Source organism: Micromonospora sp. CNB394 (genome assembly GCF_000374985.1).
In the GTDB taxonomy this organism is placed as follows: Bacteria; Actinomycetota; Actinomycetes; order Mycobacteriales; family Micromonosporaceae; genus Micromonospora; species Micromonospora marina.
Window position 1 is genome coordinate 1 of record NZ_KB895829.1, and the last position, 55,639, is coordinate 55,639.

General features: G+C 71.9%; 55 protein-coding genes, 4 tRNA genes and 1 pseudogene (1 of these 60 cut by a window edge). 38 read left to right on the top strand and 22 right to left on the bottom strand.

Features of this window, described 5'->3' with window-relative positions; genetic code table 11:
- Positions 1-128: 128 nt before the first annotated feature.
- Positions 129-203: transfer RNA gene (locus C569_RS0108675), tRNA-Lys, on the bottom strand.
- Positions 204-623: 420 nt separating this feature from the next.
- A pseudogene (gene trpS / locus C569_RS29940) lies at positions 624-1,526 on the bottom strand (tryptophan--tRNA ligase); the annotation flags it as partial.
- 518 nt (positions 1,527-2,044) lie between these two features.
- On the opposite strand from trpS, the gene C569_RS0108690 reads away from it, so the two are divergent.
- Positions 2,045-3,184 (top strand): hypothetical protein, encoded by a 1,140-nt coding sequence (locus C569_RS0108690; protein ID WP_018785405.1) that lies wholly within the window; start codon positions 2,045-2,047, stop codon positions 3,182-3,184.
- Positions 3,185-3,255: 71 nt separating this feature from the next.
- On the opposite strand, the gene C569_RS0108695 is transcribed toward C569_RS0108690, so the two are convergent.
- Positions 3,256-3,825 (bottom strand): NADAR family protein, encoded by a 570-nt coding sequence (locus tag C569_RS0108695; protein ID WP_026267875.1) that lies wholly within the window; start codon positions 3,823-3,825, stop codon positions 3,256-3,258.
- Positions 3,826-3,924: 99 nt separating this feature from the next.
- Here C569_RS0108695 and C569_RS0108700 point away from each other — a divergent pair, with 99 nt between their 5' ends.
- Together C569_RS0108700 and C569_RS0108705 are read left to right on the top strand one after the other, a co-directional pair.
- Entirely contained in the window at positions 3,925-4,278 is a 354-nt protein-coding gene (locus C569_RS0108700; RefSeq protein WP_036345417.1) for a hypothetical protein, read from the top strand.
- A gap of 6 nt (positions 4,279-4,284) precedes the next feature.
- Positions 4,285-4,776: a hypothetical protein gene (locus tag C569_RS0108705; protein ID WP_018785408.1), complete on the top strand. Its 492-nt coding sequence runs from the start codon at positions 4,285-4,287 to the stop codon at positions 4,774-4,776.
- On the opposite strand, the gene C569_RS0108710 is transcribed toward C569_RS0108705, so the two are convergent.
- From C569_RS0108710 to C569_RS0108730, 5 genes are all read right to left on the bottom strand, one after another.
- Complete coding sequence (locus C569_RS0108710) at positions 4,760-5,107, bottom strand: hypothetical protein (protein ID WP_018785409.1); 348 nt, start codon at positions 5,105-5,107, stop codon at positions 4,760-4,762. The genes C569_RS0108705 and C569_RS0108710 overlap by 17 nt on opposite strands.
- A gap of 275 nt (positions 5,108-5,382) precedes the next feature.
- Positions 5,383-5,781 carry a DIP1984 family protein gene (locus tag C569_RS29945; RefSeq protein ID WP_231394751.1) on the bottom strand — a complete coding sequence of 133 codons (399 nt, stop codon included), beginning with the start codon at positions 5,779-5,781 and terminating at the stop codon, positions 5,383-5,385.
- Positions 5,782-5,975: 194 nt separating this feature from the next.
- Positions 5,976-7,979 carry a hypothetical protein gene (locus tag C569_RS0108720; RefSeq protein ID WP_018785411.1) on the bottom strand — a complete coding sequence of 668 codons (2,004 nt, stop codon included), beginning with the start codon at positions 7,977-7,979 and terminating at the stop codon, positions 5,976-5,978.
- The gene (locus C569_RS0108725; protein WP_018785412.1) at positions 7,976-9,133 is read right to left on the bottom strand and encodes a 5'-methylthioadenosine/S-adenosylhomocysteine nucleosidase; all 1,158 of its coding nucleotides are present in this window, start codon (positions 9,131-9,133) and stop codon (positions 7,976-7,978) included. Before C569_RS0108725 ends, C569_RS0108720 begins: the two co-directional genes overlap by 4 nt.
- The gene (locus C569_RS0108730; RefSeq protein ID WP_018785413.1) at positions 9,130-9,855 is read right to left on the bottom strand and encodes an NUDIX domain-containing protein; all 726 of its coding nucleotides are present in this window, start codon (positions 9,853-9,855) and stop codon (positions 9,130-9,132) included. Before C569_RS0108730 ends, C569_RS0108725 begins: the two co-directional genes overlap by 4 nt.
- Before the next feature lie 446 nt (positions 9,856-10,301).
- Between C569_RS0108730 and C569_RS35005 the strand changes: the two genes are divergently transcribed.
- The 5 genes from C569_RS35005 to C569_RS0108745 all read left to right on the top strand — a co-directional run bounded on the left by C569_RS35005 (position 10,302) and on the right by C569_RS0108745 (position 13,794).
- The gene (locus C569_RS35005) at positions 10,302-10,493 is read left to right on the top strand and encodes a DUF5713 family protein (protein WP_369753258.1); all 192 of its coding nucleotides are present in this window, start codon (positions 10,302-10,304) and stop codon (positions 10,491-10,493) included.
- Positions 10,494-10,940: 447 nt separating this feature from the next.
- A complete protein-coding gene (locus C569_RS31700; protein ID WP_051090462.1) occupies positions 10,941-11,333 on the top strand; it encodes a hypothetical protein in 393 nt (130 codons plus the stop codon).
- Positions 11,330-11,860, top strand: coding sequence for a DUF6036 family nucleotidyltransferase (locus tag C569_RS29955; protein ID WP_036345383.1), 531 nt, complete (start codon positions 11,330-11,332; stop codon positions 11,858-11,860). Before C569_RS31700 ends, C569_RS29955 begins: the two co-directional genes overlap by 4 nt.
- 387 nt (positions 11,861-12,247) lie before the next feature.
- The gene (locus C569_RS0108740) at positions 12,248-12,748 is read left to right on the top strand and encodes a SigE family RNA polymerase sigma factor (RefSeq protein WP_018785414.1); all 501 of its coding nucleotides are present in this window, start codon (positions 12,248-12,250) and stop codon (positions 12,746-12,748) included.
- Positions 12,748-13,794, top strand: coding sequence for a hypothetical protein (locus tag C569_RS0108745; protein ID WP_018785415.1), 1,047 nt, complete (start codon positions 12,748-12,750; stop codon positions 13,792-13,794). The genes C569_RS0108740 and C569_RS0108745 overlap by 1 nt, the downstream gene beginning before the upstream one ends.
- Before the next feature lie 850 nt (positions 13,795-14,644).
- On the opposite strand, the gene C569_RS0108755 is transcribed toward C569_RS0108745, so the two are convergent.
- The 5 genes from C569_RS0108755 to C569_RS33095 all read right to left on the bottom strand — a co-directional run bounded on the left by C569_RS0108755 (position 14,645) and on the right by C569_RS33095 (position 21,093).
- On the bottom strand, positions 14,645-14,851 hold the full coding sequence (locus C569_RS0108755; protein ID WP_018785417.1) for a hypothetical protein: 207 nt from the start codon (positions 14,849-14,851) through the stop codon (positions 14,645-14,647).
- Positions 14,852-14,871: 20 nt separating this feature from the next.
- Positions 14,872-15,873 (bottom strand): sodium:calcium antiporter, encoded by a 1,002-nt coding sequence (locus tag C569_RS0108760; protein ID WP_196806700.1) that lies wholly within the window; start codon positions 15,871-15,873, stop codon positions 14,872-14,874.
- Between the two features lie 391 nt (positions 15,874-16,264).
- Positions 16,265-20,371: a trypsin-like peptidase domain-containing protein gene (locus C569_RS0108765; protein ID WP_026267877.1), complete on the bottom strand. Its 4,107-nt coding sequence runs from the start codon at positions 20,369-20,371 to the stop codon at positions 16,265-16,267.
- Positions 20,372-20,386: 15 nt separating this feature from the next.
- Positions 20,387-20,866 carry a CU044_2847 family protein gene (locus C569_RS0108770; RefSeq protein WP_231394747.1) on the bottom strand — a complete coding sequence of 160 codons (480 nt, stop codon included), beginning with the start codon at positions 20,864-20,866 and terminating at the stop codon, positions 20,387-20,389.
- Between the two features lie 65 nt (positions 20,867-20,931).
- Positions 20,932-21,093 carry a hypothetical protein gene (locus C569_RS33095; protein ID WP_018785421.1) on the bottom strand — a complete coding sequence of 54 codons (162 nt, stop codon included), beginning with the start codon at positions 21,091-21,093 and terminating at the stop codon, positions 20,932-20,934.
- Here C569_RS33095 and C569_RS0108780 point away from each other — a divergent pair.
- Both C569_RS0108780 and C569_RS0108785 read left to right on the top strand, forming a co-directional pair.
- Positions 21,092-21,751, top strand: coding sequence for a hypothetical protein (locus tag C569_RS0108780; protein WP_018785422.1), 660 nt, complete (start codon positions 21,092-21,094; stop codon positions 21,749-21,751). The two genes, C569_RS33095 and C569_RS0108780, sit on opposite strands and share 2 nt — an antisense overlap.
- Positions 21,748-24,993: a helicase HerA domain-containing protein gene (locus C569_RS0108785; RefSeq protein ID WP_018785423.1), complete on the top strand. Its 3,246-nt coding sequence runs from the start codon at positions 21,748-21,750 to the stop codon at positions 24,991-24,993. The genes C569_RS0108780 and C569_RS0108785 overlap by 4 nt, the downstream gene beginning before the upstream one ends.
- On the opposite strand, the gene C569_RS32165 is transcribed toward C569_RS0108785, so the two are convergent.
- A complete protein-coding gene (locus C569_RS32165) occupies positions 24,986-25,186 on the bottom strand; it encodes a hypothetical protein (protein ID WP_018785424.1) in 201 nt (66 codons plus the stop codon). The two genes, C569_RS0108785 and C569_RS32165, sit on opposite strands and share 8 nt — an antisense overlap.
- Here C569_RS32165 and C569_RS0108795 point away from each other — a divergent pair.
- Positions 25,173-25,466, top strand: a complete 294-nt coding sequence (locus tag C569_RS0108795; RefSeq protein WP_026267878.1) for a hypothetical protein — start codon at positions 25,173-25,175, stop codon at positions 25,464-25,466. The two genes, C569_RS32165 and C569_RS0108795, sit on opposite strands and share 14 nt — an antisense overlap.
- Before the next feature lie 38 nt (positions 25,467-25,504).
- Here C569_RS0108795 and C569_RS0108800 read toward each other — a convergent pair whose 3' ends face one another.
- Both C569_RS0108800 and C569_RS0108805 read right to left on the bottom strand, forming a co-directional pair.
- A complete protein-coding gene (locus C569_RS0108800; RefSeq protein WP_018785426.1) occupies positions 25,505-27,877 on the bottom strand; it encodes a glycoside hydrolase family 65 protein in 2,373 nt (790 codons plus the stop codon).
- A gap of 110 nt (positions 27,878-27,987) precedes the next feature.
- Positions 27,988-28,764 carry a prepilin peptidase gene (locus C569_RS0108805; RefSeq protein ID WP_018785427.1) on the bottom strand — a complete coding sequence of 259 codons (777 nt, stop codon included), beginning with the start codon at positions 28,762-28,764 and terminating at the stop codon, positions 27,988-27,990.
- A gap of 571 nt (positions 28,765-29,335) precedes the next feature.
- On the opposite strand from C569_RS0108805, the gene C569_RS0108810 reads away from it, so the two are divergent.
- The 12 genes from C569_RS0108810 to C569_RS0108865 all read left to right on the top strand — a co-directional run bounded on the left by C569_RS0108810 (position 29,336) and on the right by C569_RS0108865 (position 38,394).
- Positions 29,336-29,902: a hypothetical protein gene (locus C569_RS0108810; protein ID WP_026267880.1), complete on the top strand. Its 567-nt coding sequence runs from the start codon at positions 29,336-29,338 to the stop codon at positions 29,900-29,902.
- Complete coding sequence (locus C569_RS0108815; protein ID WP_018785429.1) at positions 29,896-30,849, top strand: hypothetical protein; 954 nt, start codon at positions 29,896-29,898, stop codon at positions 30,847-30,849. Before C569_RS0108810 ends, C569_RS0108815 begins: the two co-directional genes overlap by 7 nt.
- Positions 30,846-31,514 carry an SAF domain-containing protein gene (locus C569_RS0108820; protein WP_026267882.1) on the top strand — a complete coding sequence of 223 codons (669 nt, stop codon included), beginning with the start codon at positions 30,846-30,848 and terminating at the stop codon, positions 31,512-31,514. Before C569_RS0108815 ends, C569_RS0108820 begins: the two co-directional genes overlap by 4 nt.
- Positions 31,514-32,347 (top strand): hypothetical protein, encoded by an 834-nt coding sequence (locus tag C569_RS0108825; protein ID WP_018785431.1) that lies wholly within the window; start codon positions 31,514-31,516, stop codon positions 32,345-32,347. The genes C569_RS0108820 and C569_RS0108825 overlap by 1 nt, the downstream gene beginning before the upstream one ends.
- Positions 32,337-33,878, top strand: coding sequence for a CpaF family protein (locus tag C569_RS0108830; RefSeq protein WP_026267883.1), 1,542 nt, complete (start codon positions 32,337-32,339; stop codon positions 33,876-33,878). Before C569_RS0108825 ends, C569_RS0108830 begins: the two co-directional genes overlap by 11 nt.
- Entirely contained in the window at positions 33,821-34,774 is a 954-nt protein-coding gene (locus tag C569_RS0108835) for a type II secretion system F family protein (protein WP_369753261.1), read from the top strand. The genes C569_RS0108830 and C569_RS0108835 overlap by 58 nt, the downstream gene beginning before the upstream one ends.
- Before the next feature lie 129 nt (positions 34,775-34,903).
- Positions 34,904-35,749: a type II secretion system F family protein gene (locus C569_RS0108840; RefSeq protein WP_036345429.1), complete on the top strand. Its 846-nt coding sequence runs from the start codon at positions 34,904-34,906 to the stop codon at positions 35,747-35,749.
- A 23-nt stretch (positions 35,750-35,772) separates the two neighbouring features.
- The gene (locus tag C569_RS0108845; protein WP_026267884.1) at positions 35,773-35,982 is read left to right on the top strand and encodes a hypothetical protein; all 210 of its coding nucleotides are present in this window, start codon (positions 35,773-35,775) and stop codon (positions 35,980-35,982) included.
- Positions 35,982-36,464, top strand: coding sequence for a TadE family protein (locus tag C569_RS0108850; protein WP_036345432.1), 483 nt, complete (start codon positions 35,982-35,984; stop codon positions 36,462-36,464). Before C569_RS0108845 ends, C569_RS0108850 begins: the two co-directional genes overlap by 1 nt.
- The gene (locus C569_RS0108855; protein ID WP_018785437.1) at positions 36,461-36,934 is read left to right on the top strand and encodes a TadE/TadG family type IV pilus assembly protein; all 474 of its coding nucleotides are present in this window, start codon (positions 36,461-36,463) and stop codon (positions 36,932-36,934) included. The genes C569_RS0108850 and C569_RS0108855 overlap by 4 nt, the downstream gene beginning before the upstream one ends.
- Entirely contained in the window at positions 36,931-37,362 is a 432-nt protein-coding gene (locus C569_RS0108860; RefSeq protein ID WP_018785438.1) for a hypothetical protein, read from the top strand. The genes C569_RS0108855 and C569_RS0108860 overlap by 4 nt, the downstream gene beginning before the upstream one ends.
- A 15-nt stretch (positions 37,363-37,377) precedes the next feature.
- On the top strand, positions 37,378-38,394 hold the full coding sequence (locus tag C569_RS0108865) for a LysM peptidoglycan-binding domain-containing protein (protein WP_018785439.1): 1,017 nt from the start codon (positions 37,378-37,380) through the stop codon (positions 38,392-38,394).
- Position 38,395: 1 nt separating this feature from the next.
- Here the strand turns inward: C569_RS0108865 and C569_RS0108870 are convergent, their stop codons facing one another.
- Positions 38,396-39,247, bottom strand: a complete 852-nt coding sequence (locus tag C569_RS0108870; protein WP_018785440.1) for a Rieske (2Fe-2S) protein — start codon at positions 39,245-39,247, stop codon at positions 38,396-38,398.
- A gap of 120 nt (positions 39,248-39,367) precedes the next feature.
- Between C569_RS0108870 and C569_RS0108875 the strand changes: the two genes are divergently transcribed.
- Together C569_RS0108875 and C569_RS0108880 are read left to right on the top strand one after the other, a co-directional pair.
- A complete protein-coding gene (locus tag C569_RS0108875) occupies positions 39,368-39,730 on the top strand; it encodes a PIN domain nuclease (RefSeq protein ID WP_018785441.1) in 363 nt (120 codons plus the stop codon).
- 40 nt (positions 39,731-39,770) lie between these two features.
- The gene (locus tag C569_RS0108880) at positions 39,771-40,535 is read left to right on the top strand and encodes a crotonase/enoyl-CoA hydratase family protein (protein ID WP_018785442.1); all 765 of its coding nucleotides are present in this window, start codon (positions 39,771-39,773) and stop codon (positions 40,533-40,535) included.
- Positions 40,536-40,539: 4 nt separating this feature from the next.
- On the opposite strand, the gene C569_RS0108885 is transcribed toward C569_RS0108880, so the two are convergent.
- Positions 40,540-42,024, bottom strand: coding sequence for an NAD(P)/FAD-dependent oxidoreductase (locus C569_RS0108885; protein ID WP_018785443.1), 1,485 nt, complete (start codon positions 42,022-42,024; stop codon positions 40,540-40,542).
- Positions 42,025-42,116: 92 nt separating this feature from the next.
- On the opposite strand from C569_RS0108885, the gene C569_RS0108890 reads away from it, so the two are divergent.
- Positions 42,117-43,217, top strand: a complete 1,101-nt coding sequence (locus C569_RS0108890) for a serine hydrolase (protein WP_018785444.1) — start codon at positions 42,117-42,119, stop codon at positions 43,215-43,217.
- A gap of 42 nt (positions 43,218-43,259) precedes the next feature.
- Here C569_RS0108890 and C569_RS0108895 read toward each other — a convergent pair whose 3' ends face one another.
- Positions 43,260-44,582 carry a deoxyribodipyrimidine photo-lyase gene (locus C569_RS0108895; protein WP_018785445.1) on the bottom strand — a complete coding sequence of 441 codons (1,323 nt, stop codon included), beginning with the start codon at positions 44,580-44,582 and terminating at the stop codon, positions 43,260-43,262.
- Positions 44,579-45,505: a phytoene/squalene synthase family protein gene (locus tag C569_RS0108900; protein WP_018785446.1), complete on the bottom strand. Its 927-nt coding sequence runs from the start codon at positions 45,503-45,505 to the stop codon at positions 44,579-44,581. The genes C569_RS0108895 and C569_RS0108900 overlap by 4 nt, the downstream gene beginning before the upstream one ends.
- A 64-nt stretch (positions 45,506-45,569) precedes the next feature.
- On the opposite strand from C569_RS0108900, the gene C569_RS0108905 reads away from it, so the two are divergent.
- From C569_RS0108905 to C569_RS0108945, 9 genes are all read left to right on the top strand, one after another.
- Positions 45,570-46,724: a polyprenyl synthetase family protein gene (locus C569_RS0108905; protein ID WP_018785447.1), complete on the top strand. Its 1,155-nt coding sequence runs from the start codon at positions 45,570-45,572 to the stop codon at positions 46,722-46,724.
- A 29-nt stretch (positions 46,725-46,753) separates the two neighbouring features.
- Positions 46,754-48,235, top strand: a complete 1,482-nt coding sequence (gene crtI / locus C569_RS0108910) for a phytoene desaturase family protein (RefSeq protein WP_018785448.1) — start codon at positions 46,754-46,756, stop codon at positions 48,233-48,235.
- Positions 48,232-48,825: an isopentenyl-diphosphate Delta-isomerase gene (gene idi, locus C569_RS0108915; protein ID WP_018785449.1), complete on the top strand. Its 594-nt coding sequence runs from the start codon at positions 48,232-48,234 to the stop codon at positions 48,823-48,825. Before crtI ends, idi begins: the two co-directional genes overlap by 4 nt.
- Positions 48,815-49,762 carry a MerR family transcriptional regulator gene (locus tag C569_RS0108920; RefSeq protein ID WP_018785450.1) on the top strand — a complete coding sequence of 316 codons (948 nt, stop codon included), beginning with the start codon at positions 48,815-48,817 and terminating at the stop codon, positions 49,760-49,762. Before idi ends, C569_RS0108920 begins: the two co-directional genes overlap by 11 nt.
- A 75-nt stretch (positions 49,763-49,837) precedes the next feature.
- The gene (locus C569_RS0108925) at positions 49,838-50,623 is read left to right on the top strand and encodes a polysaccharide deacetylase family protein (RefSeq protein ID WP_018785451.1); all 786 of its coding nucleotides are present in this window, start codon (positions 49,838-49,840) and stop codon (positions 50,621-50,623) included.
- 143 nt (positions 50,624-50,766) lie between these two features.
- A tRNA-Glu gene (locus tag C569_RS0108930) sits at positions 50,767-50,839 on the top strand.
- Between the two features lie 33 nt (positions 50,840-50,872).
- Positions 50,873-50,946 (top strand) — tRNA-Asp (locus tag C569_RS0108935).
- 76 nt (positions 50,947-51,022) lie between these two features.
- Positions 51,023-51,096, top strand: a tRNA-Phe gene (locus C569_RS0108940).
- Between the two features lie 275 nt (positions 51,097-51,371).
- Entirely contained in the window at positions 51,372-52,337 is a 966-nt protein-coding gene (locus C569_RS0108945) for a PD40 domain-containing protein (RefSeq protein WP_018785452.1), read from the top strand.
- Between the two features lie 63 nt (positions 52,338-52,400).
- Here the strand turns inward: C569_RS0108945 and C569_RS0108950 are convergent, their stop codons facing one another.
- Entirely contained in the window at positions 52,401-52,838 is a 438-nt protein-coding gene (locus C569_RS0108950) for an ArsI/CadI family heavy metal resistance metalloenzyme (RefSeq protein WP_018785453.1), read from the bottom strand.
- 223 nt (positions 52,839-53,061) lie between these two features.
- Here C569_RS0108950 and C569_RS0108955 point away from each other — a divergent pair, with 223 nt between their 5' ends.
- Positions 53,062-53,763 carry a hypothetical protein gene (locus C569_RS0108955; RefSeq protein WP_018785454.1) on the top strand — a complete coding sequence of 234 codons (702 nt, stop codon included), beginning with the start codon at positions 53,062-53,064 and terminating at the stop codon, positions 53,761-53,763.
- On the top strand, positions 53,760-54,131 hold the full coding sequence (locus C569_RS0108960) for a transcriptional regulator (protein ID WP_018785455.1): 372 nt from the start codon (positions 53,760-53,762) through the stop codon (positions 54,129-54,131). The genes C569_RS0108955 and C569_RS0108960 overlap by 4 nt, the downstream gene beginning before the upstream one ends.
- 170 nt (positions 54,132-54,301) lie before the next feature.
- On the opposite strand, the gene C569_RS0108965 is transcribed toward C569_RS0108960, so the two are convergent.
- Positions 54,302-55,240 carry a hypothetical protein gene (locus C569_RS0108965; RefSeq protein ID WP_026267888.1) on the bottom strand — a complete coding sequence of 313 codons (939 nt, stop codon included), beginning with the start codon at positions 55,238-55,240 and terminating at the stop codon, positions 54,302-54,304.
- A gap of 239 nt (positions 55,241-55,479) precedes the next feature.
- Between C569_RS0108965 and C569_RS0108970 the strand changes: the two genes are divergently transcribed.
- Positions 55,480-55,639, top strand: the beginning of a protein-coding gene (locus tag C569_RS0108970) for an SRPBCC family protein (RefSeq protein WP_018785456.1). It continues 356 nt past the right edge of the window; 160 of the gene's 516 nt are visible here — the first part of the coding sequence; its start codon is at positions 55,480-55,482; its stop codon lies off the right edge, out of view.

A 55,639-nucleotide genomic window follows, 5' to 3' on the forward strand; every position in this document is an offset into this window, starting at 1 on the left:
CCCGCCGGCCTCGGCCGGGCACCCGACCGCGCTGCTGCGAACCCGGGGCGGACGGAGAGGCGTCGGTCCGGACGTCGACGCGGCACGTCCGGGTCTCCCCGACAGCACTATCGCCCAGGGGAATGGCCTGGTGGGCCGCCTGGGACTCGAACCCAGAACCTAAGGATTAAAAGTCCTCAGCTCTGCCATTGAGCTAACGGCCCGTCGTGCCATCAGGCTACCCGATCACCCCGACTCGGGTTGATGTCCGCCGGGGCGCCAGATCGCTGCCGATGGCGGTCCGCTCCCCGCCTGGCCGCCGGTGTCGGTCCGAGGCGGTCGATGGCCTCGTCAAGGCTCCACACGGCGGGCGCCGCCGTGACGATGACGTCAAGGCCGGCCTCGGCTGCGGTGCCGAGCACGGCCGGGGTGTGCGAGGCGAAGTGCTTCGTCATGAGGGCGTGCCGTTGGGCCTGCACGGAGGAGCTGACCCTTGGGTTGCGGGTGACCTTCGTGGCGACAGCCGCACCGCCGGGTTGCCGCAGGAGGAACACCTCAGCGCCCGAGGTTCCCGACCTGATCGTGCGCAGCAGGAAGCTGCCGGCCTGCCGGCCGGCTTCGTGGCGACTCATGAGCGTCCTCTTCTACGCGGTGGTGGCTGCGGGTTTACGGGACCGTTCGGCCTTGCGGCGGAGCTGTGTGTAGACGCCGGCGAGGCCCATCGCCTTGCGCGCCTCGAACATGGTCTGCTGGACCTCGCGGCGGGTGCGTTCCGTACCCTTGACGATCAGTTCGTCGACCAGGCCCTTGTCAGCCTCGTAGCGGGCGCGTCGCTCGCGCATGAGGTCGAGGAACGCGTTCAGCGCGGTGGCGAGCTTCTCCTTGACCTCGACGTCGCCGACCTTCCCCTCGCGGTAGCGGCCCTTGAGGTCGTCAACCTCGGCCCGGTTCGGGTTGAAGACGTCGTGGTACTGGAACACCGGGTTGCCTTCAACCGTGCCGGGCACGTCCGCGCGGATCCGGTTCGGGTCGGTGTACATACCCATGACCTTGCGGCGAGCCTCGGCCGGTTCGTCGGAGAGGGCGATGGCGTTGCCCAGGCTCTTGCTCATCTTGGCCCGGCCGTCAGTGCCGACCAGGGTGGGCGTCTCGTCGCTGACCAGCTCGGGGACGGGGAAGACCTCGCCGTAGAGGTGGTTGAAACGGCGGGCGATCTCCCTGGTGACCTCGACGTGCGCGGCGTTGTCCTTGCCGACGGGCACCACGTGGGCCTTGACGCAGAGGATGTCGGCGGCCTGCAGGACCGGGTAGCCGAGCAGGCCGTACGGCATCTCGTCCTTGCCGGCGTCGCGGGCCATGTCCTTGAGCGAGGGCACCCGCTCCAGGCGCGGCACGGTGACCAGGTTCTGGAAGAGGGTGTTGAGGTCTCCGACTTCCTGGATTGCCGACTGGAGGTAGAAGGTGGCGGCATCCGGGTCGATCCCGGCGGCGAGGGAGTCGACCACCATGTCCCGGGCGTTCTGGGTGGCCCTCGCGATGTCGTCGCGTCACGCCAGGTGCCGGCGAGGAAGGCGAACTCGTTTATGACGCCGACGATGCGGCGACTGGCAGTCGGCGCGATCCGCCACTGGCGCATCTGGTCGACCTCGGCGCGGGTAACCAGGTCGGGCACGCCGTGGGCGGCGAGCACGTCGCCCACCTGGTCGGCGACCCGGGCCGGCATGGTGGCAGCCGGCGCGAGAGGCATCAGCGCCGGCAACAACGTGCGCTCGTTGACGAGCAGCGCGACCTGCGGTCGCCACGGCAACATCGTCGCGTACCAGTCACCGAGCAACGTCGTGGACTCCTCGCCGTCGTGCGAGGCGGATAGACCGATGCGTTGGCGCAGCTTCGCGGTCGCACGCAGGACGAACATCGGCCCATCATCCCGCGTGCGCGCGTCCGCCACCTGGCACCGGGCCAGGGCGGCTTTACGGTACGTCGTGCGGCGTCAGCGAGTCTCGCTGGCGTGCAGTGGGTCGACGCGTACCGGCACGGATGATTTTCATGGCGAGGGGGACCAGCGGTGAGTGAGTACCAGTACTACGAGTTCGTGGCGGTCGACCGGCCGTTGACCTCGGTGCAGCAGCGTGAGTTGCGGGCGTTGTCGACGCGGGCGCGGATCACCTCGTCGAGTTTCGTCAACGACTACCAGTGGGGTGACCTGAAGGGTGACCCGCGGGAGTGGATGCAGCGGTACTTCGACGCGTTCCTGTACCTGGCGAACTGGGGAACCCATCGGGTGGCGCTGCGGCTGCCGGTCGCGGTGTTGGACCCGGGCACGGCCGCACAGTACTGCGTCGGACGATCGGCCTGTTCGTGGGCGACCCGTACCCACGTGATCCTCGACCTGCACAGTGAGGACGAGGAAGGCGACGAGGATGAGGAGTACGACGGGGCCGGTCGCCTCGCCGCGATCCTTCCCGGCCGGGCGGAGTTGGCCGCCGGGGATCGGCGGTTGCTGTACCTGGCGTGGCTGCTGTGCGTACAGAACCGCGAGCTGGCGCGCGACGAGCCGGAACCGCCCGTCCCGCCTGGCCTGGGCGACCTGTCCGGGCCGCAGCGCGCCCTGACCGACTTCCTGCGGCTGGACCCGGAGCTGCTCGCCGTGGCGGCGGAGGGGAGCGCTCCGCTGAAAGAGAAGGCGCCGTCGGGGGCGGCGTTGTCCCGGTGGGTAACATCGCTGCCCGAGGCGGAGAAGAACGACGTCGTCGTACGGCTGATGCGCGGCGACGCGCGCCTGCGCTCGGAACTGCTTGCCCGTTTCCATGGTGCGGCTCCGAACGAGGGCGTTCGGGCCGGCCGTACGGTCGGGGAGCTGTTGGCCGCTGCGGAGGAACGCTGGTCACGACGGCAGCAGCTCGCCCGGCAGCGTGAGGCGGCCGAGCGGGAGCGTCGGGAGCGGGCGGCTGCCGCTGCCCGTGAGCAGCGGCTGAACGCGCTCGCGGGCCGGCAGGAGCAGGAGTGGCAGCGGGTGGACGCGATGATCGAGACGAAACGACCGAAGGAGTACGACGCCGCCGCCGTCCTGCTGGGCGATTTGAAGGCGCTGGCCGATCGGGACGGCGACGTCGAGGTGTTTCGGCAACGGATGCGGCTGTTGCGGGAGCGGCATGCCCGTAAGCCGAGCCTGCTGGACCGGCTCGACCGGACCGGGCTGAGCTGAGCTGACTACAGCGGGGACGATTCAGGCTGCTACCGCTGGCGACGGCGGTGAAGCCGCCGTGAATCTTGAGGTCATCCTGCATCGAGGTGTGCGCGGGCGCGCATCAGTGCGAATCCGAGGAGGTTCGGGCCGCGCCACTGGGCGGGATCATGCACGCGTGGGTCGGTGGCGGCCAGGCCGATGCCCCAAACGCGATCCACGGGGCTGGCTTCCACCAGCACGCGGGTACGCGTGTACGACAGGTACTGGCCGAGGTCGGGGTGCTGGCTGAACTTCGCCACGTTGGCGGCGACAACCAGGTCGAAGCGGTGCGCGTCCCACACCGCTTGGTCGAAGCCGCGTACCTGCCGGCCCAGGGTCTTGACCGCGCCCGGATGCGACGCGGCCAGCATCTGCTCGGCGATCGCCTCGTCACCGAACAGGCGCGCCTTGCCGACCATCATGTAGTGCTCCGCCGTGGCATATCGGATGCCGTCCACGACGAACGGGGCCGGCCACCACTGGCTCAGGCAACCCGGTCCGATGCTGCCGTCGGGTTGGGGCTGATGGCCCCAGAAGAACAGGTACTTGAGGCGCATTTTCGCAGCGACGAGCGCCTGCAGCTCGGGCAGGCTGCACGGCAAGGAATCCGTTTCAGGCACGACCAGCAGGCTGCCAGACCCACGCGGTGCGGCACCAGCGCCTTTCGCGACTGCCGGTACCGTACCTCGATCTGACAGAGGAGAGCTGTGGTGACGGAGATGATGACGCTGTGGCGGCCGACCGGCCCACAGGAGCTTGAACTCGTCCGCGCGTCCGGTTGGAGGGCCTGGCCGGCGCGGCTGCCCGACCAGCCGATCTTCTATCCCGTCCTCAACGAGCAGTACGCGATCATGATCGCCCGGGACTGGAACGTCCCCGCCTCCGGGGCCGGCTACGTCACCCGGTTCCACGTCGACCAGGAGTTCGCCGCCCGCTACCCCGTCCGGCAGGTCGGCGGCCGCGACATCCTTGAGCTGTGGGTACCGGCCGAGGAACTCGACGAGCTCAACCGGCACATCGTCGGGCTCATCGAGGTGGTCCACGAATTCCGCCCGGTCGAGCAGGCCGAGTGATCGGCGGTGGACGCCACCGAACGACTCGTACGGATTCGGCAGCTACTGGCCGGGCTGCCAGGCCTGTACGGCAACGGCCAGGTATGGACCGTGATCCGATCCACCGACACCAGCGGCCCCTTCCCCGACGCGTTCGCGTTCCTGACCAGCGTCGGCGTCTTGGATACTGGCGGCTCGGACGGCACCTCGCCGCAGGCCCCGCAGGACGCGGCGCAGCTGTCGGCGCGGTTGAGCGAGGCGAGCCAGCATGTTGCCCTCGACTTACTGATCGGGATGACCTCACGCACCCTCGCCTACGGTGCCCGGGGTCGATACCCGGAGGAGCGCGCTCGTGATGTGTTCCGGGCACTGGTGAAGCTGCTGGGCCATGAAACCCGTTGGTGGACGAACACCGACTTGGTCTCATGGGAACCGGTCACCCGACACGTCATGGACGCGTTCGTGATCGGCAAGGGCGGCGGCGTCATGATCGCGGTACTGGCTACTGACGAAGACTGAGCCACGACTCCCTGCGTGCCTGACGACATCTCCGCCACCCGTAGGCTCGCGCGGTGACCGCGTACGACATCGCGTCGGGCCGGACGACGCTGGCATGCTCGACATCCTGCTCGACGACATCGTGGACCGGTTCGTCGAGTTCTGCGGCGACTACTACGAGATCGAGGTGGACCGGGCGGCGGTCGCGCACGTCGTCGCGCACCGGCCCCTCACCGACGCGGAGGTTCGCGCCCTGAACCCTCAACTCCCTGTCGCCATGGCGCACGAGGACCTCGTCGCGATCGGTTACCCGGTAGCCGCGCCGCAGCGGATGCCTGGGTGCGTCCTCCATCGCTCAGTCGCGCGTGAGCGACGGCGGCCAGAATCGGCCGGACCTTGGTGTAGGAGGTTACGGAAGTCCCCTGTCCCACCCTCGCCGTCGTGGATCTGCACCCGGTGGTGTGCCGTGCCCTGCGCGCCGTCACCTGTGTGCTGTGCTGGGCGTGCGATGTGTGCCGGGGAATCGAACCCCTGCGCCTGCCCTCGGCGCGCCAGGAGTGAGCCGGATTACCCGCCGGCTCGCGGGTTCGTGCACGCCTCCACGTCGGCTACCTGCTCCGCAACCCTTCAGTCCAGCAGCTCGACCTCCCAGTTCGTCCGCTGGATCAACGTGTCCACCTCGCGAAGCTGCCGGGCAAGGTCATCCGCCTGCCGGCGCAGTTCGGCCACCGGCAGCGCCGGAATCATCTTCAACTCCGACCGCAGCTGCCGATATCCACGCTGACCTTCACCCGCAGCGGCGTCCGCGGCGGACGTGACCACATTGTGCCGCAGACGAAGCACGTCGCGACGTGCGAGCGCGTCCGTGAGCGTGCCCACCCCGTCCACGGCCGTGGCCGCGTTGGTGCGATTGATCCGCCGGATCAGCGACTCCAGCTCACCGAGTGCAACGCCTGCCTCCGCGAGGAGAGCCGAGGCGTCCTCAGCCGGTGCCTCACCCTCCTGGTAGCGGGCGCTGGCCGTGATGCGGCACGGAGTTGTTCGGCGCGCCGCGCCGCATCCGCGCGCAGCGCCAGGGCCTCAGCAAGCTTCATGGGCACCAGTATCGCCAGCGAAGATCAGTACGCGCTCCCAATTTCCTCCCGATCCGGTCCGCCTCCTGAAGGCCCGCGACAGGAAGGCGGACATTCAGCCGAGAAACCGGGCGGAACCGGGTGCACTCAGTCCAGCAGCCCTCTGGTGCGGCGGGACAGTTCGGCGAGCCGGTTATCGGCCTGCTCCCGGCGGAGTCTCACCCAGTCCTTGCCTTCTGCGGCGACTCCCTCCAGCACGTGCAGGGTCTGGTGGAGGCCCGAAGCGTCGACGGTCAGGTCGGTGATGGAGCTTGGGTCCTCGTTGGGTTCGGTCGATTTGGTGTCCGTTCCGGTCACCTGGACCGTCATCTTCTCGCCGCTGTTCAGCGTGAGGTGGAACGTCGGCTTGCGCAGAACCAATCCATCGATCCGGACGGCGGAGATCGCGTGGAATCGGTAGTTGAGCCGCTGCGTGTCGCGATGGCCAGCGCGTCTGAAGTCCAGCACGAGGTCGACCTGCCGTACGCCATCCTCGGTGAGCAGGAAGAGCAGGAGTCGGTAGTGGGAGTACCGCCACGGACCGTCCTCGGCGCGCCTCTTCCGAGCCGACTTCGCGGGTGCTTCCAGAAAGGCGTGCGCCACGACTTGGCCCGGCTGGAGCCGGAACTGCTGCAGGGCCTGATCAGTGATGACCTTGCGGTCGCACTCCAGCCAGGCGGCCATCTCGGTGTCCGTCGGCCTGTCGGCGAGTTTGGCCACCCAATGTTCGTACGCCTTTGCCCGTCTGCCCTGCTCAGCGGACCGGTGAGCGCTGTCGGCAGCAACCCGCCGATACTCGGCGACTATGCGGAACGTCGCCCGCGTGGTGACAACGGCTGTTGGCACGGTCAGCACCAGCCAGAGCATGCCGGGCAGGACGGCAGCCGAGAAGACGGCTGCCAATGCCGAGACAAAACCGGTGATGAGGGCGACGACGCCGACGACCTGCAGCAGCCAGGTCCGAAGCGGCACACGCAGCTCTTGGCGGTATTCGGTCAGCGTCCCTTGATTCCAGCGTGTCCTGACATCACTCGCCAGGTACCTCACCAGCCAGGCCACCCGGTCGGCGTTGATGCGCTCTTCTCGGTAGGCGTCGACCACCTCGTTACGCAGGTGGCGGCGGATCCCGGCGGTCTCATCGAGCCACTGGGCGCTGGCCATCCCGTCGGGCTTGTAGCGGGCGAAGTAGTGGGTGAAGAGGCGGTCGATCTTGCCAGCGAACCCGCCAGGCCTCGCGTCGGTGCGCTGACGACGGGGTGGGCGAAGCTCGCTGTCCTTCGCCTGCCGGTAGCGGTGCCTAAAGTACCGGTCCGCCCCTGCGATACCGAAGATCGCCAGACCGGCCACCGCGCTGTACAGGCCGATCAGCCCGCCGAGCTCGCCGTTGGCTGCCAGCAACGCCGTCAACTTGCCTGTCGCCAGCAGGAGCAGCGATCCGCCGACTCCGACCTTGACGCGGTCCGACATTGCGATGGCAGCCGGCGTGACCGGCCGGGTCCTCGCCCGCGCGGGCGTGGGATGGAAGAACTTCCACGCTCGACCGAGCCGGTCGTCAGCGGTCCGGTTCTCTCGCGCATGGGCTACGGACCTCTGCCACAGCCGGTCCCGCAGTGCTCCTTCGAGCGCTATATCCAGATGGTCGAGGATGTATCCCTGCTGGCGAGGGGGCAACGATTCCAGATCCTTCGCCGCCGTTTCCGGCACGGCGGCGTCAGTCGAACTCAGCAGCCTCAGGATCGCCCGGAGCCCCAGCGTCCAATCGTCACATTCGTCGAGATCAGGCGGGTCGCTCCAGATCGCCAGGAGCCGCTTCCACTCCTCGTCCTCCAACTGGCGCGGGGTCCGCCCACTGAGCAGGGCGACCAGTCGATAGAACTGAACCCGAGGAGTGATGGGGAAGCCACGGGTGACCGCTCGTTCGATGTGCTGCCGCGCGGTGTCGAGCAGGAACCTGTCGAGGTATCGCACACCGGCCTCGAACTCGCCCTCGGGCGTGGAATCGGGGTCCGCAGGCGCGTAGTGGTGATGGTGGAAGCCACCCTCCACGGAGCCCACCTGGACGCCGACATATGCGTTGTCCTGGGCGACGTTGCGGGTGGACTGCGACGTCATGCCATGCCCCTCGCGGCCGCGATGATCATCGCCAGCCTGGCCGCCAGCTCGGAAACATCGAGCACCAAACCTCGCAGCCGTTTGAGGGAGACCAGGAATCCGCCGCGGTCGGTGGCAGATCCGTCGCGCAGGCAGCCGGCCGCCGCGTCCAGCTCCGCCTCTGCCGCCGCGTAGGTCTCCTCGTCCAACCTGCCGTCCAGGCATGCCTGCTTCATCTGGCGCCGGAGGTCTTCAATGCTGACCGCGAGGTCGACTGGTTCCTCCCGACTGACGCCGATGGTGACGTTGCCGTGGATCTGCCCCGCCTGCACCCCGACCCGGGCGTTGCCGGTCGCGAGGTTCTCGTTATTCATGGGCATCGAAGCGCTCCCGTGTCCGCTCGGCGTACCGTTTCCACGGCCGCTGTCGATGGTCAGTTCCTGGGCCAGCGCGATGGCGAAGGCGGCAGCGTGACGCGCAGCCCGCGGCTGCCAGTTCTGGCCGTCGGTGACGGCCTTGCTGCCGTCTGCCCGGTCACTGATTCCTCGTACGACCACGACCGGAAGCGCTCGGTTGAGGTGGCCGGCCTGCGCGACACCGGCAGCCTCCATCTCGATCGCCACCGCGTCGTTGTAGTGTTGTCGAATCCACTGGGCCTGGGCGGAGATCGCCGAGTCCTGCACCACCTCCCCGGCAGCGATCGCGCCGAAGTGAACCCGAATGTTGGGTGCGTCGGAGAGATCACGGCTCCATTCGCGGACCCTGGCGACGTGGTGGGCGACCTGGTCCGCCTCGTGCGGGATCTCCCAGGCCTTCGGCCGAGCCTTCAACCCGTCGTCTTCGCTGGTGCCCCCGTGGTAGGCGTAGATCTTCCTCGCGACGACGATATCGCCGAGTGCGACGCTGGGTCTCAGGCCGCCAGCCACACCAACGAAGAGCACAGCAGAGGGCCGGAACTCGGCGATCGCGCGCTCGGCCAGCACCGCGGAGGGATGGTTGCCCATACCGACCAGTCCCAGCGCCACCCGAGGCCCGCTCTGCCCGATACGACCAACCTCGAAGCGCGTGCCGGCGGCGTGGCGCCGGACGGCAAGGCCGCTCAGCCGGCCACGGACCGCCTCGTACTCAAGATCCAGGGCCGTGAGGATTACCACGAGGTCTTCGTCTGAACTCACGTCGGCTCCTTGTCTGTCGGGTTGGGCCTGGTCATTGGCGGCCTCAACACCACCTGCGGTCCAGGGCGGAACAGCCGCGCGGGGCGCCCGCTCTCCGCCTTCCGAATAGGTCCGGCCGAGACGATGAAGCCGGGGACGCTTTGAACCTTCCGATAGAAATTCCGGGGATCGAGCCGCACTCCCCACACCGCCTCATAGACCTCCTGCAGGTCAGAGATCGTGAACGTCGACCCGCAGAAGGCAGTGGCGAGTGCGGTCCGCTCCAACTTGTCGCGGGCCCGCTCCACACCGTCGAGGAGGATCTGACGGTGGTCGAAGGCGAGCCGTACGTGGTCGGAGAGCGCCTCCTCGACTGGCATCCAGTAAGCCTGGGTCGCGTTCTTACCCGCAGTCGGTTCCGGCAGCCGGGGCGCGATGGCCAGGTAGGCGACGGACAGCACACGCCCTCTCGGATCCCGGCCCGGAGTGCCGTACACGCTGAGAAGTTCGAGGTGTGGGTGCTCCGAGCCGAGGCTTGCCTCCTCCGCCAACTTGCGATGGGCTGCGTCGAGGAGGTCTTCCTCGGGGTGCTTCAGGAATCCACCGGGGAGAGCAAGACGACCGGAGTGCGGCTCGATGCCCCGCTGAATCAATAGCGCGTGGAGGCGGGCTTCCCGCAGCGTGAGGATGACGAGATCCACCGCGACGAGCACAGCCGTCGGGCTGCCCTGAGGCTTAACCATGAGACCACCATAGGTTTTTGTCACTGTGACAGGAATGTCTACCGTGTGTCGGGTTTCGGCACCTGCCGATCCGAGGCTGGCAGCCACATCGCAGGAGGAAGTGCACCTCCCTCCCGCCGAGGCGAGGCGCTGAAATCGCCGTCCCGGGCGGACCTACGACCGACTGTCGTCGAAGGCCCCCGGCTGACGGGTGAAGCGTGTTGCGAGAGGCGTTATGTGCTGCGCTTTCAGCAAGGCCGAAAATGTCGGCAGCGTGTCGCATGATCGATTGGTGGATCCGCGGAGGAGAGCCTTGACCGTGTCGCTCACGAACCAGCAGGTGACGGTGCACGCCTTCCTGCAGGAGTTGTACGAGGACGAGCACTTCCCGAACCACGTCGTCGCGAGGGAAGGGCCGAGCGATCCTGCTGCGGTGCGAGCAGATCGAGGCGGAGCAGCCGAAGGACCTGGCAACCCTCTACACGCTCACCGACGCCGCGACCGACGAGTTCAATCTGCTTGAGGCGGAGTTCGAGGCGGCCGGCAGCGAGATCGAGACGGTCGCGGAAGCAATCGGAGAGGAATTCTGGTTCGTCGCGACGAGCTACGGGTTCACCGACGCCGACAGCGGCCGACTGATCGCCAACCGGGAATGGTGAGCCGACCAGGCAGAACAGGCAGCTGCCCCAGGCGCTTGCAGCTCACCAGATGGAATCACCGATGCCCGCCCGCGTCGGCTCGTGGGTGCTCTACGGGTGCTCGGACGACGCCGCATCAAATCGGATTCGCTACGCCGTCCCCGGATTCGGGCCCTCGTTGGCCGACCACCGCAACATCACGACACGCAGGTTGGGCGCGGACCAGCGCGAACACGGCCGGACGACGTACGCGGAGTCGGGACCGTCCTCACTACGCGGCGCTTAGCGAACTCTTGTCCGCTCCTGGGCACTCTTAATCCATAGGTTCAGGGTTCGAGTCCCTGGCGGCCCACTCAGTTGATCTTTGTTGCGAACCAGGCGATCGCAGCGCGTCGTGACGCTCTGGTTGGCTGCCCGACGCGGCTGGCTGGCCACGGATCCGCCGCCGAATGCGCTAGCGTCAAGGGAATGAAGGATCGCGCCGCGAGGTACGAGCCACTGACGGTGGCACGCCTAGGGGCTCTGCTCGTTGGATCCGACGAGACGCGCCGGTGGCGGCTGGTGGCAGAGTTCCTTGAGGAGTACCGATGGGAACCAGCCGAGATGCGCGCCGGTCTGCTGGACCAGGAACCGGCGTCCACCGGTGACGAGCACTGGGATGTGTTCCTCGCGGCATTGACCGAGCACTTGGCGGCCAAGGACGGGCGGGGTGCGCCGCCGTGGGTCGAGACGCGGTCGCTCCGGCGGTTCTGGTTCCCCTTCAACAGCCGTGCCGCCCGTGTCGATGCGGTGGTACACGCGCCAGCAGCATTCCGTCGTCGGGGCGTGTACGTGTCGGCGCAGGAGTTGAACGTCGCGTGAGCCTTGATGATCCACTGTTGGACCGCGCGGCGATCGAGGATGCCTTCCGCCGGCTCGGGGACCGGCTGTCGAGGCGAGGTGTGGTCGCGGACCTTTACATCTTCGGCGGGGCGGCCATGGCGTTGGCCTACGACGCCCGCCGGGCTACCCGTGACATCGACGCGGTGTTCCAACCCCATGGCATTGTGCTCGATGAGGCTCGTTCGGTAGCGGATGAACTCGGCCTGCCGCACTGGTGGCTCAACGAACAGGCGAGCGCCTATGTCGCTCCGGGAGGCGACGCGACGGCTCCACGCGTATTCGACCACCCAGGGCTGCGAGTGGCGGCGGCCTCGCCGGAACATCTGTTGGCCATGAAGGTGCTTGCCGCACGACGGAGGGACGCCGAGGATATCCACTTCCTGGTTAACCACCTCGGGTTGACCAGCGCGGAGCAGGTCCTCGCTCTGTGCGCGGAGATCTTTCCGGAGGAGGAGATCCCAGGCCGGGCGAGACTCGTGCTCGACGATGTCTTCGAGGACTCGTAGCTCCGTCATCGGGCTTCCCGCGCCGCGCGGGAACGCCGCGAACGCAGCGGCAACAGCTCACCGGCGATCGTGGCGGTGTGGTTCGCCTGGTGGTACCTCCGGCCCACCAGCACCAACACTGGCTGATCTTGCTGCGAGTGCAGCCATTCGTACAGCCAACTCTTCCTGAAACACGCTGCCCGGCCCTCCCTTGGCGCCGGGCGGTTGTGTCTCGGGCGCTAGGTCATCGCGGCCGCGCGCCGGCTACACCTGCGAATCGCGGTAGTCAGCAACAACTCGGCGCAGGCAGTGGACACCTGCCCCGGCGTCCGAACCTTCCGAGGTTTTCCCTTCACAAGGTGCTCCCTGGATGTCTACGGGTTGGCCGGCTTGCGGCGTTAATAGGGCGTGACGTTCGAGGATTACGCGTTCGCCCGCACTTCGGCGCTGGTGCGGCTCGCCCGGCTGCTTACCGGTGACGAGCACCGGGCCGAGGATCTGGTTCAGGATGTCCTCGCCAGGGCGTACGTCCGCTGGACGCGTATCTCCCGAACGGATCGACCCGATGCGTATGTCCGTCGGATGCTCGTCAACGCCCATCACTCGTGGTGGCGCCGACGTAGCAGCCAAGAGATCTCGGTCGCCGATGTCGACGATCGGCCGGACGCTACGGACGAGGCCGCCGGTGTCACCGAACGTGACGCACTGTGGCGGCTCGTCTGCGCTCTGCCAATGCGTCAACGCACTGTCATCGTCCTGCGCTATTACGAGGATCTTGACGACGCGATGATCGCCGAGATCCTGGACTGTTCAACCGGCACAGTTCGTACCCACGCGAAGCGGGCCCTGACAGCACTCCGCAAGCGGCAGGAAGCATTCGCCTCCGCCCGGACAGGAGGAGAACTCTAATGTTCAGCGACCTCGATCAGCAGCTCGCCACGACGCTCAAGCACCACGCGGGCGGCAACATCGACCCCGCGCCGATCGTGGAACACGCCCGGCGTCGCGGCCACCGCCTTCGACTGCGTCGCCGCTGGCTGATCACCGGGGGGGCGGCAGCAGCGTGCGCCTTCCTAGCCACGGCGGTCATGGTGATTCCCGCCGGTCGGGCCCCCGATGGCGCGGCCATGCCGGCCACGGCACTCGTACTTCCGGACGCACCGGGCGAGCCCGGCGCCATCGCACGGCCCGACGTCGTGGGGGCCGATCCCGGCGTGGTGCACTTCACGACCGACAGCCTGGTCAGCGGTGCCTGGTCCGCGACCTGGAGCGCCGGGCGCGGGGTCGAGAGCGTTGAGTTCCGAGGCACAGCCGGGCAGGCCCGGTTCGTGTTGGCGCGCAGCGCCGCGACGCTGGACGGGCTGCAGCAGACGTTGTCGTCGGCGGGGCGACCGCAGCCGCCGACCGATGTGCGGGTCGGAGGCCGCCCGGGGGTTGCTTGGTTCGATCCGTCAGGCGACACGAAGCTGTGGTTCGTTCGTTGGCGACCCGTTGATGGGCTCTGGGCTCAGCTCGACATCTACGCGACCGGCCACGACGAGGCGACAGACACGGCGAGTCGCGTCCGGTTCGACGGCGCCCACCGCTGCGTGGTGCCGTTCCGCCTGCAGTCGCTGCCGCCAGGTGGGCGGCTGCTCGGATGCTCGGTCACGCTTCTCCGGCCGGAGCGTGGCTCCTTCGATCAGGCCTCACTGGTAGTAGGTGACGAATCCGGTCGTTGGCTGACGGTTCGGGCACAACGCGTGCCGGGCGGCGACCCCATGGCCGGCGACCTCGTTGCAGGGCCCTACCGGGCACGCCGGCAGGGCAGTGACGTGCTGGAGATGCTCGTCAAGCCATGCGTCGTCGAGGCGTTCCTCAAGGGTCGGGGGAACGGCTACACCGAGCCGGAGGGCCTAACAGTTCTGAGCGGGTACCAGCCGGCCCTCGACCTCGACCACCCCGACACCTGGTGACACCGCCGCGGCGCCGACGTCAACATCACACACCGTTTACTCAACACGGGAGAGATCAGCATAGATGGGGCCGTTGGCCGTCCTCGTGGCGCTCGGTGCGTCGGTCGCGGCCAGCCTTGCCTGTCTCGACGCAAGGTCTGCAGGCCGATGAGAACTCGCTCGCCGCTGCCTGCGCGACAGCGTCGTGGCGGCAGCTCTTAGCTGGGATTGTTCTGTAGCTACTCGTGGAGCTGGCCGTGACGATCGGCGGTGGTGCGTAGGCGTAGATCTGGCCGACGTCCAGGTGAAGCCCGCGCCGGTGGTACGCGGCCATAGCGAGGGTGGCCAGGAGGTACCGGTCCTGGCCACCCTCGGTGTCCAGAACGGCGGTTCGGTCGGCACAGGAGTTCCACCCCCGTACGAGCTCCCCTTCGAAGGTGTCGAGGAACCACCATGTCCCGTCGGCAGACTCAAGAAACACGTCGCCGAACAGTGAGGTGAATCGCGGAGTCTTGCTGGCGAGATCCAGCCAGGCCCATGACTCCAGCGCCCGAGCGTATTGCTGCCCATTCGTGACCGGTGATGGTCGGCTCGCCATGGCCAACGGCGTCCGCTGCGAATCCCGACTGCTCGCGGTGTCCTGACGGTGGCCGCCCGAGGACCATCGGCCTGACGCCCTTGGGCCGCCAACCTGAGTGGAAGCGGGTCACCGGCGATCGTCGCGGGGTGGTTCGCATGGTCGTACCTCCGGCCCACTTTCATGTTGCAAGCGAACCGCCGGGCTCCGGTGAGGGATGGCGGCTCGCATGCTGTTCACTCTGGTTCGCGGCGGCGAGAAAGGCTGAACGCCGCGACCGCCGATCCGGCAGCCCTACCTGCCAGCGCTCCTCTTCGCGGCAGGGGTAACGGGCACCGGCACCGCGTTCGCGGCGACCCCTCCGGTGGCTTCCGGGCCGCCGGCCACCACCTCGACCTTCTGGTTGTCGTCGACGTAGCGGCCGGTGACACCCTCGAGCAGCGGCGACGCAGCCAGCAGCACGCTGGTCGCCGCGTCCTGAGGTAGGGCCGCCTCGTCCATCGCCCCGAACGCGCGCAGCCTCAGCCGGGCCGGATCAGCAGCAGGGCCACGGTGGCCACGTAGATGGCCGGAATGGCGATGCCCTCGAAGCCGACTCCCCGGCGCTCTCTAATGATCAACCCGGCCGCCAGGGTGGCGGTCATCAGTGTCGTCATGCCGGTGAACAGCAACCCCGACAGATTCGCCTCGGAGTAGATCGACCCGGACCGGTAGGTGCCGTCGGCCAACAGGATCATCAAGGAGTCGAAGGCGTTTCCGCCGAGGATGTTGCCGATGCCGAGGGTCAACGCCCCGATGCGGATCGCCGCGATGAGGGTGATCAACTCCGGTAGTGAGGTGATCGCCGTGGTCAGGGTGAAGCCCACGAAGCCGCTGGGCAGCCCTGAGGCGGCGACCACGCCGAGTCCGCCCTGGCCGATCAGGTAGCCGGTGGCGGCCACCACGGCAGCCAGTGCGGCCAGCCGGAACCACAGCCGGCGGAGGCTCACGTCCGACGGCGTCGGGGCCGGCACGTCCTGCCGGGTGTCCGCGGTGCGGCGGGCGATCCACATCGGTTCGCGGCGGAGGCGGCGAAGCAGCACCAGACCGTACAGGTAGATCACGGGTATCAACAGGGACGCCGGGTGCACCCACAGGACGGTGAGGTCGGGCGTCGCGTACGCCACCACAGGCAGGCAGAGCAACGCCACCAGGACGAGTGACTGCAGCACGTTCTCCAGGGACGCGGCCGCGTGTTCGATGTTGGACCGGCGGTAGAGCAGGTCGGCGATGGCCAGCCACACCGTCTGCACCGCGATGCCACCGATCGGGTTGGCGAGGGCGAACTCGGCGTCCTGTCGCACCGAACCGATGATCGTGGTGGCGATGCCGGGTAGCGAGGTCACCGCACCGAGCAGCAGGGCACCGGCCACCGCCTCGCCCATGCCGGTCCGGTCCGCCAGCTCGTCTGCCGTCCGGGCCAGCGCCCCGCCGGCGAACAGAATCGCCACCAGCGCGGCGAGCAGCGCGATCACGCTGGGCACGAGGGGCCAGGTGCCGGCGGCCGTCACGAGTTGCCGCCGGTAGTCGGCCTGTATGCGGAGATCATGCTCTACCCGTACCCGACCGACGGGACTTTGGCACGGCGAAACCGGTTCCCGCGGCAGGCGTTCCCATCGCTACGTTGACGCCCGCCGGTGCCGACACGGGTGCCGCCACGGGGAGGTAGGCATCCGGATGAACGCCTCGAAGCTGCTGTCCCGTTCACGGTCCTCGCCGTCCTGGCCGCTGGGCTCACCGCCGGATCTCCGGCCTCGGCCGCCGCTTGAGGATGTCTCGCTGAAGAGTTGGGCCTATCCCGACTCGCCGAGTCCGAGGGCGAAGTTCGCCGACACGGGCGCGACGTACTGCGCCCCTGACCAGCGGCGACGCCGATCAGCAGCGCACCGCCACCCGAGCGACCGCACGGTCTGCGGCCTCGGGTGGCAGGTCGCTCTGACCACCCACGTCCAACGCCAGCAGGCCCTGGTCAAGGCCGACCAGCAACGTTCCGCCGACCGTGCAGCAGGTGAGCGCCGGGTGATAGACGGGGATGGTGTGCACTGCCCGCCCGGTGGACGGATCCCAGATCCGCACCGTCCGGTCCCGGCTGGTCGAGGCGAGCAGATCCCGGCCACCGACGTGCACCAGGCTCAACCCGGTGACCGCAGCCGTGTGGCCGGTGAACACGCCCACAGGCTCGCCCCACTCGGCGTCCCACAGACGGATCGTGTGATCGGCGCTGGCCGACGCCAGCATCCGGCGACCCGTAACGACGAGGCCGCAGAGCGCGGTGACCGCATCCTGGTGTCCCTGCCGGGTCCACACCGGCGTGTCACCGCCGCCCCACAGCATCACCGTGCCGCTCTTGTCGGCCGACGCGAGCGCCGCCACGCTGGGCCACCGGACCGTCGCGAGGGCGGTCACCCAGGCGCGGGTGACGTGCCCGAGCAGGACCGCCCGGACGACACCGGTCTGCGGGTGCCAGAGCCGGATGGCCTGGTCGTCGCCAGCCGACGCGACGAGCGTCTCACCACCGATGACGATCGGGCAGACCGCCGCCACCGGGGCGTGGTGCTCGGTCATCGACCCCAGCTGAGCGCCGTGCCGCACACTCCACGTCCCGACCGTGTTGTCGTCCTGCGCGGTGACGAGCAGTGGCTCCTCGACGTCGTCGACCGCGCACATCGCGTTGACCGGCCCTCCGGGAGTCGGGATCTCATCCACACGCTCGCCCGTGGCGGCGTCCCAGATCCGCACCCGGCCGTCGGCACCGCCGGACGCGACCAGACCCGGTCGCTCGTCAGGGACCGGGCAGAGGCTGTGCACGGGCCCGAGCCGGGCCCGCTCGGCGACCGTGTCGGGTCGGCCGCCGGCCGGGTCCCACAGCCGCACCGTGCCGTCGTCACCCGCCGTCGCCAGCATCCGGTCCTTCGCCGTACGTAGCTCGCAGACCGCACGGATCCAGCTCGCGTGTCCCCGCAGGCTCGGCCGGCTGGTCCAGGTCGGCACGTCCCAGACACGAATGAGCCCGTCCTCACCCGTCGACACGAGCAGGCAGCCCCCGTCGACCTCGACCGTGCAGAGATCGGTGACGGGTCCGCCGGTTTCCAGGACGTGGACGCATTCGCCGCTCTGTGGATCCCAGAGCCGGACCGTGCCGTCGTAGCCGGCCGAGGCGAGCAACGTGCCGCCCGGCGCACGAACGGCGTAGAGGGTGGTCACCCAGCCGACGTGTCCGGTGAGGGTCAGCGTCGGGCGCGTGTCGCATGTCGGCTCCCAGACCCGTACCACACCGTCGAAACCGGTGGAGGCGAGCAGGTGCCGGCCGCCCGCCGGGACGTACGTCACGGCGGTCACCCAGCCCGAGTGCCCGGTCAACGCACCGCGCTGCGTCCCGGTCACCGGATCCCAGATCCGGACCGTCCGATCGTCGCCTGCGGAGGCGAGCAGGTCGCCGTCCGGCAACGGGATGACGCAGATGTTGCGGACCCAGTCGTCGTGCCCGCGCAGTTCGTGCCGGCGCTGACCGGTACGCGGATCCCAGAGGCCGACGGTCCCGTCGTGGCTGGCGGTGGCGATAAGCGTTTCGCCGGCCCCGGTGCGGACGGCACACAGCCCGCGGATCGTGTCGTCGTGACAGGTGAAGACCGCCACGGCCTGGTTGGTCAACGGATCCCAGAGCCGGACCGTGCCGTCGTCCCCGGCGGATGCGAGCAACCACCGCTCTTCCAGCTCGACGGCCGCCACGTCGTAGACGGCCTGCGAATGCCCGTCCAGCACGCTGCGCTCCTGCCGGGGCGGGGTGTGCGCCCAGCGTGCGCGGTACGGCGCGGCGTCGGCCTCGATCCCGCTGTCCAACCCGTCGAGCCGGTCGACCACCGAGAAGAGAGCGGCGCGCTCCGCCGGCGCCGCCGCGACCGCGAGGGGCGTGCGGTGCAGCAGCCGCACCCGTGATCGGGACAGCGGTCCCAGCGGTCTCTCCACGTCGACGACCGAGAGCAACCGCTCCAGGTGCGCGTGCAGAAGGTAGCCCTCGTCGGCGAGGAGCCGTTCCACGAGCCCGGCCCGGGAGGCGTGCTGGGGCAGCGAGCGCCGCAGGTAGTCCGGCACGGAGGCCCATCCCACCTCGGCCGCCAGGTCCGTCCAGGCGGCGACCAGCCGTCGCTGGTCGTCCCGGCGGGTCGCCCCGGCCAGTAACGCGTCGTTGAGGGCCTGGTGGAACAGGCGGTACGCGGGCTGGCTGCCGCCACCGGTCTCGACCAGGAAGTTCGCCGCCGACGTACGGGCGAACGCGAGGAGTTCGTCCTCGGTGACCGCGCCGCCGCCGAGCGCCGTCACCGCGGTCCGCCAGAGCGGCAACGGCAGCCCCGGCGTCTCGGCGTACGCCAGGGCGGTGAGAGCGAGCCGGGCGGAGGCCGAGCCGGCGGCCGGCAACCCGGCCAGGTAGGAGTCGAGCGCATGGGCCACTGTGGCGGTGAACGACACCGAGGCCGGGTCGACCGGCGCGATGTCGCGCAGCGCGTGTGCCCGGGCGACGAGACCGGCCACCAGGAAGTTTCCCTTCGCCAGCTCGGCGATGCGGCGGGCCAGCGGGGCAGCCGCATCCGGATCGTTGTACGGACTGCCCGGCCGTTCCGCGCCGAGCAGCCGCAGGGTCGCCAGGGCGTAGTTCACCAGATCGGCCTCGGCGAAGTATTCGGGCGTGTCCAGATCCACCAGCTCGACCGGGCCACCGAAGCAGGAGATGAGGTCGCCCCGGTCGTCGCCGCGCCGGGTGCCGACGACCACCCGGGCGCCGTACCGGCCGCACTCCCGGGCCAGCGGCAGCAGGAGGTCGTCGACGACCTGCCGCGCCTGGCCGGGGTCGGCCGTCTCGTCCAGCGCGTCGATGACGAGCGCGAAGCGAGCCGGACGACTCGCCAGCCGGTCACGTACCGCCGGCATCAGGTCGGCCGGCGCGGCCGGCAGGTCGACGGCGGCGGCCCGTGCGATCTCCACCGCCACCTCGAGCGCGGTCTTGCCCTTGGCGTGCACGGCGCAGGACACCGAGCCGACGGTGGCCCGGACGGCGGTGTCGCCGCCCGGCAGGCTGTCCCGGATCTGCTGGTCGGCCGTCGTCACGACGCGTCCCAGGACGGCGGACTTACCGACCCCGGGTGAGCCGGTGACGATCAGCGGCCCGGTCACGGGCGCCTCTCCGTCGATGAAGTCGACGATCCGCCGGAGCGCGGCCGAACGCCCCCGGAACCGCGCACCACCCTCGGTGTCCACGGCGACGCCCCGCGCCCGGGGCAGCCAGTGCCGGCCGGCCTCACCGTCGGTGCTCAACGTCCACCCCCAGGCCGAGAGGGCGGCGTCGTCGGCGTCTTCGACGCGCCAGGCCGACAACGCGCCCAACGTCATGGCCGGCACCTGCTCGTCGGCGTGGTGCAGGGTGACGGCCTGACCCTTGCCCTTGCCGTCGGCCGTGACGACGACGCCGACCACCGCCTGATACTCCGGGGACCACACGGCGCCGCCGCTGAACCCCTTGCTGAGCGGCCCGGCGGCGCCGCTGTCGATGGTCACGAGGCCGTACCCGCCGGCTTCGACGACGGAGCCGGTCGCCTGGAGGCCGCCGACCACTCCGGCCGGGAAGCCGTACGCCCAGAAGGGACGGTCGAGCAGCGGTTGGGGGGCGAGGCAGCGCAGCCGGGCCGGCGTGACGGTCGCCGGCACCGGCTCGACCAGTTCGAGGACGACCAAATCGACGTACGCCTCCCGCATGCCGTCGTGCCGGCACTGCCGGACCTTGCGCCGGTCGAAGTAGGCGACCTTGGGTGCGCGCGGAAAGGCGACAGTGAGATCGGCGCGGAGGGTGCCGTCGGCGGTGAACGCCACATGGTGGCAGGTGAGCACCAGGTTGGTGGCGATGACGATGCCGGTGCCGAGCGCCTTGTGCGGGTCCGCCTCACGGTGCAGGGCCACCGCCCACGAGCACTCGTCCGGGGCCGTTGTCACGGGCCGATCCGTCCGTCAGCGCCGTGGGCCGGCACCGCGGTCGGTGGGGCCCTCCGGCTGCCAGGCGAGTGTGACCTCGAAGTTCGCCTCTCCGGTCGCCTTTGCCACCACCCAGCTCGCCGTGCCGGTGGCTTTGATCCCGAAGCGCACCTCCACCGCGTCGGGAGAGACGGTCTTGACCTGTTCCAGCAATTCCCGGGCGGCGGCGACCGCCGGCGCCGCGGATTCGCGTACCCAGCCGGCGACGTCGCCGAAGCCGGCGGGCTGGAAACCGGGCGTCGGTTCGACTTCGATCAGGGCAACCGTTTCGTCGTCGACCTGGTAGCGGACCACCTCAGACTGCACGGTCACCTCCGTGACGTATTTCAGGAGAACAGGCGGGAGGGTCGCGGCGGAGCAGAAACTCCGGCCCTCTCGCCGGTCTGCCATGCTGCCCGTTGTCCTTGTCACTTCGCAATGGTCAGGTCCACGAACCGAGCCGAAGCGGCCGAACATGCGTTTCAATCGGACGGTCCACGCAGGACCATTGGAGATCCACCGTCCGGCCGTGTCGGCTTTCGTCAGCCGGATCGGTGACCTTGCGCGAGCCGGACGCCGTCGGCAGAATCGGCCCGTGCGCCGGGGCCGTCCCCGTTGCTCACCTCGATCATGGCCACCCCTTCCGAGCCTTCGATCACACCGTCGACGCGGTGAGAGCTCGTGCCGCAGAGGAGCATCCGCATGCCGGAAAAGGAACTGACCCTCGTCGACCGGTGCATTCTTGTCACGCTGATGGTGAAGGCGGCGCCATTGCCGCAGACCTACTTCACCAATGTCGCCGGAATCAGCCTGAAGCCGGAGCACCGCAGTCGACTCAAGTCCCTCGGTCTGATCGAGGTCACGGAGAAGCCGAGGATTGTTCTGGCCCTCACCGACGAGGGCTGGGATCGGGCTACTGAGGAGTTGGGAGCAGAGCCGCCAAAGCGCGCGGGTGCGGCGGGCGGCACCCTCTACGTCGCGCTCGACTTCCTGCGCCGGCTGATCGACCACTCCGGAACCCGCGCCGACGACCTGTTCCGGATGCAGATCAACCGGGACGAGGTAGTCGCACCGCCGGTGGCGTCGTCGGCGTCCCCGGCCGCGGACGCGGTCACGCTGATCCGGCAGGCGTACCACGATCTGGCCGCCAAGCCCGGTGACTACGTCATGCTGGCCGATCTTCGCGACGCCCTCTCCGACCTGTCCCGCCCCGAGTTCGACGCCGCGCTCCTGACGCTCAACCGGGAGCGCGGCGTGCACCTCGTGCCCGAGTCCAACCAGAAGGTGCTGAAGCCGCAGGAGCGGGCGGCGGCGGTGACCATCGGCAACCAGGACAAGCATCTGGTCGCCATCTCGTCATGATCGGTGACGAGCAACGCCGCGCCCTGACGGCGCTGAGGTTCAACTGGGCGCCGACCCCGGACGACGTCTGGAAACCCACACCGTTCCACGTGGCGGGCCTGCACCACGACGTCGTCACGACGGTGCTGGACAGCTTCGCGGAGGCCCAGGCCAGCACCGACTCCAGTCCGGTGGGCGTGGCCGTCCTCGGCCAGCGCGGCACCGGCAAGACCCACCTCATCGGTACGGTCCGCCAGCAGGTACAGGGCCGCGGCGGGTTCTTCTTCCTGGTCGAGCTGCTCGAGGCCCGGACGTTCTGGCAACGCACCGCGATCTCGATGCTGGAGGGCCTGGTCCGGCCGATGCCGGACGAGACGACCCAGCTACGGACGTTCCTGCGCCGGCTGGCCGACGAGGTGGGGGCACCCCGGACGGTACGACGCGCGGTCGCCGGCGAGACCGAGCTCAGCCGTCCGACGCTCGACGCGTTCGCCGACCTGATCCGCAAGAAGGACCGGCAGATCGGCACGGAGTGTCAGGACACCGCTCGGGCACTGGTGCTCTACGCGGCCGAGCAGTCCGCGGTGCAGGACATCGGCTACGACTTTCTGTCCTCGATGGACGAGGAGGAGCCCGGCCAGCGGGCCGGGTGGGGGCTGCGGCGCAACCGACGGGCTCCCCAGGAGGTGGTACGGGACATCTCCCGGCTGCTCGCCGTCGTCGGCCCGACGGTGATCGCGGTGGACCAGATCGACCTGATGATCGCCCAGTCCGTGAAGGCGACCAACCAGGACGCCCGGGGCGAGGCGGACTGGCAGACGTCGCTCCTGCTCGAACAGGTCGCCAGCGGCCTGATGGCGCTGCGCGAAACCACGCGCCGGACCCTGTCCGTCGTCTCCTGCCTCCCGCAGACGTGGCGCAGCATCCAGCAGCAGGCGACTGACACCGTCCAGGACCGGTTCCGGGAGGCTGCCCCGCTCAAGGAGATCCCGTCCGTCGAGGTGGGCCGCGAGCTGGTCGAGAAGCGGTTCGCCGTGCTCTTCGACGGCCTCGGGTTCACGCCGCCCCATCCCACCTGGCCGGTCCACCCGGACGCGTTCCAGGAGGTCGTCGGCTTCACCCCGCGTGAACTGCTGCGGCGGATCGACACCCACGTCCGGGCCTGCCTGGCCGACGGCGAGGCGCGGGAGCTGCGGCACCTGCTGCACGCGAGCGGCGATCGCGCCGCCGACGGGCTCGTCCACGCCCCGGTCACCGGGCCGCCGCCGGAGAACCGGGCGAACGGGTTCGCCAAGATCGACGCCCGGTACGCGGAGCTGGTCGCCGCCGCCGACACCGCCTCCGCCCTGTCCCCGCAGTCGGAGGATGTCCGCGTCCCGCGCCTGCTCGAAGCCGGCCTGACCGCGTGGATCGCCGCGCAGGGCGCGGCCGTCGAGGCGTTCAGCCTCGACCCGATCCCCGCCGGGACCAAGCCGGCGCTGCACGCACGGCTACGGCACAGCCTGAGTGAGGACAGCGAGGACGAGGAGCACTGGTCGTTCCGGGCCATTTCCGCACCGCATCACATCGCGGTGCTCAACCGGATCCGCAACGCGATCACGACCGCCGGACTCACCGAGGGGGTCGCCAAACGACGGCTCTTCCTGTTGCGCAGCGCGGATTGGTCGACCGGCGCCCGTACCCGGGAGGTGCTGGACGCGTTCGAGCGGGCCGGCGGTCGGAGGCTTCCCCTGGACGCGCCAGACGTCGCCCGGCTGGCCGCGCTCGAACAACTCGTCCAGGACTACGGGCGGGAGACGCTGCGGCCCTGGTTCGCCGATCGCCGGCCGGCGTCCGACATCACCTGTCTGCGGGAGGCGCTGGGCGACTGGCCGGGCGCACCGGAAGCCGTCCGGACCGAGGAGCGGCCAGAGGAGATGCCGGAGCGGCCCCCGGTCGGGACGCCGCCGCCGGTCACCGCTGCGCCGCGCTCCGCCGGTTCCGGGCCGGTTCCACCGATGATCGCTCCCCTGCCGCCGGTGGCGGGCATCGACCCGGAGCGGATGGAGATCGGCACGGTCACCGGGCGGCCGGACCCGGTCGGCATCGACCTGGAAGCGCTGCGCCGGCACACTGTCATCTTCGCCGGCTCCGGCTCCGGCAAGACCGTCCTGATCCGCCGTCTGATCGAGGAGTGCGCCCTGCGCGGCGTGTCGGCGATCGTGCTCGACCCCAACAACGACCTGGCCCGGCTCGGCGAGGCCTGGCCCGAGCCGCCGCCGGGCTGGGGCGCCGACGACGCCCGCCGCGCGGCGGAATACCTGGCCGGCACCGACGTCGTCGTCTGGACGCCGGGACGGCAGGCCGGTCGGCCGCTGACCTTCCAGCCGTTGCCGGCCTTCGCCGACGTGCTCGACGACCCGGACGGGTTCACCTCGGCGGTCAACGCCGCCGTCGCCACGCTCGCCCCGCACGCCCGGGTAGACGGCGGGACCGACAAGGCCCGGCTGGGCCGCGCCGTGCTGCGCGAGGCGCTGATCGGTTACGCCCGCAGCGGCGCAAGCGACCTGCGTGAGTTCACCGACGTCCTCAACGACCTCCCGGACGGGGTGAGTCAGCTCGACAGCGCGCCCAAGCTGGCCGCCGGCATGGCACAGCTGCTCAAGGCCGCCCTGATAAACGATCCTCTCCTGGGCGGCGTCGGAGAGCCTGTCGACCCGGGCGAACTGCTCACCCCGCCACCCGGTCGCCGTGCCCGGGTCTCGGTGATCAACCTCGCCGGGCTGTCCGAGGAGAGTCAGCGGCAGAGCTTCGTCAACCAGTTGCAGCTCGCCCTGTTCACCTGGATCAAACGCCATCCGGCCGGGGACCGGCCACTCGGTGGACTCTTCGTCATGGACGAGGCGCAGACACTGGCCCCGTCCGGTGCCGTGACCGCCTGCACCCAGAGCACGCTCGCGCTGACCTCGCAGGCCCGCAAGTACGGGCTGGGGCTGGTCTTCGCCACCCAGGCGCCGAAGGCACTGCACAACCAGATCCCCGGCAACGCCGCCACGCAGTTCTTCGGCCTACTCACCGTGCCGGTGCAGATCGAGGCGGCCCGGGACGTGGCCAGGGCGAAGGGCACCGACGTCCCGGACATCGGCAAGCTGCGTACCGGCCAGTTCTACGCCACCGTGGAGGGTGCCCGGTTCGTCAAGATGCAGGCGCCGATGTGCCTGACCCACCATCCCCGCAGCCCGCTGACCGCCGAGGAGATCGTCCAGCTGGCGACGGTCAGGTGACGTCGCGGCGCATCGGAACGACCACGGCGATCGCGGCGGCGGCCAGCGCGTACCCGGTCAGCAGCAGGGTGCCGGCCGCCGGCGGCAGGAGTGCGACGGCGTCGCTGCCGAGTTGCGCGGACATCGCGTCGGCGACGTAGGTGAAGTCGGTGAGCCAGCGATTGTGAGACGATCGCCGGATGAGCAGCGCCACCTCCCCAGGCGTCAGTGCCCTCGCCATCAACGTGACGGTGCCGGAGGAGTTGCGCTGGACCGACACCCGGCGCGGCGAGGAGTTCACCCTGACCACGCTCAACATCAGGCTGCTGCCGGACGGTCGCCTCGCCGCGAAGGCGTACGGTCGGCCCACTGCGGGTGGACGGGGCGCGTACGTGTCGTTCCGGGTGCCTGACCGGCCGGAGCTGGCCGCGCTCGTGGCGGCGGCGGCCGACCGGGCCGCCGCGCTGTGGGCCGCGCACGGCGGCCTGGACTGACGACGGCGGGTCGTCGCCCGGATGTCCGGCCGGCCGGCTCAGTCGTCGCCCGCCGCGTCCTGAGCGCGCCGTTGCGGACGTCGGCCGGGCGGGGACTGCGCCTCGGGACCGGGGTCGGGCACCTGTGGCATCGGCCGGGTGACCGGCCCGTCGCCGGTGACGCGGAGCTGTTCGCCGTGGTGCCACAGCTCCACCGCGTCGCCCGGCGCGGCGTCCGGCAGCTCGTAGCGGGCCTGGCGCCCGGTGAGCGTGACCCGCAGCCGCTGCCCGTGCCTGCGCAGGTGGAACACCAGCCGGGCGATCGGTCCGGGTAGCCGCGGCTCGAAGGAGAGCACACCCCGGTCGTCGCGCAGCCCGCCGAAGCCCTGCGCCACCACCAGCCAGGCGCCGGCCAGGGACGCGAGGTGCAGCCCGTCGGCGGTCTTGTCGCCGAGGTCGGCGAGATCCTGCAACGCCGTCTCGGCGAACAGGTCGTACGCCAGGTCGAGGTGCCCGACCTCGGCGGCGAGGATCGCCTGCGCGGACGCCGACAGCGACGAGTCCCGGACGGTCCGCGCCTGGTAGTAGGCGACGTTGCGCGTCTTCTCCTCGGCGGTGAAATCCCCCGGGCAGCGCAGCATGGCCAGCACCAGGTCGGCCTGCTTGACCACCTGCTTGCGGTACAGCTCCAGGTAGGGGAAGTGCAGCAGCAGCGGGTAGTCGTCCTCACCGGTGCCGGCGAAGTCCCACTCCGGTTGTGCGGTGAATCCGGCCGACTGCTCGTGCACGCCGCGCTTGCCGTCGTAGGGGACGGACATCGCGTCGGCGGCAGCCCGCCAGCCGGCCACCTCGGCGGCGTCGACGCCGAGCCGCGCGGCCACCTCCGGGCAGTCCTGGACGGCGTCGGCGGCGCCGCGCAGGTTGCGCCGGGCCATGAGGTTGGTGAAGACGTTGTCGTCCACCAGCGCGGAGTACTCGTCCGGGCCGGTGACGCCGGTCAGGTGGAACGCGCCGTCGTCGTCGAAGTGGCCGTAGCCGTGCCACAGCCGGGCGGTCTCGATCAGCACCTCGGCCCCGCACTCGGCGAGGAACGCGGTGTCGCCGGTGGCGGCGACGTACCGCAGAACCGCGTCGGCGATGTCGGCGTTGACGTGCAGGCCCGCGCTGCCGGCCGGCCAGTAGCCGGAGCACTCCCGGCCGCTGAGCGTCCGCCACGGGTAGGTGGCACCGGTCAGGCGCAGCTCGGCCGCGCGGTCGCGGGCCTCGGGCAGGTGGGCGTGCCGCCAGCGCAGCGCCGAGCGGGCCAGTTCCGGTGCCAGGTACGTCAGCACCGGCAGCACGTAGCCCTCGGTGTCCCAGAGCACGTGCCCGTCGTAGCCGTTGCCGGTCAGCCCCTTGGCCGGGATGGTCCGGTCGCCGTCGGCGCGGCCGGACTGGAGCAGGTGGAACACGGAGAACCGCACCGCGAGCTGCAGCTCCGGGTCGCCGTCCAGCTCGACGTCGGCGGTGGCCCATGCCGCGTCGAGCGCGGCGCGCTGCTCGGCGAGCAGGGCGTCGAACCCGTCGTCGCGGGCCGTGGCCGCCTCCGCGACGACCAGTTCGGCCAGTTCGCCGGCCGGGGTGCCGTCGACGCCCGTGTACTCGTGGGCGGCGAACCGGGTGACCCGGATCCGCTCGCCGGGGCGTACCGGGCCGGACAGCGCCAGCCGGAACCGGTCGGCGGTCAGTTCGGTGTCGGTGGCGACCTCGTCGGCCGCCTCGACCCGGTGCGCGACCGCCACGGCGACCCGCTGGCGGCTGCGCCCGGTGCGGTGCACGAGCACACCGTCGAGGCCGTCGTCGCGGCGGATCTCGCCGGTGAGCGGGTCGTGGATCACCGAGGCGGCCCGGGGGTCGTCGGCGCGTTCCGGCACCCGCTGGTTGGCGAGCAGGTCGGCGCCGACCCGCAGCCGGACCGGCTCGTCCAGCGGCTCGACCGTCCAGTCGAGCGCGGCGACCGGACGGCGGGTGAGCGAGACCAGGCGGGTGCTGCGGATCCGCACGCCCCGGCCGCCCGGCGAGACCCACTCGGTCTCCCGGCGGACCACCCCGGCGCGCAGATCCAGTTCCTGGTGGTGCCGCCGGATCGTGCCGGTGCGCAGGTCGAGCGGCTCGTCGTCGACCCAGAGCCGGATCAGGGCGGCGTTCGGCGCGCTGATCACGGTGTCGCTGCGTTCCGGGAACGCGTACCCGCTCTCCGGGTAGATCAGCTCGTGCTGCTCGTGGAACCCGTTGAGGTAGCTGCCGGGCATGCCGCAGGGCTCGCCCTCGTCGAGCGTCCCCCGCCAGCCCACCCAGCCGTTGGCGAGTGTGAAGACGGATTCCGTCTCGCCCAGCCGGTCCAGGTCCGCGCTGGTACGCCGGATCCGCCATCCGTCGTCGCCGTGCGACACGTGCCCCTCCCGAGTCCGAAGCCTGGACCGCCACCGAACCAGACCCGGCTGGGAGGTGGCTGAAACTGAGGTACCCGTGGGTGCCGCCGCCCGCACCTGGGGGTGGCCGATCACACGCTGACGAGCATCAGCGTGGCGGCGGTGCCGAGCACCAGGAACGGCCCGAACGGCAGGTGCCCGGACCAGCGGACCCGCCGGGCGGCGAGCAGCACCACGCCGGCCAGCCCGGCGAGGACGAGCGCGAGCACCAGCCCGGCCACCAGCACCGGCCAGCCGTGCCAGCCGAGCAGCGCGCCCGCGCCGAGCGCCAGCTTGGCGTCGCCGAGGCCGAACCCGCGCCGCCCGAACAGCAGCGTGGTCGCGGCGAAGCCGCCGCCGAGCGCCAGACCGGCCAGCGCGGCGCGTACCAGCGGGTCCGCGCCCGGACCGGCCAGCGCGGCCACCCCGAGCAGCGTCCACGCGCCGGCGGCGGACGGCCAGGTGAGCCGGTCGGGCAGGCGGTGCGCCATCGCGTCCACGATCGTCATCGGCACCGCCCAGACCAGCCACCAGGCCAGCGCCAGGCGCGCGGCGGGGGCACCGCCGGCGAACACCGGCACCGCCACCGCGAGCAGCAACGCGGCCTCCACCACCGCGGGCGCCGCGCCGACCCGAGCCCGGCAGACCGGGCAGCGGGCGGCGGGGCCGAGCGCCGGCAGCGGCCGGTCCAGCCCGATCGGGGCGCCGCAGCCGTCGCACGCCGTCCGGTCCGGACACCCCTGCGGTACGGCGTAGCGCGCCACCGCCAGCCGGAGCAGGGGTACGACCGTCAGGGCCGCGACCAGCCGGGCGCTCGGACGGCGGGCATCGGCCACCGGTCCGGTACGCCGCACCCGTTCAGCCGTCATGCCGGCTCCTCCGTCCGGTCGCCGCGCGTTCCATCGCGGAGCACGCAGAGTGATTTATCGGTGGTGCGCATGTGACGGCCGGGGCGCGCGGGGAAGTCTGATCCGACGCGGCGGCGGCCGGAAACGAGGCGGGGCGTGCACCGCGGCGGACCGGCGGGACGGATCGGACGAGCGGCACGTCTGCCACCCATACCGGCGGCTTCGCGGCGGCTCGTCACCGCCGTCGTGGCGTGTACGGGTGAGCACACGCCCGCCGGCCCGGAGCCCCGCCGAAGCCCGCTCGTCATCGTGGTGACACACACCGGCCACCACCTCCCGTCTTCACTCACCGTGTTCACGTGAATTGCCTCTGTTGCATCGGCGGACGTGAGCCTATGCTCGCCCCTTGGGTACGACGCAACCCCCGGATCAATGGGCGTCGGAGGCACGAGGGAACAGCATCCACAGCGATCAGTAGAGGTCAATACAAGTGGCGGCGACGGGGCCCGGGGTGACAGTTCCGGGCGCGCTTCCGCATGCCCGGAGCGGGTCGGCGTGATCGCCCCGGGTCGGCACCGAGGAGGGATCGGCGTTGCGCACACGGCAATCCCGCCGATGGGAAATCTTCCTGCTCAGCGTTGCGTTGGTGGTCGGCTCCGCCGGCTGCGGCACCGAGCCGGAGGCGGCCACCGGTCCGCTGACCGGCCGCGCCGCCGCACCCGCCACCCATTCCAGCGCCGAGGAGAAGGCGGCTGGAAAAGCGGCTCTGGCCGCCTATTCCGGCTATCTCGACGCGTCCCGGGCAGCCAGCGCGCGCAGCGATCCGTCCCATCCCGCTCTGACCCGTTTTCTGGCTGATCCACTGCTGACTCGGGTGCGAATGGCGATTCTCGACGCGAAGGAGCACGGCGCGATGCGTACCGGGAAACTGCTCTCCGACCCCGAGGTCGTGTCGGTCGACCTGGCCGCCCGCCCACCCACCGTCGAGATCCAGGACTGCCTGGACGCGAGCGGCTACCGGCTCGTCTACGCCAGAAACGGCAAGGCCGTACCCGGCACCCGCGGCGGGCGCTACCTGGCCACCGCGACAGCGGTCCGGTACCCGGACGGCCGGTGGCTGGTCAACGGCGGCGCCGCACATCAGGACCAGCCGTGCTGACCTGGGGAGGAAGGGGTGTCCCGGCCCGGCCCGACCGGGCCGGGACACCCCGCCGGCTGCTGCTCGCCGCCGGTCTGGCCGCGCTGCTGACGCTCACCGGCGCACCCGCCCGTGCCGCCGACCCGGGCGGCGCGTGCCCGCCGGAACAGACCGACTGCGACGTCTGGGACGACGACCCCGGCATCCCCGGCGGACCGGGCGGCCCGGGTGGCGGCGGAGACAACGGCGGCGGGGGCGGCAACGGCGGAGGCACGCCGAAGTGCCAGTGGAACGGCCGGGCCATCCCCTGCTACCACCCGGTGCTCGGCTGGTTCAACAACGCCGACGGCTGCTACTACAAGCTTGAGGAGCCGCAGGGCGAGGCGCCTCCCGGCCAACAGTGGTACCAGCTCACCTGCAACGGCGGCGACCTCGGCAGCATCCGTCGGGCCCTTCTGGACGCGCCGCCGGACGGCTACGGCGCGCCGCCGGACCCGGAGGAACTGGCCCGCCGCGCGCTGGCCTCGATCTCGCTGCTCCCGCCCCGGGCCGCCGTGGCGCCCCGGCGCAGCCAGGGCCCCGGTCTGGTCGGACTGCCGGTCTGGATGTGGGCCAGCCCGGGTGCCTCGTACTTCGGGCCGCTGTCCGCGTCCGCCTCCGACCGCGGGCTGACCGTGGAGATCACGGCGAAGGTGGACCGGATCGTCTGGCACATGTCCGACGACATCGACGTCACCTGCGACGGACCGGGCACGCCGTACCGGGCCGACGGGCCGAGGGCCGGCTCCACCTCGCCCGACTGCGGCCTCGACCAGGGCTATCCGGAGGCCGGCACCTACGAGGTGAGCGCCACGACGTTCTGGACCGTCGAGTGGTCCGGCGGCGGGGAGAGCGGCGTCATCGCCCAGAGCCGGTCCAGCGGCGTCGTCCCGGTACAGATCAACGAGCTTCAGGTGGTGACCCGATGAGTGTCGTGGCAGCCCGCAACGGAACCCCGGTGGAGGCGCCCGTCGCGCCGCCGAAGGTGGTCCGGCAACGACGCGTCCGCCCCGGCCTGCTCGGCCTGGCGGTTCTGCTGATCGCCCTCGGCGGGCTGGGCGCGGCGTTCGCGGTCACCTCGGTCCGCTCCACCGGCACGTACCTGGCGGTGGCCCGGCCGGTCGACGTGGGACAGCAACTCACCGCCGACGACCTGGTGCCGGTACGCGTCTCCGGCGGACGGGAACTCCAGCCGGTACCCGCCGACCGGATGGACGAGGTGCTGGCGCTGCGGGCGGCCGTCCGGCTCACCCCGGGCACGCTGCTCACCCCGGCGCAGCTCACCGAGGCCCCGCTGCTCGGCTCCGGGCAGCAGCAGATCGCACTGGGGCTGGAACCCGAGCAGGTGCCGGCCCGCAAGCTGAACCCCGGCGACAAGGTGCTGCTGGTCAGCACGCCCTCGAACGCGACCGGCGGCGGCTCCGAGGCGTCCCGCGGCGGCGGCACCCGGTTCGAGGGCACCGTGATCGACACCGCCGCGCCCCAGCACGGTGACGTGGTGGTCTACCTGGCGCTGGCCGTACGGGACGTGCCGGCGGTCGTGGCGCTCGCCGCGGACGACCGGATCGCGCTCGTCCTCACCGAGGCGGCCTGATGGCGATCATCGCCCTGGTCTCGGCGAAGGGGTCGCCGGGCGTCACCACCGCCGCGCTCGCCGCCGCGCTGAGCTGGCACCGGCGGCTCGTGCTGGCCGAGTGCGACCCGGCGGGCGGCTCGATCCTCGCCGGCTACCTCGGCGGGGCGCTCGACGGTCCGCGCGGCATCGGTGAGCTGGCGGTGGGCGAGTTGCGCGACGGCAGCCTGGAGCATGCGTTCTGGTCCCAGCTGGTCGACCTGGACGCGCCCCGCCGGGAACGGCTGCTGCTGCCCGGGGTGGTGGACCCGGCCCAGGCCGGCAGCGTGATCCCGCTCTGGCAGCGCTTCGCCGACTACTTCACCGGGCTGGAACGGGGCGAGCCGCCCTACGACGTGCTGGTCGACTGTGGCCGGCTGGCGGTGGGCGGTACACCGTGGCCGCTGCTGCGGGCCGCCGCGGTGGTACTGCTGGTCACCCGCGCGCACCTGCCCGACCTCTCCGCCACCCGGGCCACCGCCCGCGCGGTCGAGCGGGATCTCACCGAGCACCGCGTACCGCCCGGCACGCTGCGACTGCTCGTGGTCGGGGACGGGCACGGCACCAGCGAGATCAGCAAGGCGCTGCGGCTGCCGGTGATCGCCCGCCTGCCACACGACCCGCGTACCGCCGAGGTGCTCGCCCACGGCGGCACCGTACGGGCCAACCGGCCGCTGATGCGCGCGGCCGGTGCCCTGGAGGTGCCGGTCCGGGCGCTGCTGGACCGGCGGCGCGCCCGGCTGGCCTGGCCCGGGGTCACCACACCGCGCGCGGTGACCGCGCCGAGCGTGCCGGGGGTGTCAGGTGCGGTTTGAGCCGGTCTCCCACGACCCACGCGGGCAGCAGCCGGGCGTCGTCTCCACGGTCCCGCCGCTCGCCCCGCCGAACGGGCGGCACCACCTCCCCGGCCCGGCGCCCGCCGCACCCCCGGCGCCACCACCACGCCCCCGGGTCGACTTCGCGGTGGTCCGCGAGCTGCGCCGGGAGCTGAGCGAACGGCTCACCCACTGGCAGCGCGGACGCGAGTTCGACGCCGACGCCGAGGAGGTCGAGCGCGCCCGGCTGGCGGTCGCCGTGGTGTCCGCGTACGCCGACTCGGTACGCCGGGCCGGCACGCCGATGGCGGCGGACTCCGAACGGCTGCTGCTCGACCAGGTCACCGCCGAACTCGTCGGGCTGGGCCGGCTCCAGACGCTGCTCGTCGACGACAGCATCGAGGAGGTGCACATCCTCGGCTGCGACCAGGTACGCATCACCCGGCACGGCGGCGGCGTCGACTGGGCCGAGCCGATCGCCGAGACCGACGACGAGCTGGTGGAGATCCTCCAGGCGGCGGCCCGCCGGGCCGGGGCCACCGAGCGGTCACTGTCCACCTCGAAGCCCACGCTCGACCTGCAACTACCGGACGGCAGCCGACTCGCCGCCGTGTTCCTGGTCAGCCACCGCCCGTACGCGGTCATCCGCAAGCACAACACGCTCGACGTGAGCCTGGAGGACATCGCGGGCGGGCGGCCCGACCTGGACGAGATGATCGACCCGCTGCTGCGCGACTTCCTCCGGGCGTCCCTGCGGGCCGGGCTGAACATCATGGTGGCCGGGCTCGCCGGGGCCGGGAAGACCACAGTCATCCGGGCGCTGATGGGCGAGATCCCGGCCGACGAGCCGTACGTGCTGCTGGAGGAGAGCCGGGAACTCCTGCCGGCCCGGCGCGGGCACAAACACCGGGCGGTGATGAGCTTCGAGTCCCGGGAGGGACACGGCGAGCGCGGCGCGGACGGGCGGCCGGCGGGTGAAATCAGCATCGCCGACCTGATCCCGGTGTCGCTGCGCATGGGCGTGCTGCGGATCATCGTCGGCGAGGTGCGGTCCCGGGAGATCGTGCCGATGCTCCAGGCGATGACGACCAGCCGCGGGTCGATGTGCACCATCCACGCGCGTACCCCCTCGGGGGTGAGCGAACGCATCATCGAGCTGGCGCTGTCGCACGGCCGGGAGATGACTGTCGACCAGGCCCGCCGGATGGCCGGCAACGCGCTCGACCTGATCGTCTACGTGACGGTCGAGGACGAGACCGCGATCGGCGGGCGCAAGCACCGCTTCGTCTCGCACGTCGAGGAGGTCATCGGCGTCGGCGAGGGCAACCGGATCACCACGACGACCGTCTTCGGTCCCGGCCCGGACGGCCGCGCGGTCCCCCGCCACCTGCCCGAACGTATCCGCGACCAGCTGCTGCGCGTCGGCTACGACGCCCGCCTGCTCACCCGGTTCGTCGAGGCAGGTGTGGGCGCCTGGCGGCGGCCCCGGCACACCCGCCTCGGGGCGCGGCCGAGCGGAGGCCCGGCGTGACGCAGATCGAACTGATCGCCCTGGTCTCCGGCGCGGCCTGCGTGGCCGGGCTGGTGCTGACGGTCGTCGCGCTCGTCGGCACCCGCCGCCCGCCCGGCCCGGCGGCCGGTGCCGGGCCGGGCCTGAGCCGGCTCTGGACCGGTTCCGGCGCGAGCCGTGCCGACCAGCGCCGCTACCAGCTCCTGCTCGGTGCCGCGGTGGTTGCCGGGGCGGTGGCGTTCCTGCTCACCGGACTGCCGGTGGTCGGCCTGCTGGTGGCGCTCGCGGTGCCGGGCGTGCCGTGGCTGTTCGCTGTCGGCCGGGCCGAGCAGCGGGCCATCGCCCGGGTCGAAGCCGTAGGCGAGTGGGCCCGCCGGCTCAAGGACATCTCGGCCACCGGCCAGGGACTCCAGCAGGCGATCATCGGCACCATCGCCACCGCGCCGGAGGAGATCCAGGAGGAGGTACGCACGCTCGCCGCCCGCCTCCAGGCCGGCTGGCTGGCCCGCTCCGCCCTGCTCGCCTTCGCCGACGAGATCGCCGACCCGGTCGCCGACCAGGTGGTGGCCGCGCTGATCCTGCACCTCACCGACCGGGGTGAGCGCCTCGGCGACGTGCTCGGGTCGATCGCCACCGCCGCCTCGGCCGAGGTGGCGACCCGGCGCGAGGTGGAGGCGAAGCGCACCCAGCCCCGGTTCGCGGTCCGCTTCCTCACCGGCATGACGCTGGCGACGCTCGCGTACGGGCTGGTGAACAGCGACTACATCCGGCCCTACGGGACGGTGACCGGTCAACTCGTGATGGCGGTGCTCGGCGCGGCGTTCGTCGGCCTGCTGGTCTGGGTGCGTTCGATGAGCCAGCCGCCCCGGCCCGCGCGGTTCCTGCCGGCGCCCGACCCGGAGGAGGCGATCGCGTGAGCGCGAGGAGCGAGCTTGCGAGCCCCGCAGTCGCGAACGAAAGGCGGGCAGCGTGAGCGCGAGGAGCGAGCTTGCGAGCCCCGCAGTCGCGAACGAAAGGCGGGCAGCGTGAGCGCGCTCAACTGGCAGATGGCGATCGGGGTGCTCGGCGGGTGCGCGGTCGGGCTCGGGCTGTTCCTGGTCGTACGCGAGGCCCTGCCGGCCACCCCGGCACTCGGCCCGGCGCTGCGCCGGCTGCACCAGCCGCCCGGCCAGGCCCCGGCCGCCGGAGCCGGGCCGGACTGGCTCGGCGGGTTCGCCCGCTGGCTGCGCCCGCCGCACCGGCAGCTCGCCCTGCTCGACCGCACCCCCGAGCAGTACGCCCTGTCGGTGCTGCTGTCCGCACTCGTCGGATTCGCCACCCCGGCGGTCGCCTCGGCGGTGCTCTTCGTCGGCGGGGTGGCGCTGCCGGTGGCCGTACCGGTGGTGGCCAGCCTGGGCCTGGCGCTCGGTGCCGGACTGCTCGCGCACCGCGCGGTCCTGGCCAAGGCGGACGCCGCCCGGGACGAGTTCCGGCAGGCGGTATGCGCCTACCTCGACCTGGTGGCGCTGCAGCTGTCCGCCGCGCACGGCCCGGTGCAGTCGCTGGAACGCGCGGCGGCGGTCTGCGACGGCTGGGTCTTCGACCGGATCCGGGAGGCGCTGCGGCTCGCCCAGCTCCAGATGCACTCGCCCTGGGACGAGTTGCAGGAGCTGGCCGAGCGCATCGGCATCCCGGAGCTGGGCGACGTGGGCGCCATCATGCGCTCCTCCGGCAGTGAGGGTGCCCAGGTGCACGAGACGTTGCGGTCCCGTGCCGACTCGCTGCGCGACCAGATCCGCACCGACAACCTGGCCCGGGCCGAGGGGGTCACCAGCAAGTTGGACATCCCCGGCTCGCTGCTGGTGTTCGTCCTGCTCGGCTTCGCCGTCTATCCGTTCCTCGCCCGTCTGTGAACCCACCCGAGAAGGAGACGACCATGCACCTCTACGCCTACCTGTACGTGGCGGTGAGCACCCGCCTCGCCGAGCTGCGCCGGGACTCCGAGCGCGGCGACAGCCCGGTACCGACCGCGGTGATCATCTTCGGCCTGGTCGCGGTGGCCATGGCGGTCACCGGGCTCGCCCTGGCCAAGGCGAACGACTGGATGAACGCCATCCCGAACAACACGGCGCCGCAGGCCCCGTGATGCAGCGCCCCGCCCGTACGGTCCGGAGCCGGCCGGCGTCCGCCGGCCGGCTCGCCGGCCCGCCCGGTCCGGGGCGGTTCACCGCTGCCCTGCGCGCCCGCCTGGCCGAGGGCGAGCGGGGCGCCAACCCGGTCGAGCTCGCAGTGGTGATGCCGGTGATCCTGGTGATGCTGTTCGGCTCGATCCAGGTCGCCGTCTGGTTCGTGGCCCGGTCCACCGCGCTGAACGCCGCGCAGACCGCTGTGAACGCCCAGCGCACGATCGACGCCGGGCCGGACGCCGGCCGGCAGCGGGCGATCAGCTTCCTGCAACAGTCCGGAGACTGGCTGGTCGACTGGGAGCAGACCGGCCCGGCCTGCGTCGAGAGCGCCTCCGCTGTCACCTGCACGGTGCAGGGCCGCTCCCTGTCGGTCATCCCGGGCGTCTCGTTCGAGGTCACGCAGACCGCGCACGGCCCGGCCGAACGCTGGACCACCGGATGAGCGCCGGGCCGCGGCGGGACCGGGGTTCCGTCTCGATCGAGGTGGCGGTGCTCGCGCCCGCCTTCATCGGGCTGATGGTGCTGGCCGGGGTCGCCGGGCGGACCGCTGTCGCGGACGAGGCGGTGGAGTCGGCCGCCCACGACGCCGCACGGGCCGCCTCGCTCGCCCGCACCGCCGACGACGGCGAGGAGGCCGCCGAGGTGGCGGCCCAGGACCAGCTCGGCTGGGCGGGGCTGAACTGCTCCGGCCCACCCCAGATCGATCTGTCGGGCTCCGTGGCCGGGACGACGACGAGCTTCGCCGCCGCGTACCAGAGCGCCGCAGGCGTTCCCGCGACCGTGACGGTCACGGTGACCTGCACCGTTTCCTTCGACGACCTGAGCGCGCCCGGCCTGCCCGGCGTGCCGGGCGGCAAGACCGTCTCGGCGAGATTCACCTCGCCGTTGGACACCTACCGGAGTCGCGGATGACCGGGCGGCGCGAGGCGGAGAACGGCCGGGTGAGCCTGTTCCTGGCCGTGGCGATGACCGGCGTACTCGCGATCATCGCCCTCGCCTACGACGGCGCCGGTCAGCTGCGCACGCTCCAGCGCGCGGACAACCTGGCCGCCGAGGCGGCCCGCGCCGGCGGCCAGATGATCGACCGGGCACGGGCCATCGAGGGCGGCCCGAAGCGCATCGACCAGGTCGCCGCTCGCGCCGCGGTCGCCGGCTACCTCGCCGCAGCGGGCGGCGTCCAGGACCACGAGGTCGACTTCCCAGTGGTCGGCACCGAGACCCAGATCCGGGTACGCGTGCAGATCACCTACAGCCGGGACCTGCTGGGTCTGTTCGGCGTGCAGGACACCGCCATCGTCACCGGTGAGGCCACCGCTCGGGCGCTCACCGGACCACCGTAGGAAGGGAAGGCCACCATGGGCGCACCCCGACGCTCCCCCGTCCGCCGCGCCGGCCAGGTCGTCACCGGGCTCGGCGCCCTCGTCGTGCTCGTCGGCGTGCTGGCCGGCGGGCCGGTCGCGCTGCTGGCGTTCGCCGGCAACCCGCTGCCGGATCACCTGCCCACGCTGGCCGAGGTCGGTACGGCGTTGACCAGCCGCGACGACGGCCGGCTGTTCCTGCGCGCGCTGGCCGTGGTGGGCTGGTTCGGCTGGGCCACGTTCGCGTTCTCCGTGGTGGTTGAGCTACTCGCGGCGGCGGTACGGCGACCGGCGCCGAAGCTGCCCGGCATGCACCGCCAGCAGAAGGCGGCCGCCGCGCTCGTCGGGTCGGTGGCGCTGATCCTGGTCGCGAGCCCGGCCGCGGCGAGCGCCGCCGCGTTGACCGCCCCGCAACCGGCGGTCGCCGCCGTCACCTCACCGGCGGTGGCCGCGAGCCGGGTCGCGCCGGCGGCCCCGGTCGCGTCGAAGGCGGATGACCCGGCCGTGTACCGGGTGGCGAAAGGCGACTATCTGGGCGAGGTCGCGGATCGCTACCTGGACGACTTCGACAGGTACAAGGAACTGGCCCGGCTGAACCGGCTCGCCGACCCGGACCGGATCCGTCCGGGGCAGCTCATCACGCTGCCGGACGGAGCGACGGATGCGGGGGCCCGGCGGCACGCCGCCGGACGGATCGTGGTCACCAAGGCGGCCGAGACGGCACCGGTCAAGCCCGGTGGCGACGGCGCCTCCGCGACCACCCCGAAGGCGAAGCCCAAGCCCACGCCGCGGGACGCGACGCCCACCGTGGAGGCTCCCGTCGGTCAGCCGCCGGCCATGTCGGCGGGCGCGTCCCGGCCGGCCGCCGACGAGGGCATCAACCGTCCGCTCGCCATCTCGGCGGTGCTGGCCGTGGCGAGCATCGTGGGCGCCCAGATCGGCGCGCTGCTCGGGTTGCGCAAGCGCCCGGCGCCCGCCCGTGCGCTGCCGAGCGGGCGGCACCGGCGGGACTGACTCAGGGCAGCCGGGCCTCGACCCGGCCGGACACCACGCGGCTGGGCAGCACGACCTGGTCGTTGGCGGACGGGCCGTGCACGACCTCGCCCCCGTCGAGCCGGAACGCGCTGCCGTGCCAGGGGCAGACCACGCAGGCGTGGCCGTCGATCTGCTCGATCGTGCCCTCGCCGAGCGGGCCGCTCTGGTGCGGGCAGCGCTCCAGCATCACGCTGACGTCGTCGCCGTCCCGGTAGAGGATCACCGAGACGTCGTCGATCTTCTTGGTGACCAATTCGTTCCGGGGCAGGCTGCTCAGGTCGCCGACCTGGTGCCAGCCGTCGCTGATCAGGTGCATCTCGGAGACGCTCTGGCTGGCCTGGGCGCCCTGTTTGTACGCGAGGTGCCCGCCCAGGTACGCCCCACCGCCCGCGGCGGACAGCCCCAGAAAGGACAGTGTCCGGCCGAGGCCGTGCCGCCCGTTGAGCCGGGCCGCCAGCGAGCCGGCGTACAGCACCAGGCCGACCGTGTTCGCGGCGGCGTGCACCAGCCCGATCCGGCGCTGGTCGCGGGTGAGAGTGGCCCAGTCGTTGAGCCCGGCGGCTGCGGCGGGCAGCGCGCTGACCGTACCGAGACCCACCAGCGCGGTGGCGGCCCGGCGCTGGCCGGGGAGCAGGTCCACCACGGCGGCGGAGATCCAGGCGCCGACCGGCACCTGCACCATCGCGGGGTGCAGCGGATGGCCGAGCCACACCCCGTGCAGCGCGTCGCGTACCCGCTGGGAACGCAGCGTGCCCTGGACGGCGCGCTGCAACCGGTCGCCCACCCGGTCGAGACCGGTGGCCTGTTCGATCTTCGTCAGTAGTTCGCGCACCTGTTCCGACTTCCCGGCAGGAGAGCCCCCAAACCGGACGCCCCGGATTTCCCTCGCACGGAACCCCCGCTGGATATACCCGGGCGGCCGACCATATATAGGGAGCTGCGTGACCCGGACGTGCTGGCTCGCTGGGAACAGCAGGTGACAGCGGGCCTGCTCGCCGTGTGCCCGCTGGTCGAGCTGGAGTTCCTCTGCACCGCGCGGCCGGTCGCCGACCGGACGCGACTGGCGGAGCAGCTCCGGGCCGCCTTCGGCTGGGTGGTCATGCCGGACCGGATCTACGAACGCGCCGCCGAGATCCAGGGCGAGCTGACCGCCCGGGGCACGCACCGTTCGGCGGGCGCGGTCGACCTGCTCATCGCCGCCACCGCCGAATACCACGGGCTCTCGCTGCTGCACTACGACCGGGACTTCGAACAGGTCGGCGCCGTCACCGGCCAGCCGATGCGCTGGCTGACCCGGCCCGGCACGATCAAATAGGCCGTAGTCACGGCAGCGCCGTCGCGGGCATGCTGGGCCCATGGGAGTACGCGTCAAGCACGCCGGTGCCGTGACCACTGTGATCCTGGACCGGCCCGAGGCCCGCAACGCCGTGGACGGGCCCACCGCACGAGCCCTGGCCGACGCGTTCCGCGCGTTCGACGCCGACCCGCAAGCAGCGGTCGCCGTGCTCTGGGGAGCGGGCGGCACGTTCTGCTCCGGCGCCGACCTCAAGGCCGTCGGCACACCGCGCGGCAACCGCGTCGAGCCCGACGGCGACGGGCCGATGGGCCCCACCCGGATGCGGCTGTCCAAGCCGGTGATCGCCGCGATCTCCGGGTACGCGGTGGCGGGCGGGCTGGAGCTGGCGCTCTGGTGCGACCTGCGGGTCGCCGAGTCGGATGCGACGCTCGGCGTGTTCTGCCGGCGCTGGGGTGTGCCGCTGATCGACGGCGGGACGGTCCGGCTGCCCCGGCTCATCGGCGAGAGCCGGGCCATGGATCTGATCCTCACCGGCCGCCCGGTGCGCGCCGACGAGGCGTACACGACGGGTCTGGTCAACCGGGTGGTCGCGCCGGGTGAGGCCCGCACGGCGGCCGAGGAGCTGGCCGCCGCGATCGCCCGGTCCCCGCAGACGTGCCTGCGCAACGACCGGGCGGCGGTGCTGACCGGTGCGGGGCTGCCCGAGCCGGAGGCGATGGCGGCCGAGCTGGCCTACGGCCTGGAGTCGCTGGCGGTGGACGGGGTACACGGCGCAAGCCGGTTCGCGGGCGGGGCCGGCCGGCACGGCGCGCCGGCCGGCTGAGGCGTCACTTCAGCGCGCGCAACGCGTCGGAGATCGCCCGGTGGAACGTCGGGTACGCGTAGATCATGTGCCGGAGCTGGCTGATCGGCACTGCCGCGTGCACCGCCACGACGAGCGCGGAGAGCACCTCGCCACCGGCCGGTCCGGCCGAGGTGGCACCGACGAGGACACCCTGGTCGGCGTCGGCGATCAGCTTGATGAACCCGGCGTTGCCGGTCTTGTGGATCCAGCCACGGGCCGACGAGGTGAGGTCGGCGTACCCGACCTGGACGTTGACACCGCGCTCGCGGGCCTGCTGCTCGGTGAGGCCGACGGCGCCGACCTCGGGATCGGTGAACGTGACCCGGGGCAGTGCCCGGTAGTCGGCCACCGGGACGCTGCCCGGCGCGACAGTCGACCCGCCCGCGCTCATCGCGCCGCCGACCGCGCTGACCACCCCGGCCGCGCCGCCGACCACACTCGAGGTGCCGCTGGCATCGGGGCCGCCCCTGGTGCGCCGCATGTGGTCGAGCACGTCCGCCACCACGATGCCGGCCTGGTACATCGCGATGTGGGTGAACGCGCCCTCGCCGGTGAGGTCGCCGACCGCCCAGATCCCGTCCGTGACGTGCATCCGGTCGTCGACCGGCAGGTAGCGCTGCCCGGCGTCCACCCCGACGGTGTCCAGCCCGAGTTCCTCCAGGTGCGCCTTGCGGCCGGTCACCACGAGCAGCTTCTCGCCGGTGAACTCGGCGCCGTCGGCGTGCACGGTGAACGCGCTGCCGTCGTGGCTGACCCGGCCGGCCTTGACCCCGGTGTGGATCTCCACCCCGTCGGCGCGCAGCGCGTCGGCGGCGAGCGCTGACGCCTCCGGCTCCTCGACGGCGAGCACCCGGTCGGCCGCCTCGACGACCGTCACCCGAACGCCGAACCGGGCGAAGACCTGGGCGAGTTCCAGCCCGATCGCGCCACCGCCGAGCACCACCAGCGAAGCGGGGAGTTCCTCCACCTCGACGGCCTGGTGATTCGTCCAGTACGGCGTGTCGGCCAGCCCGTCGATCGGCGGCACCGAGGGCCGGGTGCCGGTGCCGAGGACCACGCCGTAGCGGGCCTGGAACACCTGGTCGCCGACGCGTACCCGGTTCGGGCCGTCGAGCCGTCCGCTGCCCCTGACGAACCGGCCGCCCTTGCCGGTGAACCGGTCCACCGCCGCCTTGTCGTCCCAGGTGTCGGTGGCCTCGGCCCGGATCCGCTTCGCCACCGGCGCCCAGTCGGGCCGCACCTGGGCGGACCCGGCCAGTTCGTTGACCCGGTGCGCCTCGGCCAGCGCGTTCGCCGCCCGGATCATCATCTTGCTCGGCACACAGCCCCAGTAGGGGCACTCGCCACCGACCAGGTCGCGTTCGACGCCGACCACCGTGAGGCCGGCCTCGGCGAGCCGCCCGGCCACCTCCTCGCCGCCGACACCGAGCCCGACCACCACTACGTCCACCTGTTCCGGCTCCGCCATGCCGCAAGCATTCCGCACCGCCGGGGCACCGGCCACCGCACCGGCCCGGAATTCCCGCGCCGGTAACGGAGGTGACCCCCTACGGTGGCCGCATGCACGCGCGCTTCGGTCCGGTCCGGGACTGCTTCCACGACCTGTTCACGACCGGCCGGGAGACCGGCGCGTCGCTGTCGGTGTGGCACGACGGCGTACCGGTGGTCGATCTGGTGGGCGGCACCACCGCCGCGGTGCCGCCCGGCACTGTCGTACCGGCCGCCGGGGCGGACCGCCAGTGGCAGCCGGACACGCTCGTCGACGTCTACTCGGCCGGCAAGCCGGTGGTCGCGCTCTGCCTGCTGCTGCTCGTCGACCGGGGCCGGGTCGACCTGGACGCGCCGGTCTCGGCGTACTGGCCGGGGTTCCGCGCCCCGGCCACCGTGCGGCAGGTGCTCGCCCACACCGCCGGGTTGCCCGCCTTCCCGGTACCCCGGCCCGCCGACGCCGTCGCCGACTGGGACCTGCTCTGCGCCGATCTGGCGGCCGCCGAGCCCGAGTGGACGCCGGGCACCGTCGCGGCCGAGCACGCCTGGACGTACGGGCACCTGGTGGGTGAACTGGTCCGCCGGGTGGACGGGCGGCCGGTGGGCCGGTTCCTGGCCGAGGAGATCGCCGGTCCGTGGCGCCTGGATTTGGCCTTCGGGCTGGGTGAGTCGGACCGGCGGCGGTGCGCCGACCTGTCGTACGCGGATCCGGCCTGGCCGGACCGGATGCGCGGCGAGCCGGGCTCGTTGCGGGCGCGGGCGCTGGACAACCCGCCGGGCGGAAGGGACGTCGCGATGGTGAACAGCGACCTGTGGCGGGCCGCCGAGATTCCGGCGGTGAACCTGCACGCCACCGCCGCCGGGCTCGCCCAGCTGTACGCGGGCCTGCTCGCCGGCGGCACCCTGGACGGGGTACGCCTGTTCAGCCCGGAACTGGTCGCCGAGGCGACGCGGGTGCAGTACTCCGGCCCGGACCTGCTGCTGGACCGGTCCGTGGACTGGACGCTCGGCATGCAGTGGGAGACGGACGGCAGCTGGGGCATGGGCGGGATCGGCGGCAGCAGCGCCTGGGCCGACCCGCAGCGCGGCTACACCTTCGCGTACGCGACCGCCCGGCTGGCCGACCACGACCGGGTGGAGGATCTGGTGGAGGCGCTGCACTCCTGCCTCTGACCGGCCATCACGCTCGATGATTCCGACGCGTCGGCGCCCGCGTCAGCGGAGCCAGACCGGATCGGCGCCGGGCACCTCCAGCGGCGGCGGGTAGTCGAGCGTGCGGCGCGTCTCGTCGGGCAGCCGCCACGGCTGCTGCACCGCCTTGCCCGCCACCGCCTCCAGCTCCGGCACCCAGCGCCGCACGTACGCGCCGTCGGGGTCGTAGCGCTCGGCCTGCCGTACCGGGTTGAAGCCGCGGTACGGCCGGGTGTCGTTGCCGGTGCCGGCCACCCACTGCCAGTTGCCCGAGTTGTTGACCCGGTCGCCGTCGAGCAGCCAGTGGAAGAAGACCTCCAGGCCGGGACGCCAGTCCAGCCCGAGGTGCTTGGTCAGGTAGCCGGCGGTGATCAGGCGGGCCCGGTTGTGCATCCAGCCCTCGGCGCGCAACTGACGCATGCCGGCGTCCACGATCGGCATGCCGGTCCGCCCCTCGGCCCAGGCGTCGAGCGCGTGCGCGTCGTCGCGCCAGTCCTCGCGCGCGCCGCGGCGGTAGGCAACAGTGGACAGGCCGGGGAAACCGGCGACCACCTGGTGGTAGAAGTCGCGCCAGCAGAGCTGCCTGACGAACGGTCCGTCCCGGTCACCGGCCCGGTTCGCCACCGCCAGTGGCGACACGCACCCGAAACGCAGGTACGGGCTGAGCCGCGAGGTCTCGTCGCCGGCCATGTCGTCGTGGATGTCGTCGTACCGGTCGAGGGTGGGCAGCCAGGCGGTGAGCCGGCGCCTGGCGACGGTCTCGCCACCGGCGGCGGCATCCGGGCTGTCGCCCTGCGGCGGGTCCGGCAGCCGGCCGGGGTCGACGCCGTCGGGCAGCCGGACCCGCTTCGGCGCGGCCAGCTCGTCCCGCCACCGCACGCCCTGCCAGGCCCGGAAGTAGGGGCTGAAGACGCGGTAGTGGTCGCCGCCGCCCGGGCGCAGCGCACCGGGCTCGACGATCGTCAGGCCGGGGAACAGGCGCAGGAACATCCGGTGCCGGTCGCACTCGGCGCGCAGGCGGCGCTCGCGGCGGTGCGCGTAGCGGCTCACGTCGGCGGAGAGCCCGACGCCCTCGGCACCGACCTTCCGGGCCAGCTTCACCGTCTCGGCCACCGGGTCGCCGCGCCTGATCACGAGGTCGCCGCCGCGCTTGCGCAGCGCCTCGCGCAGGTCGGCCAGGCTCTGGTGCAGGAACCGGGTGCGGTTCGGCGAGAGCTTCTGCAACGCCGGGTCGAGCACGTAGAGCGGCACCACCCGGTCGAACGCGGAGCAGGCGGCGGCGAGCGCCGGGTGGTCGTGCACCCGCAGGTCACGGGTGAACAGCACCACCGCCGTCCGGGCGGTCATCCGGCCAGGGCCGGTTCCGGCGCCGGACCGGGCACCCGCACCGGCGTGCCGGACGGGGTGAGCAGCGCCCGCGCGGCCACCGCCATCCGGCGCCGCTGCGGCACCAGGGCCCGGCGGACGAAGACGTCGTAGTCCTGCGCGGCCACCTCGTCGAGGATGCCGCCGTAGAGCGCGTACGCGGTGCGCATGCACGCCTGCGAGGCCGGGTCGAGCAGCGGGATGCCCGGCGCGGCGGCCACGTAGTGGGCCTGGGCGCGCGTCACCTCGTACTCGATCAGCTCGCGGATGCGCGGCGTGGTACGGCCGGCGGCCTTGGCGGCGAGCAGGTCGTCGCGGGTGAGGTCGAACTTGGCCATGTCCTCGTCGGGCAGGTACGTCCGGCCCCGGTCGAGGTCCTCGGCGACGTCCCGGATGAAGTTGGTGAGCTGGAACGCGAAGCCGAGCTGACGGGCGGGCTCGCGGGCGGCGGCCGGGTCGGAACTGCCGAGGATCGGCAGCATCATGGTGCCGATGACAGCGGCCGAGCCCTCCATGTAGTCGAGCAGGTCGTCGTAGGTCGGGTACGACATGACCGTCAGGTCCATCGCCATGCTGCGCAGGAACGACGCGAAGTCGCCGCGGTCCAGGTCGAACACCGCGATGGTGTGCAGCACGGCGGGAAGCAGCGGGTCGTCGACCGACGCACCGTGCAGGCCCGCGACGAACCGGTCCGACCACTCGCGCAGCCGGGCGGCGCGCTCGGCCGGCGGCAGGTCCTCGGTGCGGTCGACGATCTCGTCCGCGTACCGGGTGAAGCCGTACAGGGCGTGCACATGCCGCCGTTTCCAAGCGGGAAGCAGCCGGGTGGCGAGATAGTAGGTACGGCCGTGACGCCGGTGCAGCTCGCGGCAACGGTCGTAGGCAGCGGTCAGATCCGTGTCCATCGGCCCTCCTCAGTTTCGACGCAGTAATCGACGCAACTCGTAACCCTAGGGTACGCTCCCCCACATGGCCAACGACGCAGTTGCGGGTAATGCGCTCCGCGTCGCGCCGGCTCAGCCCGGGGCGACGGACGATCCGGTCCGCGGCGTACTGGCCGCGTTCACGAAAGACCTGATCAAAGGGGTCGATGAGACGCTTGCGGCGTTCCTGGCCGCCGAAGTCGAATCGCTCACCGAGATCGACGCAGCGATGGGTGGCTTCGCCGCCACGGCACGTGACTGCGTGCTGGCCGGCGGCAAACGCGTCCGCCCCACGTTCGCGTACTGGGGATGGCGGGGCGTGGTCGGCGGTGAGGAACCGCTGTGCTCGGTGCTCCCGGCCCTGTCCGCGCTCGAACTGCTGCACACGTTCGCGCTGGTGCACGACGACGTGATGGACGCCTCCGACACCCGGCGCGGACTGCCCACCGCGCACCGGGCCGCCGCCGCCCGGCACCGGGCCGCCGGACACACCGGCGACCCCGACCGGTACGGCGAAGCGGTAGCCGTCCTCATCGGTGACCTCTGCATGGTGTGGGCCGACCGGCTCATGGCACACGCGGCGGTCCCGGCGGACCGGCTGCTCGACGTGCGCCGCTGCTACGACCAGATGCGGGTGGAGACCGTCGCCGGGCAGTTCCTGGACGTGCTCGGCGAGAACGACTCGGCGAGCTGGACCGTCGACCGGGCACTGCGGGTCGCCCGGTACAAGACCGCCAGCTACACCGTCCAGCGTCCGCTGCTGTTCGGTGCCTGCCTGGCCGGCGCCGACGCGGACGACCCGCTCATCGCCACGTACACCCGGTACGGGCTGGCCGTCGGCGAGGCGTTCCAGCTCCGCGACGACCTGCTGGGCGTCTACGGCGACCCGGAGACCACCGGCAAGCCGGCCGGGGACGACCTGCGTACCGGCAAGCCGACCACGCTGCTCATGCTGGCCCGGCAGCTCGCCGACCCGGCGCAGCGGCGGGCCCTGGAGCGGGCCGGCTCGGTCACCTCCGCACGTGAGGTGGACCGGCTGGCCGACGTCGTGCGGGACACCGGGGCCACGGCCCAGGTGGAGCGGATGATCTCCGAGCGGGTGACCGAGGCGCTCGCCGCGCTCGGCACCGCACCGATCGACGAGACCGCGCGCACGGCGCTGACCGGTCTCGCCACCGCCGCCACGGCGCGGCGGGCATGATGAGCAACTTCGTGAGCAAGGGGGCCGGAATGCGTACCGTCAAGGGACGGACTGACCGGGTGGTAGTGGTCGGCGCCGGGCTGGGTGGGCTGGCCTGCGCGCTGCACCTGGCCGGCAGTGGCCGGCAGGTGACAGTGCTGGAACGCGAGCCGGTGCCCGGCGGGCGCGCCGGGCGGCTCGGCGTCGACGGGTACGAGTTCGACACCGGCCCCACCGTCCTCACCATGCCCGACCTGATCGCCGAGGCGCTCGGCGCGGTGGGCGAGGAGCTGACCGACTGGCTCGACCTGACCCCGCTCGACCCGGCGTACCGCGCCTACTACCCGGACGGATCGACGCTCGACGTCATCACCGACACCACCCGGATGGCCGCCGAGATCGCCCGCGTCTGCGGTCCCCGGGAGGCCGACGGCTACCTGCGTTTCGTCGACTACGCCCGCAACCTGTGGCAGTGGGAACGGGCCGACTTCATCGAGCGCAACCTCGACGCGCCGACCGACCTGCTCACCGGCAACCTGCTGAAGCTGTTCGCCAACGGTGCCTTCCGGCGACTCCAGACGAAGATCAACCAGTTCTTCCGCGACCCGCGTACCCAACGGATCTTCTCCTTCCAGGCCATGTACGCGGGCCTGTCGCCGCACGACGCGCTGGCGATCTACACGGTCATCGCGTACCTCGACTCGGTGGCCGGGGTCTGCTTCCCGCGCGGCGGCATCCACGCGGTCTCGCGTGGCATGGCCGGCGCGGCCGAGAAGCACGGCGTGCAGATCCGGTACGGCACGACGGTGACCCGGGTGGAGACCGCCAACGGCCGCGCCACCGGCGTCGTCACCGCCGACGGCGACTTCGTCCCCGCCGACACGGTCGTGCTCAACCCGGACCTGCCGGTCGCCTACCAGGACCTGCTGCCGCCCAGCCGCCGGCGCAAGCTCACCTACTCGCCGTCCTGCGTGGTGCTGCACATCGGTTCGACGCAGGGCTATGGCAAGATCGCCCACCACAACATCCACTTCGGACGTTCCTGGAAGGGGACGTTCGACGAGGTGATCCGGCGAGGCGAGCTGATGTCCGACCCGTCCCTGCTGGTGACGAACCCGAGTCGCACCGACCCGTCGGTGGCGCCGGCTGGGAAGCACACCTACTACGTGCTGGCCCCGGTGCCGAACCTGGAACGGGCGCCGTTCGACTGGCCGGGCGACCTCACGCAGCGGTACGCCGACCAGCTCGTGACCACGCTCGAGGAGCGCGGATACGTAGGCTTCGGCGCCGGCATCGAGGTGATGCGGCCCGTCACCCCGGCCGACTGGGCCGCGCAGGGCATGGCCGCCGGCACGCCGTTCGCCGCCGCGCACAGCCTCTTCCAGACCGGCCCGTTCCGCCCGTCCAACCTGCACCGGACGCTGGAGAACGTGGTCTTCGTCGGCTCCGGCACCCAGCCGGGCGTCGGGGTGCCGATGGTGCTGATCAGCGGCAAGATCGCCGCCGCCCGGGTCACCGGGACGATGCCGTGAGCGATCGGGAGACGCACTTGGTCGAGCTGGTCGACGACGACGGCCGGGTGATCGGCGAGACCACCGTGGCGACCGCCCACCAGCCACCGGGCCGGCTGCACCGCGCCTTCTCGGTGCTCCTCGTCGACCCCGAGGGGCGGGTGCTGTTGCAGCAGCGGGCCGCGGTCAAGACGCGGTTCCCGCTGCGCTGGGCGAACTCCTGCTGCGGGCACCCGCTCCCCGGCCAGTCCCCGGCCGAGGCCGCCAACCGGCGGCTCGCCGAGGAACTCGGCGTCGACCCGGTCGACCTCACCGAGGTCGGCGTCTACCTCTACTACGCCGAGGACCCGGCGACCGGACGGGTCGAGTTCGAGTACGACCACGTGCTGCGCGCCGACGTACCCGCCGACCTGGTCACGCGACCCGACCCGGACGAGGTGGCGGACCTGCGCTGGGTCGCCCCCGGCACGGTGGTGGCCGACCTGGACGCCCACCCCCGCGAGTACGCCCCGTGGCTGGGCGGCGTGGTCAACCGGCTGCTGCACCCGACCGACGCGTCCCGGCCGGGCGTACCGGCCACCGAGGCACCGGAGCGGTCGGGTGGCCGATGAGGCGCTGAGCGCGGGGGCCGTCGCACGCCGGCTGGGCGTGGCGGTCACCACGCTGCGTACCTGGCACCAGCGCTACGGTCTCGGCCCCAGTGAGCACGTTCCGGGCCACCACCGGCGGTACACGCCGGCCGACCTCGCCCGCCTGGAGATCATGCGCCGGCTGACCACGGAGGGGGTCGCGCCCGCCGAGGCCGCCCGCTGGGCGCGGCAGGCGCCGGCTGTGCCGCCCCCGGAGCGGCTCGGCCCCAAGGCGAGGGCCTCGGCGGTACGCGACGGCGGCGGCACCACCATCCCGGTCGGCCGGGCCGGGCCTGCGGCGCGCGGGCTGGCCCGTGCCGCCATGCGACTGGACTCGGTGACCATCGGCCGGACCATCGCCGACGCGCTGGCCGCCGACGGGGTGGTGACGACCTGGGAGGGGCTGCTGCGGCCGGTGCTTGCCGGCATCGGAGAGCGGCACGCCGCCACCTCCGGGCTGATCGAGGTGGAACACCTCATGTCCCGGTGCGTCTCCGAGGCGTTCGCCACGGTGGCGCGGGCGCACCCCACCACCGGTCCGCCCCGGATCCTGCTCTCCTGCGCCGACGAGGAGCAGCACTCGCTGCCGCTGGAGGCGCTCGCCGCCGCGCTGGCCGAGGTCGGTGTGAGTTATCGCATGCTCGGCGCCCGCGTACCGGTGCCGGCCCTGGTCGAGGCCGTCAACCGGACCGGTCCGGCGGCCGTGGTGCTCTGGTCGCACATCCGCGCCACCGCCGACCCGTGCCAGCTCACCGCCCTGCTCGCGGCGCCGCGTCGGCCGCTGCTGGTGCTCGCCGCCGGGCCCGGCTGGCGGGCCGACTCGCTGCCGGCCGGGGTGGTCCGGCCGGTGGACCTGGCCGAGGCGTTGTCACTGGCCGTGGCGGTACGGGACTCGCTGGACCAGTCCACGACGAGCTGAGCGCCTCTCCCGTTCCGGGTCGACGTCCACTACGGTCGGAAAGTCCGTCTGACCCGACCCCTCCGGGAGCGACGAATGCGTCCACGCGCCCTGCCGGCGCTCGCCCTGGGCCTGGTGCTGCTCGTCACCGGCTGCGGCGAAGCCGGGAAGTCACCCGAGAAGGCCGCCGCGCCGCCGTCGGACTCGGCGGCTCCGGCACCGTCGCCGGTGACGAGGCCCTCACCGACCCGTACCCCCGCGAAGCCGAAGCTGCGCCCGCTGCCGAAGAAGCTGCCGGCGGGCCTGCACCGGGCCAGCGGAAGCAACGGGGTGGCGCTCACCTTCGACGACGGGCCGGATCCCCGCTTCACCCCGCAGATCCTGGCCCAGCTCCGGGCGGCCCGCGTGCAGGCCACCTTCTGCGTCGTCGGCAAGCAGGCCGAGCGGTACCCGGAACTGGTGGCCCGGATCGTCCGGGAGGGGCACCAGCTCTGCAACCACAGCTGGCACCACGACATGAACCTGGGCCGGCGCTCCGCCGCCGAGATCCGATCCGACCTGCAACGGACGAACGAGGCCATCCACGCCGCCGCACCGAAGGCGCCGATCACCTGGTTCCGCCAGCCCGGTGGCCGCTGGACGGCCGAGGAGGTCACGATCGCCAGGCAGATGGGACTGCGCCCGCTGCACTGGAGCGTGGACCCGCAGGACTGGGACCACCCACCGGCGGAGACGATCATCAAGCGGGTGAAGGGCGCCACCCGCCACGGCTCGGTCGTGCTGCTGCACGACGCGGGCGGCGACCGAACTCAGACGATGGCCGCCTGCCGGCACCTGATCCCGGACATCAAGCGGAGGTACGGCATCGCCCTACCGCGCTGACCTGCGGTTTCGTCCGGCCCCACGGCCATGCCCATACCGGTTTGGCCGTCCGCGCAGGCATGACATATGCTTCTCCTGCCTCCGGCGGGGCCGGATGGGAGCAAGTCCGCTTGAAGTTGCGAGTGTGCAATGATGGCGGGGCCGCCCTCATCGTCTAGCGGCCCAGGACGCCGCCCTTTCAAGGCGGTAGCACGGGTTCGAATCCCGTTGGGGGCACGGTCCGGCTCGCGCCGGATGCAACACCAGCCAGGTCCTGTGGAGCAGTTGGAGTGCTCGCCGCCCTGTCAAGGCGGAGGTCGCGGGTTCAAGTCCCGTCAGGACCGCAAGCGCTGACGCCGCGCAGCTCGATGCGCGGCGTTCTGCGTATCGGCCCGTGCGGTAGCATGTGTCGAGCACCACGGCCAGGTAGCTCAGTTGGTACGAGCGTCCGACTGAAAATCGGAAGGTCGGCGGTTCGACCCCGCCCCTGGCCACATAGCCTTTCGCCGGGCTACAGGAGCGCCGACCAGCGGAAACGCGGGTCGGCGTTCTGCTTTGGGCCCCGTCCGCAGTCTTCGCAGGGCGAGCAGGGTCGCGGCGCGCAGCTTCACACCGATACCGACGTCCGGACGGCCCCAGGGGTTCCCTCTGCGGGTGCCTCGCGACGGCGGCACCGCGACGCGGAGCGGGCACTCGCGCGACGCGTCCCGCGTCTAGGGTGAGCGGACCCGCCGAGTGGCGGACAGGATGCCCCACTGGAAGGCCACGTGTGCGTGCGCTGCGTACGGCTCTGACGCCGGTCCTCGTACTGGCCGTGATCCTGCTCGGCGGGTGTGGCCGGATCTCGGGACTCCTGGACCATGTCTCCCTGTTCCATCCGGTCTGGGCCGCCGACGGCTGGGTCTACTACCTGCGGGAGGTGACCTCGACCTCGGGCTCGGGCCAGGCCGAGGTGTGGCGGCAACGGCCCGATGGGAGCAAGGAGGAACGCGTTCTCGCGCGCGCCCCACAGGTGTCCGCCTGCGGAGCGGGCTTGTTCAGCTTTCTCTTCGCGGGCCCCGATGGCGACCTCGGGATGGGCCTCGAATGCGGCTGGGACGAGACGGAACTGCTGAGCTACTCGCCGGCCGACAAAACCTTCGAGCCTCTGGCGTCGGCCCGCTTCCTCGTCGACGCCGTACTCGTAAACGGTGGCGGCGGGGGATTCGTGGAGGCGCCCCGGGAGTGCGGTCCGGGAGGGATCCAGCTGCTCGCCGACGGGAAGGCGTACGAGTTCGGCTCTCCGGTGACGGTGGGCGGGGCGACCTTCAACCTCAGTGGCGGTGACACGGCCTGCGAGTCGAGGGTGCTGGCGCGGTCGCCCGCGGCGCTGGGTGAACGGCTGTTCTTCATCACCGCGCCCGATTCGCTCGGAAGGTTGCCGCTGCCGCCCGAGGTGAGCCCGGACGACCTCACCTGGCACCTGACCGAATGGGACGTCGGGTCGGCCACGGCCAGGTTCGTCACGGAGCTTCCCGGCCTCGCCGGCCTGGCGGTGTCGCCGGACGGCCGGTCGGTGATCGCCGCCGTCGCGTCGGATCACGCGGGCGGGGTCTGGTCGGTCGACGTCGGCACCGGGAAGAAGACGAGGATCGCCGACGGCGCCCGCGCGTACGACCCGAGCTTTTCTCCGGACGGCAAGCGGTTCGTCTACGTCGAACACTTCAAGCGGCTGAGATTCGCCGGAACACGGTAGTCGCCGGTGCACGACGGGGTCCCCACCGGCGTGTTCGCCGGTGGGGACCGTGCCGCATCCGGCTCAGACCGCGGCGGGCTGTGCCGCCGGGTCCGAGGTGCAGCAGGCGCTCTCGGTCGCTTTCTCCCGCTCCGGCGAGTCGGCCTTGACCGTGTAGACCTCCCAGGGCTCGTCACCCGGGCCGCGTACCCAGACCTTGTCCTGGAGCGCGTAGCAGCACTCGGTGTCGTTCTCCTCCAGCGTGATCAGGCCGGACTCGGTGAGGCGGCTGGTCGCGGCGTTGACCTCCTCGGTGGTGGGCACCTCGACTCCGAGGTGGTCCATCACCGTCGGCAGGCCGGGCTCACCTTCGAGGAGTACGAGCTTCAGCGGCGGGTTCTCCACCGCGAAGTTTGCGTAGCCGGGGCGGCGCTTGGCCGGCTCGACGCCAAACAGCTTGCGGTAGAAGGCCACGGAGCCTTCGAGGTCGGAGACGCGCAGGGCGAGCTGGACGCGGGACATGGCAACTCCCTGTTTAGCTGTTTGTCGAAGCAGTGTCCACTCTGCCCTTTGATTCGAAGTCTGTCAGCCTAGACGGGCGTCGAAACAAGTCGTCATCAGGCGAGTCCTTGCGGCAATAGGTTTGTGCTGCAAATCTATTGGGGTAACAGCGCTTCGGCTGCCGGGAGGAACCGTGCCGTCCGAGTCACCCCGCGACGACGACGCCCAAGACCTACTCGCCTCCATGACCACCCTCCGCCGGCGGGCCCGGGCGGCCCGTCAGGCGTACTGGCATCCGCTCCTGCTCTTCGGGGTGCTCATCGCGGCGGCCGCACCGCTGTACGTCGAATCCGCGGAGCCGGCCCCGCTGCGCGCCGGTTCCGACGGTCCTGCCCTGACCGGTCTCGTCGGCGGCTTCCTGGAGCGGTCGGCCGCTCTGGGCTGGTACTGGCTGGCCGCGCTCGTCGGCGGCTACCTGGCGGGCCTGGCCTGGTACCGCTGGCACGGCCGGCGAGCCGGCGTGCAGACCCCGACCCGGGCGTACGTCGTCGCCGGCATCGCGGGAACGCTCGCCGGTCTGACCCTTCCGGTCGTCCTGAAGTTCCTGCTGCTCAATACGAGCGGGCCGACAACGGGTGGCGCCAGGTGGCTGGCCGGCCCGCTGCTCGGCCTCGCCAACCTGGGCATGCTGCCGCACCTCGTGATCGCCGTCGGCCTGGCGGTCCTCGCCCACCTGGAACGCAGCCGGAGCCTGTGGGCCGTGGTCGGGCTCTACACCGTCGTGCTCGTCGCCGTGCACGCCTGGTTCCAGTTCTCCGACCCGCAACCGGGTGATCTGACGCGGTTCAGCTTCATGCTGGCCGCCGGGCTCCCGGCACCGATCCTGCTGATCGGCGGGGGCCTGGCGCTCGCCGCCGCGAAGAAGCAGCACAATGGGTACGCGTGAGCACCGTGGACGACCCTCGCGCGAGCGGGCCATTCCCGACGAACGGCCTCGACGACACCGTCCACCAGCGGCACCGGCTCGGCATCCTGACCATCGCCGCCGAAGGCGAACGGGTCGAGGTCGCCTATCTCCGGGATGCCCTCGCACTCACCGCGGGCAACCTGTCCCGGCACCTCACCGTGCTGGAGGAAGCACGCCTGATCGACGTGGAGAAGGGTTACCACGGTCGTCGTCCGCGCACGTGGATCCGGATCACCCGGGAGGGCCGTCAGGCCCTGCACGCCGAGATCGCCGCCCTCCAGGAACTCCTCCGCCGCCACCACCAGCAGCAGGCCACGCCCGATCACCCGCAGACCCGTCCCGACTGACCCCCCTTCGCCCACCCACTGCCCTCACCTCGGTGATCAAGGGGTTTGTGTCCTCCAGGGCCGGTGAACCGGACACAAACCCCTTGATCACCCGAGCGGGGCGGGGCGGCCGGGCGGGTAGGGGCGGCCGGGTGGGGGCGGGCGGCGGGTGGGGGCGGGCGGCGGGTGGGTCAGGTCTTCGGGGGGCGGCGGTTCTGGGTGGGGCCGCCCTGGATCGCCTCCCAGACGCTTCGGCCGGCCTGCCGGAGCGCCTGCCCGGCCTGTCCCGCCAGTTGCGCCGCCTCGGCGGCGGCGCTCGCCGGCTGGCCGGTCCCGCCCGGGCGCTCCGGACCGCGCTTCTTCCCGGTGGGACGTTGCGCCGACGGTCCCGCCCCGGCATCCTGCCCCGACCCGGTGGCACGCTCGGACTCCGTCTTGCCCTCCCGCCCGGTGCCCGACGCCGGGGACGGCTCCGCCCGCCCGGAACTGGGCGGCGGCTCCGCCCGCCCGGCACCCGACGCCGGGGACGGCTTCGGCTGCCGGGCACCGGCTGCCGGTGGCGGCGTCGGTTGATCGCCACCGGCCGACGGTGGCGGCTCCGGGGCGCTGCGGGGCGGCTCCGGTGCCTCGATCGGACCGGACATCGCCGGCCCCGCCCGGTCGACCACCGCCGGAGTGGCGCGCTCGGCCACCTCGCCGGGCGCCGCCACCGTACGACCGGTCGGGTCCACCACCGGTGCGGCCAGCCGGTGCACGTCGTCCAGGGTGGCACCGGCCGAGCGGGCGAGCGCGTCGATCAGCTCCGGGTTGCGGTCGATCGTGGTCAGCGCCCGGTCCAGGATCTGCACCAGCTTCTCCAGCCGCACCTTGAGCAGCGCCTCGGCCCTCACCCCCGTGATGTCCAGCTCGACGCCCTCCAGGTGCACCCGGACTCCGGCGTCGAGCTGGAGCAGGTTGGCCAGCCGGGCGCGCAGCGACAGGTCGGCGTCGAGCCCGTCCACCGCGAGCCGGATCTCGTCGACGGTCAGCTCCGGCACGTCGAGCAGGACGTCCGGCTCGGGACCGGCCGGCGAGCCGGTCGGTTCGTCGCCGGGGTCCGGCACTGGTTCGGTGGCTCGACTGTCGGTCATGCTCCGCGCTCTCCCATCGATCGGTCGCCCGCGGTTACCCGCTTTCCGGTACGGCATCCGTCGCGTCCCCGGCCATCGATGACACCCGACCCGCCGGCACGTCACGGGAGCGTCGCCGGCGTCTCCCCTGGACCGCCGATCCCACCGCCTGCCGCTGACGGGAAGCGCAGTTCCCGGTGTCCGGAAGCGGGCGCTACGGAAGCTGCGCACCGAGACATGAGCCGGTATGGTCCGGACCTATGGGACAGGAGATCGACGATCCGGATGAGGTCCGGCAGGAATCCGACCGCTTCTCCCTCCGCAGCACACTGTCCGCCCCGGCGTCGGCCGAGCGGGCGTACGCCGTCTTCACCGGCGCGCTCGCCGACTGGTGGGTGCGTGAATACACCTGGTCCGGCC

Excerpts from the sequence above, each read along its gene's own strand:
- C569_RS0108700 (WP_036345417.1), top strand. The coding sequence starts at position 3,925 with ATGATGACGCTGTGGCGGCCGACCGGCCCACAGGAGCTTGAACTCGTC.
- C569_RS0108710 (WP_018785409.1), bottom strand. The coding sequence starts at position 5,107 with ATGGAGGACGCACCCAGGCATCCGCTGCGGCGCGGCTACCGGGTAACC.
- C569_RS0108720 (WP_018785411.1), bottom strand. The coding sequence starts at position 7,979 with ATGACGTCGCAGTCCACCCGCAACGTCGCCCAGGACAACGCATATGTC.
- C569_RS0108730 (WP_018785413.1), bottom strand. The coding sequence starts at position 9,855 with ATGGTTAAGCCTCAGGGCAGCCCGACGGCTGTGCTCGTCGCGGTGGAT.
- C569_RS31700 (WP_051090462.1), top strand. The coding sequence starts at position 10,941 with ATGAAGGATCGCGCCGCGAGGTACGAGCCACTGACGGTGGCACGCCTA.
- C569_RS0108745 (WP_018785415.1), top strand. The coding sequence starts at position 12,748 with ATGTTCAGCGACCTCGATCAGCAGCTCGCCACGACGCTCAAGCACCAC.
- C569_RS0108755 (WP_018785417.1), bottom strand. The coding sequence starts at position 14,851 with ATGGACGAGGCGGCCCTACCTCAGGACGCGGCGACCAGCGTGCTGCTG.
- C569_RS0108770 (WP_231394747.1), bottom strand. The coding sequence starts at position 20,866 with ATGTTCGGCCGCTTCGGCTCGGTTCGTGGACCTGACCATTGCGAAGTG.
- C569_RS0108780 (WP_018785422.1), top strand. The coding sequence starts at position 21,092 with ATGCCGGAAAAGGAACTGACCCTCGTCGACCGGTGCATTCTTGTCACG.
- C569_RS33095 (WP_018785421.1), bottom strand. The coding sequence starts at position 21,093 with ATGCGGATGCTCCTCTGCGGCACGAGCTCTCACCGCGTCGACGGTGTG.
- C569_RS0108785 (WP_018785423.1), top strand. The coding sequence starts at position 21,748 with ATGATCGGTGACGAGCAACGCCGCGCCCTGACGGCGCTGAGGTTCAAC.
- C569_RS0108795 (WP_026267878.1), top strand. The coding sequence starts at position 25,173 with ATGAGCAGCGCCACCTCCCCAGGCGTCAGTGCCCTCGCCATCAACGTG.
- C569_RS0108805 (WP_018785427.1), bottom strand. The coding sequence starts at position 28,764 with ATGACGGCTGAACGGGTGCGGCGTACCGGACCGGTGGCCGATGCCCGC.
- C569_RS0108820 (WP_026267882.1), top strand. The coding sequence starts at position 30,846 with ATGAGTGTCGTGGCAGCCCGCAACGGAACCCCGGTGGAGGCGCCCGTC.
- C569_RS0108825 (WP_018785431.1), top strand. The coding sequence starts at position 31,514 with ATGGCGATCATCGCCCTGGTCTCGGCGAAGGGGTCGCCGGGCGTCACC.
- C569_RS0108840 (WP_036345429.1), top strand. The coding sequence starts at position 34,904 with ATGGCGATCGGGGTGCTCGGCGGGTGCGCGGTCGGGCTCGGGCTGTTC.
- C569_RS0108845 (WP_026267884.1), top strand. The coding sequence starts at position 35,773 with ATGCACCTCTACGCCTACCTGTACGTGGCGGTGAGCACCCGCCTCGCC.
- C569_RS0108850 (WP_036345432.1), top strand. The coding sequence starts at position 35,982 with ATGCAGCGCCCCGCCCGTACGGTCCGGAGCCGGCCGGCGTCCGCCGGC.
- C569_RS0108855 (WP_018785437.1), top strand. The coding sequence starts at position 36,461 with ATGAGCGCCGGGCCGCGGCGGGACCGGGGTTCCGTCTCGATCGAGGTG.
- C569_RS0108860 (WP_018785438.1), top strand. The coding sequence starts at position 36,931 with ATGACCGGGCGGCGCGAGGCGGAGAACGGCCGGGTGAGCCTGTTCCTG.
- C569_RS0108865 (WP_018785439.1), top strand. The coding sequence starts at position 37,378 with ATGGGCGCACCCCGACGCTCCCCCGTCCGCCGCGCCGGCCAGGTCGTC.
- C569_RS0108880 (WP_018785442.1), top strand. The coding sequence starts at position 39,771 with ATGGGAGTACGCGTCAAGCACGCCGGTGCCGTGACCACTGTGATCCTG.
- C569_RS0108885 (WP_018785443.1), bottom strand. The coding sequence starts at position 42,024 with ATGGCGGAGCCGGAACAGGTGGACGTAGTGGTGGTCGGGCTCGGTGTC.
- C569_RS0108890 (WP_018785444.1), top strand. The coding sequence starts at position 42,117 with ATGCACGCGCGCTTCGGTCCGGTCCGGGACTGCTTCCACGACCTGTTC.
- C569_RS0108895 (WP_018785445.1), bottom strand. The coding sequence starts at position 44,582 with ATGACCGCCCGGACGGCGGTGGTGCTGTTCACCCGTGACCTGCGGGTG.
- C569_RS0108900 (WP_018785446.1), bottom strand. The coding sequence starts at position 45,505 with ATGGACACGGATCTGACCGCTGCCTACGACCGTTGCCGCGAGCTGCAC.
- C569_RS0108905 (WP_018785447.1), top strand. The coding sequence starts at position 45,570 with ATGGCCAACGACGCAGTTGCGGGTAATGCGCTCCGCGTCGCGCCGGCT.
- crtI (WP_018785448.1), top strand. The coding sequence starts at position 46,754 with ATGCGTACCGTCAAGGGACGGACTGACCGGGTGGTAGTGGTCGGCGCC.
- C569_RS0108925 (WP_018785451.1), top strand. The coding sequence starts at position 49,838 with ATGCGTCCACGCGCCCTGCCGGCGCTCGCCCTGGGCCTGGTGCTGCTC.
- C569_RS0108950 (WP_018785453.1), bottom strand. The coding sequence starts at position 52,838 with ATGTCCCGCGTCCAGCTCGCCCTGCGCGTCTCCGACCTCGAAGGCTCC.
- C569_RS0108955 (WP_018785454.1), top strand. The coding sequence starts at position 53,062 with ATGACCACCCTCCGCCGGCGGGCCCGGGCGGCCCGTCAGGCGTACTGG.
- C569_RS0108965 (WP_026267888.1), bottom strand. The coding sequence starts at position 55,240 with ATGACCGACAGTCGAGCCACCGAACCAGTGCCGGACCCCGGCGACGAA.